This is a genomic window from Flavobacterium sp. LHD-85 (assembly GCF_030929595.1).
Lineage (GTDB): Bacteria > Bacteroidota > Bacteroidia > Flavobacteriales > Flavobacteriaceae > Flavobacterium.
Genome location: NZ_JAVFVR010000016.1, coordinates 115344 through 173014 on the forward strand (window position 1 = coordinate 115344; position 57671 = coordinate 173014).

General features: G+C 34.0%; 45 protein-coding genes and 2 tRNA genes (2 of these 47 cut by a window edge). 19 read left to right on the forward strand and 28 right to left on the reverse strand.

Features of this window, described 5'->3' with window-relative positions:
• From RB618_RS20595 to RB618_RS20620, 6 genes are all read right to left on the reverse strand, one after another.
• Nucleotides 1-219: the 5' portion of a glycoside hydrolase family 97 protein gene (locus RB618_RS20595; protein WP_308070506.1), read on the reverse strand. 1761 nt of this gene lie to the left of the window's left edge; 219 of the gene's 1980 nt are visible here — the first part of the coding sequence; its start codon is at nucleotides 217-219; its stop codon lies beyond the left edge, outside the window.
• Between the two features lie 92 nt (nucleotides 220-311).
• A complete protein-coding gene (locus tag RB618_RS20600) occupies nucleotides 312-1601 on the reverse strand; it encodes a cellulase family glycosylhydrolase (protein WP_308070508.1) in 1290 nt (429 codons plus the stop codon).
• 142 nt (nucleotides 1602-1743) lie between these two features.
• Entirely contained in the window at nucleotides 1744-2934 is a 1191-nt protein-coding gene (locus RB618_RS20605; protein ID WP_308070511.1) for an AGE family epimerase/isomerase, read from the reverse strand.
• Nucleotides 2935-2940: 6 nt separating this feature from the next.
• A complete protein-coding gene (locus RB618_RS20610; protein ID WP_308070512.1) occupies nucleotides 2941-4131 on the reverse strand; it encodes a glycosidase in 1191 nt (396 codons plus the stop codon).
• 26 nt (nucleotides 4132-4157) lie between these two features.
• Nucleotides 4158-5549 (reverse strand): MFS transporter, encoded by a 1392-nt coding sequence (locus RB618_RS20615; RefSeq protein WP_308070513.1) that lies wholly within the window; start codon nucleotides 5547-5549, stop codon nucleotides 4158-4160.
• A 37-nt stretch (nucleotides 5550-5586) separates the two neighbouring features.
• Nucleotides 5587-6723, reverse strand: coding sequence for a glycosyl hydrolase (locus tag RB618_RS20620; RefSeq protein ID WP_308070515.1), 1137 nt, complete (start codon nucleotides 6721-6723; stop codon nucleotides 5587-5589).
• Nucleotides 6724-7028: 305 nt separating this feature from the next.
• Here RB618_RS20620 and RB618_RS20625 point away from each other — a divergent pair, with 305 nt between their 5' ends.
• From RB618_RS20625 to RB618_RS20660, 8 genes are all read left to right on the forward strand, one after another.
• Nucleotides 7029-7907, forward strand: a complete 879-nt coding sequence (locus RB618_RS20625; RefSeq protein ID WP_308070516.1) for an AraC family transcriptional regulator — start codon at nucleotides 7029-7031, stop codon at nucleotides 7905-7907.
• A 312-nt stretch (nucleotides 7908-8219) separates the two neighbouring features.
• On the forward strand, nucleotides 8220-11387 hold the full coding sequence (locus RB618_RS20630; protein ID WP_308070517.1) for a TonB-dependent receptor: 3168 nt from the start codon (nucleotides 8220-8222) through the stop codon (nucleotides 11385-11387).
• Nucleotides 11388-11398: 11 nt separating this feature from the next.
• Nucleotides 11399-12961, forward strand: coding sequence for a RagB/SusD family nutrient uptake outer membrane protein (locus RB618_RS20635; RefSeq protein ID WP_308070518.1), 1563 nt, complete (start codon nucleotides 11399-11401; stop codon nucleotides 12959-12961).
• 21 nt (nucleotides 12962-12982) lie between these two features.
• Nucleotides 12983-14056: a hypothetical protein gene (locus RB618_RS20640; protein WP_308070519.1), complete on the forward strand. Its 1074-nt coding sequence runs from the start codon at nucleotides 12983-12985 to the stop codon at nucleotides 14054-14056.
• An 85-nt stretch (nucleotides 14057-14141) separates the two neighbouring features.
• Nucleotides 14142-15407, forward strand: coding sequence for a fasciclin domain-containing protein (locus RB618_RS20645; protein ID WP_308070520.1), 1266 nt, complete (start codon nucleotides 14142-14144; stop codon nucleotides 15405-15407).
• 86 nt (nucleotides 15408-15493) lie between these two features.
• Nucleotides 15494-16726, forward strand: a complete 1233-nt coding sequence (locus RB618_RS20650) for a glycoside hydrolase family 27 protein (RefSeq protein WP_308070521.1) — start codon at nucleotides 15494-15496, stop codon at nucleotides 16724-16726.
• An 11-nt stretch (nucleotides 16727-16737) separates the two neighbouring features.
• A complete protein-coding gene (locus tag RB618_RS20655; protein WP_308070523.1) occupies nucleotides 16738-17703 on the forward strand; it encodes a glycoside hydrolase family 5 protein in 966 nt (321 codons plus the stop codon).
• A 597-nt stretch (nucleotides 17704-18300) separates the two neighbouring features.
• The gene (locus tag RB618_RS20660) at nucleotides 18301-19392 is read left to right on the forward strand and encodes an outer membrane beta-barrel protein (protein ID WP_308070526.1); all 1092 of its coding nucleotides are present in this window, start codon (nucleotides 18301-18303) and stop codon (nucleotides 19390-19392) included.
• A gap of 322 nt (nucleotides 19393-19714) precedes the next feature.
• Here the strand turns inward: RB618_RS20660 and RB618_RS20665 are convergent, their stop codons facing one another.
• From RB618_RS20665 to RB618_RS20685, 5 genes are all read right to left on the reverse strand, one after another.
• Nucleotides 19715-20620 carry an N-acetylmuramoyl-L-alanine amidase gene (locus RB618_RS20665; protein ID WP_308070527.1) on the reverse strand — a complete coding sequence of 302 codons (906 nt, stop codon included), beginning with the start codon at nucleotides 20618-20620 and terminating at the stop codon, nucleotides 19715-19717.
• Nucleotides 20621-20648: 28 nt separating this feature from the next.
• Nucleotides 20649-21206, reverse strand: coding sequence for a hypothetical protein (locus tag RB618_RS20670; RefSeq protein WP_308070528.1), 558 nt, complete (start codon nucleotides 21204-21206; stop codon nucleotides 20649-20651).
• A 42-nt stretch (nucleotides 21207-21248) separates the two neighbouring features.
• On the reverse strand, nucleotides 21249-22562 hold the full coding sequence (gene rimO / locus RB618_RS20675) for a 30S ribosomal protein S12 methylthiotransferase RimO (protein ID WP_308070529.1): 1314 nt from the start codon (nucleotides 22560-22562) through the stop codon (nucleotides 21249-21251).
• Nucleotides 22563-22772: 210 nt separating this feature from the next.
• Nucleotides 22773-24356, reverse strand: a complete 1584-nt coding sequence (locus RB618_RS20680) for an outer membrane protein transport protein (RefSeq protein WP_308070530.1) — start codon at nucleotides 24354-24356, stop codon at nucleotides 22773-22775.
• Between the two features lie 42 nt (nucleotides 24357-24398).
• Complete coding sequence (locus RB618_RS20685) at nucleotides 24399-25406, reverse strand: hypothetical protein (RefSeq protein ID WP_308070531.1); 1008 nt, start codon at nucleotides 25404-25406, stop codon at nucleotides 24399-24401.
• A 102-nt stretch (nucleotides 25407-25508) separates the two neighbouring features.
• Here RB618_RS20685 and proS point away from each other — a divergent pair, with 102 nt between their 5' ends.
• The 4 genes from proS (at nucleotide 25509) to rpsT (ending at nucleotide 27658) form a co-directional block, all read left to right on the forward strand.
• Nucleotides 25509-26987 carry a proline--tRNA ligase gene (gene proS, locus RB618_RS20690; protein WP_308070532.1) on the forward strand — a complete coding sequence of 493 codons (1479 nt, stop codon included), beginning with the start codon at nucleotides 25509-25511 and terminating at the stop codon, nucleotides 26985-26987.
• 78 nt (nucleotides 26988-27065) lie between these two features.
• Nucleotides 27066-27137 (forward strand) — tRNA-Glu (locus tag RB618_RS20695).
• Nucleotides 27138-27182: 45 nt separating this feature from the next.
• Nucleotides 27183-27254 (forward strand) — tRNA-Glu (locus RB618_RS20700).
• Between the two features lie 152 nt (nucleotides 27255-27406).
• Complete coding sequence (gene rpsT, locus RB618_RS20705) at nucleotides 27407-27658, forward strand: 30S ribosomal protein S20 (RefSeq protein ID WP_073417115.1); 252 nt, start codon at nucleotides 27407-27409, stop codon at nucleotides 27656-27658.
• Between the two features lie 171 nt (nucleotides 27659-27829).
• On the opposite strand, the gene RB618_RS20710 is transcribed toward rpsT, so the two are convergent.
• Complete coding sequence (locus RB618_RS20710; RefSeq protein WP_308070534.1) at nucleotides 27830-28237, reverse strand: response regulator; 408 nt, start codon at nucleotides 28235-28237, stop codon at nucleotides 27830-27832.
• Nucleotides 28238-28242: 5 nt separating this feature from the next.
• Nucleotides 28243-29952 carry a PAS domain-containing sensor histidine kinase gene (locus RB618_RS20715; RefSeq protein ID WP_308070535.1) on the reverse strand — a complete coding sequence of 570 codons (1710 nt, stop codon included), beginning with the start codon at nucleotides 29950-29952 and terminating at the stop codon, nucleotides 28243-28245.
• Nucleotides 29953-30120: 168 nt separating this feature from the next.
• On the opposite strand from RB618_RS20715, the gene typA reads away from it, so the two are divergent.
• Nucleotides 30121-31917 (forward strand): translational GTPase TypA, encoded by a 1797-nt coding sequence (gene typA, locus RB618_RS20720; RefSeq protein ID WP_111378311.1) that lies wholly within the window; start codon nucleotides 30121-30123, stop codon nucleotides 31915-31917.
• A gap of 158 nt (nucleotides 31918-32075) precedes the next feature.
• Here typA and RB618_RS20725 read toward each other — a convergent pair whose 3' ends face one another.
• From RB618_RS20725 to RB618_RS20740, 4 genes are all read right to left on the reverse strand, one after another.
• Nucleotides 32076-34550, reverse strand: coding sequence for a T9SS type B sorting domain-containing protein (locus tag RB618_RS20725; RefSeq protein WP_308070536.1), 2475 nt, complete (start codon nucleotides 34548-34550; stop codon nucleotides 32076-32078).
• Nucleotides 34551-34714: 164 nt separating this feature from the next.
• Nucleotides 34715-37069, reverse strand: a complete 2355-nt coding sequence (locus RB618_RS20730) for a choice-of-anchor L domain-containing protein (protein WP_308070537.1) — start codon at nucleotides 37067-37069, stop codon at nucleotides 34715-34717.
• A gap of 13 nt (nucleotides 37070-37082) precedes the next feature.
• A complete protein-coding gene (locus RB618_RS20735; protein ID WP_308070538.1) occupies nucleotides 37083-37919 on the reverse strand; it encodes an ABC transporter permease in 837 nt (278 codons plus the stop codon).
• Between the two features lie 3 nt (nucleotides 37920-37922).
• A complete protein-coding gene (locus tag RB618_RS20740; protein WP_308070539.1) occupies nucleotides 37923-38834 on the reverse strand; it encodes an ATP-binding cassette domain-containing protein in 912 nt (303 codons plus the stop codon).
• Between the two features lie 106 nt (nucleotides 38835-38940).
• Between RB618_RS20740 and RB618_RS20745 the strand changes: the two genes are divergently transcribed.
• Together RB618_RS20745 and RB618_RS20750 are read left to right on the forward strand one after the other, a co-directional pair.
• Nucleotides 38941-39993, forward strand: coding sequence for a hypothetical protein (locus tag RB618_RS20745; protein ID WP_308070540.1), 1053 nt, complete (start codon nucleotides 38941-38943; stop codon nucleotides 39991-39993).
• 89 nt (nucleotides 39994-40082) lie between these two features.
• Entirely contained in the window at nucleotides 40083-40940 is an 858-nt protein-coding gene (locus tag RB618_RS20750; RefSeq protein WP_308070541.1) for an SdiA-regulated domain-containing protein, read from the forward strand.
• A 139-nt stretch (nucleotides 40941-41079) separates the two neighbouring features.
• Here RB618_RS20750 and RB618_RS20755 read toward each other — a convergent pair whose 3' ends face one another.
• A complete protein-coding gene (locus tag RB618_RS20755) occupies nucleotides 41080-44811 on the reverse strand; it encodes a metallophosphoesterase (RefSeq protein ID WP_308070542.1) in 3732 nt (1243 codons plus the stop codon).
• Nucleotides 44812-44837: 26 nt separating this feature from the next.
• Here RB618_RS20755 and RB618_RS20760 point away from each other — a divergent pair, with 26 nt between their 5' ends.
• The gene (locus RB618_RS20760) at nucleotides 44838-46025 is read left to right on the forward strand and encodes a Pycsar system effector family protein (RefSeq protein WP_308070543.1); all 1188 of its coding nucleotides are present in this window, start codon (nucleotides 44838-44840) and stop codon (nucleotides 46023-46025) included.
• 207 nt (nucleotides 46026-46232) lie between these two features.
• Here RB618_RS20760 and RB618_RS20765 read toward each other — a convergent pair whose 3' ends face one another.
• Entirely contained in the window at nucleotides 46233-48602 is a 2370-nt protein-coding gene (locus RB618_RS20765; RefSeq protein WP_308070544.1) for a GAF domain-containing protein, read from the reverse strand.
• Nucleotides 48603-48829: 227 nt separating this feature from the next.
• Here RB618_RS20765 and RB618_RS20770 point away from each other — a divergent pair, with 227 nt between their 5' ends.
• Together RB618_RS20770 and RB618_RS20775 are read left to right on the forward strand one after the other, a co-directional pair.
• Nucleotides 48830-49582, forward strand: coding sequence for an SDR family oxidoreductase (locus tag RB618_RS20770; protein ID WP_308070545.1), 753 nt, complete (start codon nucleotides 48830-48832; stop codon nucleotides 49580-49582).
• Between the two features lie 71 nt (nucleotides 49583-49653).
• The gene (locus tag RB618_RS20775; RefSeq protein WP_308070546.1) at nucleotides 49654-50235 is read left to right on the forward strand and encodes a TetR/AcrR family transcriptional regulator; all 582 of its coding nucleotides are present in this window, start codon (nucleotides 49654-49656) and stop codon (nucleotides 50233-50235) included.
• A gap of 83 nt (nucleotides 50236-50318) precedes the next feature.
• Here RB618_RS20775 and RB618_RS20780 read toward each other — a convergent pair whose 3' ends face one another.
• The 9 genes from RB618_RS20780 to RB618_RS20820 form a co-directional block, all read right to left on the reverse strand.
• The gene (locus RB618_RS20780) at nucleotides 50319-51377 is read right to left on the reverse strand and encodes a nucleoid-associated protein (protein WP_035647713.1); all 1059 of its coding nucleotides are present in this window, start codon (nucleotides 51375-51377) and stop codon (nucleotides 50319-50321) included.
• Between the two features lie 43 nt (nucleotides 51378-51420).
• Complete coding sequence (locus RB618_RS20785) at nucleotides 51421-51780, reverse strand: four helix bundle protein (RefSeq protein WP_111426596.1); 360 nt, start codon at nucleotides 51778-51780, stop codon at nucleotides 51421-51423.
• 112 nt (nucleotides 51781-51892) lie between these two features.
• Nucleotides 51893-52435 carry a hypothetical protein gene (locus RB618_RS20790; RefSeq protein ID WP_308070547.1) on the reverse strand — a complete coding sequence of 181 codons (543 nt, stop codon included), beginning with the start codon at nucleotides 52433-52435 and terminating at the stop codon, nucleotides 51893-51895.
• Between the two features lie 211 nt (nucleotides 52436-52646).
• Nucleotides 52647-53246: an HPP family protein gene (locus RB618_RS20795; RefSeq protein ID WP_111378298.1), complete on the reverse strand. Its 600-nt coding sequence runs from the start codon at nucleotides 53244-53246 to the stop codon at nucleotides 52647-52649.
• Nucleotides 53247-53345: 99 nt separating this feature from the next.
• Nucleotides 53346-54629: a chloride channel protein gene (locus RB618_RS20800; protein WP_308070548.1), complete on the reverse strand. Its 1284-nt coding sequence runs from the start codon at nucleotides 54627-54629 to the stop codon at nucleotides 53346-53348.
• A 381-nt stretch (nucleotides 54630-55010) separates the two neighbouring features.
• Nucleotides 55011-55400, reverse strand: coding sequence for a VOC family protein (locus tag RB618_RS20805; protein WP_111378296.1), 390 nt, complete (start codon nucleotides 55398-55400; stop codon nucleotides 55011-55013).
• The gene (locus tag RB618_RS20810) at nucleotides 55400-55975 is read right to left on the reverse strand and encodes a sugar O-acetyltransferase (RefSeq protein ID WP_308070550.1); all 576 of its coding nucleotides are present in this window, start codon (nucleotides 55973-55975) and stop codon (nucleotides 55400-55402) included. The genes RB618_RS20805 and RB618_RS20810 overlap by 1 nt, the downstream gene beginning before the upstream one ends.
• Nucleotides 55976-55978: 3 nt before the next feature.
• The gene (locus tag RB618_RS20815; protein ID WP_308070552.1) at nucleotides 55979-56437 is read right to left on the reverse strand and encodes a YciI family protein; all 459 of its coding nucleotides are present in this window, start codon (nucleotides 56435-56437) and stop codon (nucleotides 55979-55981) included.
• Nucleotides 56438-56449: 12 nt separating this feature from the next.
• Nucleotides 56450-56908 carry a DinB family protein gene (locus RB618_RS20820; RefSeq protein WP_308070553.1) on the reverse strand — a complete coding sequence of 153 codons (459 nt, stop codon included), beginning with the start codon at nucleotides 56906-56908 and terminating at the stop codon, nucleotides 56450-56452.
• Nucleotides 56909-57049: 141 nt separating this feature from the next.
• On the opposite strand from RB618_RS20820, the gene RB618_RS20825 reads away from it, so the two are divergent.
• Nucleotides 57050-57671, forward strand: the beginning of a protein-coding gene (locus tag RB618_RS20825) for a TonB-dependent receptor (RefSeq protein ID WP_308070554.1). Its footprint extends 1544 nt past the window's final position; only the first 622 of its 2166 coding nucleotides appear in the window; its start codon is at nucleotides 57050-57052; its stop codon lies beyond the right edge, outside the window.

The following is a 57671-nucleotide window of genomic DNA, read 5'->3' on the forward strand; positions in this document are numbered from 1 at the left end:
ATTTTTCCCTAAAACCACATTTTGATCTAAAGTCAAAGACATTTCAGATGGAGTCAAAATCAAATCGTTTTCATGTGAGATTGTCCAGCTTATTTTATCATTCACAGCAATTTTAACTTCGATTTTTCCATCAGGAGAATTAACGGTAAAGCTCTGTTTTTGCTGAGAAAAAGAAAGATTTAGGAATAGAAAACAAAAAAGAATAAATATATTTTTCATCTGGGTATTTTTTTAAACCATATAAGTTATGTAAGTTCATTTTAATCAAACTTTAAATGAACTTACATAACTTATATGGTGGGAAATTAAGTTTACTTTTTCTTTAATTGTAAATTGTATTTTTTTACAATTTCAAGAGTCGATTTATCTCCATTAAAAACAGAATTTAAACCTTGAGGTTCTTGCGGAGGATCTGTTGTTAAAGGATCTCCTGGATTCCATTTTCCGTCTGGATGAATTGCTTTTCCTTCGCCACCGTAACCCCAGAAATTGGCCGCTCTTAACGGACCATTGTTTTTAACGCTTTCTGCAACTCTTCCAAAAATATAGCTGTAAAATTTATCTCTGTAAACAGAAGATGCTCCAGCATTTAGGTTTTCATTTTCTCTCGGAAGCCCAAATTCTTCAATGATAATAGGTCTTTTCAGATTATTGGCAACTTTAATATGATCATCAATATATTTTCCAGCATTTTCTATTGTTGCAGGCATTGTAGCTTCGGCATTATCAGCTTTAAACCAGTTCCAGTTTTTTGGCCAGATATGCATCGTCAAATAATCGATGTTTGCATTTTGATGGGTTCTTTCAAAGATTTCCATGCTGTCGTTGGAACTGTTTTTTCCTTCAGAACCTGTAGAAACCAAATGATTTTTGTCTAAACTATCAATCAAATCCACAATATTGTTGAGCCATTTTGTGAATTTTGCTTCATTTTCTACAGTAAAAAGTCTAGGTTCATTTCCGACCTGCCATGACATAATCGTGTTGTCTTCGTTGTACTTCTTTTTAGAATAAGCGTTTGTTCTGCCAATAATAAACTTGACATGATTGTTTAAAGCTTCCATGCAAGGTTCGCAGCTATGAAACTGTTCTGTATACGACATAAACTGAGGCCAAGTATTTGGCGGAATATTCGGAACCGGAACTGGACCTTTACTATTCCATTCCAAATATTGTGACATTCCGCCCGACCATTCCCAGTTATTGGTCAAATATAAAACAGCATACATACCGCGTTTGCTCATTTCGCTGATTAGGAAATCCAATCCGTCCAATAAATCTTCGTCATATTTTCCTTGTTCATATTGCAATGCCGGACGAACTGTAAAATCGTATTTTCCGCCATCAGCGCCAACTAAAACACGTAAATTATCAATTCCGTTTTTCTTCATTAAATCCAACTCGCGTAAAAGTCTTTTACGATCGCCTATTTTTTTAGAAGCCAACATGCTTCCATACCAATAATTGGTTCCAATATAAGCATACGGTTTATCACCTTTGTAAAATTCATTTCCTTTTACGGTAATTTTTTCCTGCGCATGACAAGCAATTGCAGAAAAAATCAAGGCAAATGAAAGGGTTTTAAAAAATCTGTTTTTCATAATTTATATTTTAAGGAGCTAATCCCGCTATCCGCTTCAATCTTTTGTGTCTCGTTAAAGAAACGAGACACAAAAGGATTTCCGCTTCTATCGGGGCTAGGGCTATACGTTCTTCAAGACGTTTTGATTTTTATTTGAAACCTTAATTCTCAATTCGATTAATAAGCTCCAAACAAGCACGGCCATTATGATAAGGACATTTCCAGAATCCGGCTTTATCTTTTTTCATTGTGTAATAATCGTCATAAACGCCCCAAAACCATTCTCCGTTTTTGTGGTCAATTATATGTTTTTTTATGAATTTCCAGTTTTTGTAAACGATATCTAGATATTCTTCTTTTTCAGTTAATTGATAAGCGTTGTAAAAACCAATTAAAGCTTCAGCTTGTGGCCACCAATGTTTTTCTGCAATTAATTCATCTTTTTCAGGATCAAATTCGTACCATAAACCGCCGTCAGTATCTAAACCTTCTTTGGTTACTTCTGCAATTTGAATGGCATGTTTTTTATAATTGGCAATTAAAGTTTCATTTCCTGAAATTTCGGCACACTGCTGTAAAAGCCAAGCCGCTTCAATATCATGTCCGTATGAAATAACGTCCGGTTTTTCTTTCCAGTTTTCATCGAAAAATAAGCGCAAATGTCCCGTTTGGGTATTGATAAAATATTTTTCAATGGTTTCTAGTAATTCGATGATAGTAGCAAGCAGTTTTTCATCTTTCCAAACCTTGTATAAATTCGCATAAGCTTCAATAATATGAAGATGCGTATTCATGGTTTTCTTTTCGTTGGCATCTTTTGCACTTAAGCGCAAATCTTCAATGGGTTGCCAATCTCTTGTAAAAGCTTCAAAATATCCTTTGTTAGTAGGATCATAACTATGTTCCTCAATTTTTGAATATAGTTTCTTCGCAATTTCTAAAGCTCTTTCTTCATTTGAAATCGAATAATATTCAGACAATCCATAAATCGCAAAGGCTAAAGCATAAATCTGGTTTTTGGTGTCTTTTGGAGTTTTATCCTCATTAATACTCCAAAAAAGACCTCCAAATTGGGTGTCATAAAAGTAAGCTGCAAGAAACTCAAATGCCCTTTCTGCCAGTTTTTTGTGGTTTTTGTTTTTTGTGGTTTTGTAGCTGGCAGAAAACGTCCAAAGAATTCGGGCATTTAAAACCGAACCTTTTTCTGCATTGGCAATAAGATGATCGTTAAAATCGATTTGTCCGACAAAACCGCCATTTTTCTCATCTACAGTTCGTTGCGACCAATAGTTTAGAATAGAATCCAGTTCTGCGGATAATTCCGATTTTAAAAGCTTTAGTTGTAATGACACGGTATTTTAGATTGCGTTATTTTTTTCAATTTGATTAATAATCGTTTGAACCGAACCTGCCGAAATAAAAGTATCTGCTGGAGTGTTTATTACGTAATCAACTAATTTCTCTACAGTAGAAACTGCCACGTGCATTCGTGTATCTGATGAAGCGTAATAAATGTAAACTGTTCCGTTTTCGCCTTCAATCCATCCGTTAGAAAATAAAACATTAGAAACATCACCAACTCTCTCGATTCCTTCTGGCCCCATAAAATGTCCTGCGGGAACGTGCGTAACTTTAGAAATATCATTCAAATCGGTCATGAACATATATAAAGTATAGCGTAATCCTGCAGCCGTATTACGAACTCCGTGCGCAAGATGTAGCCAGCCTTTAGAGGTTTTAATTGGTGCTGGCCCCAAACCATTTTTCAATTCATAAATAGTATGATATTGTTTTCCGAAAATAATTTTTTCGTCTTTTACAACTGGATTTTTCATGTCTTCAACATAACCTAAACCGATTCCGCCGCCTGAACCAACATCAATAAAACCATCTTGCGGACGCGTATATAAAGCATATTTTCCGTCTACAAATTCAGGATGCAAAACAACATTTCGCTGTTGTCCAGTATTCGAAATTAAATCAGGAAGCCTTTCCCAGTTTACTAAATCTTTAGAACGAACGATTCCGGCATTGGCTACAGCCGAACTTGTATCTCCTTTTGGGGCTTTTGGATCTTTTCTCTCGGTACAGAAAATGCCATAAACATAGCCGTCTTCGTGATTGATTAGACGCATGTCGTATACGTTGGTGTCTGGCTCTTCCGTTTGCGGAATCACGCATGGTTTATCCCAAAACTTGAAATTATCGATTCCGTTTGGACTTTCGGCAATGGCAAAAAACGATTTTCTGTCAATTCCTTCTACACGAACGGCAAGTAGATATTTTCCGTTCCATTTCATAGCTCCAGCGTTGAAAGCAGCATTTACGCCAATTCTTTCCTGCAAAAACGGATTTGTATTTTCGTTAAAATCAAAACGCCAGTTTAACGGAATATGAGCTGCGGTAACAACAGGATTTTTGTAACGTTCGTAAATACCGTTTCCTGCAATTTCTTGAGGTTCATTTTTTTGCTCAATCAGCGTTTTATGTTCTTTTTCTAATGCCGATTTTCTTTCTTGAAAATTGACTGAAGATGTTATTGTTGTCATATAATTGATTTCTATGTCTTTATTTTTTATTGATTTTGATCTCTTTTTTCGTTTAAATCTTGTTCTATAATCTGTAATTTTTCTTCTGATAAAGGGTAAAATGCTATAAAAGCTACTGATATTGCGGCCGCAATTGCTGGCAGTATGCTTAACATTAATTGAATTCCGTTTTGTGCTGTTGCAGTCTGCTCGACATTGGCCTGAAAGCCAAAATAACCTAATAGCCATCCTGCTCCGGCGCCGCCAATAGTCCAGCCAAATTTTTGAGACATTGAGGATGCTGAAAATACCAATCCTGTTGCTCTGCGTCCTTGTTTCCATTCAGAATAGTCGGCACTATCGGCATACATTGACCAGATTAATGGGAAAATACAGCCCGCACAAATACTGATTAAAATTTGGAAACTCATGATTAAGAAAACATCTTCTTTCCCGAATAAATAGAAAACAAGACTTAAGATTGCGGCTAAAGCCATTGCGCCAAAAAAGGTTTTCTTTTTACCAATTTTATTGGCAATTGGCGTTGCAATAATAACTCCGATGATGTTTGCTGCTTGTCCAAGAACCAGATAAATTGATGTTGGTGTCATGTGGAAATCGGTTCCGAAAAGCGAAAAATCGAAATTTACAGAACTGCTTACATAATATTTAAAGTAGTAAACCGCAGCTCCATCACGGATTGAATTGAATACCAAAGCGCCAATTCCTGCTCCCAATAAAATCCACCAAGGTTTATTTTTCCAAAGATCTTTTAAATCTTCTTTTAAGTTATTTTGTTCATCTGCAATGGGTTTGATTCTTTCTTTTGTGAAAGCAAAACAAGCCCAGAAAAAGACAGTTGTAATGAATCCGAAAACAGCAATTGTTGCCAGCCAACCGCTTTTAGAATTTAAATTTCCTCCAAAATAATTGACCAAAGGTTCAATTAGCCAAAGTGCCAATAAACTTCCTCCGAAAGCAAAAACCATTCGATAAGACGAAAGCGTGTTTCTTTCTTTTCTATCAGATGACATTACGCCCAAAAGTGATGCATACGGAACATTGATCAAAGAATAAATCATCATCATTAAAGAATATGTTACATAAGCATAGATGATTTTTCCTTTTTCGTCAAAATCTGGAGTATAAAAAGTTAAAACTCCAATCACGGTAAAAGGTATAGCTACCCAAAGTAAGTATGGTCTAAATTTTCCCCATTTGCTCTTGGTTCTATCAGCTAGAATTCCAACAATTGGGTCAAAGCAAGAATCCCAGATTCGGGTAATTAAAAACATGGTTCCTACTACTGCAGGCGCCAATCCGAAAACATCGGTGTAGAAAAACAATAAATACATACTGAAAATTTTCCAGAACATAGAGGAAGCAGCATCTCCTAGTCCGTAACCGATTTTTTCTTTTAAACTAATTTTGTCGTGCATTGGTTATTTTTTAAGGTTGTAATTTGTTTCGGGGCGGTTATTTTAATTTCTTTTGGATGTCTTTTTCAAATATAGTCTGATCGAGATTATAAAAATCAACAAAATCTTTTTCGCTTACTTGTCCAGAAAATGGGGCATAATAATGCATTTTTTGTTCTTTTTCCTGCCAGCCGTGGTTTCTCCACAATAAAACATAAGAGATTTTATAATCTCCAATTGCTTTTAGTAAAGTTCCTGTCCACCATTTTGGATCGGGAATAGCTTCGTAGCCCGCTTCGGCCAATGCCATTGGTTTGTTTTTTTGAAGACAAATCTCATTTAAAATTTTAAATTGTTTCTGAACTTCGCTGATAAATTTTTCACCATTCGGATCATCATTATTTTGATACGTGTCAAAACTTAAAATATCGGCATAATTATCTCCAGGATAATTGGCTAAGAAATCGGCTTCACTACCAAAACTGCCAGTATTGTATACATATATAAGATTATGAACGCCTTTTTTCTGAAGATAATCGAAGGTGAATTTCCAAGCTGTTTTAAATTCCTCTGGAGTGCAATTTCCTTTTCCCCACCAAAACCAGCCACCTGTAAGCTCATGAAAAGGTCTGAAAAGAATCGGAATGTTTTTTCCGTTTTTATCTTTCAAAGACAAAAAGAAAATAGCCGCTTTATCTAGCCATGAAGTGAATTTTTTATGATTTTCTGCTCCAGGCAAAATCGTTTTTAAAGAATTAGGAACATTATCCCAAGCATTTTTTCCTGTTGCAGGATTATCAAAGTGCCAGCTTATAGTCGAAATTCCGCCTCTAGCATTGGCATCCATAATATATTGTTTCATTTTACTGAAAGGAACACCGTCAATATTATTGGGTTTGTCATTTTCTAAACCTGCAATATCCCATCCGTAAACAGCGGGATAATCTCCAGCTACATCTTTTACATCGCTGCGTCCATTTTCGTATTTCCATTTTACACCGTAGGCCAAATCATCTTGATGTCCAAACAGAAAACCTTTTTTCGATAATGTATTTAGGTTTTTATAAAGTGATTGCGTTTCTATAGTGGCTTTTTTATCTGAAAGTGACAAAATTGTATTACTGTTGTTTTTTTGCGATTCGCACGAAGCGCTTATGAAAACAGCAGATAGAAGCATAATAAAATGTTTTTTCATTGTCGGATTATTGGTTGTTAATGGAGCTAAACGATAAATATACAATGGTTTATGATTTGAAAAGCTATCGTTTGTTTTGCTCTAAAATTCTTTAGCGATTTCTCATTAAAATTATTAAAACTATAAAAAGATATTCGATTAAAAATGATTAATGTTTATTATTAATATTCTTTTTAAAGAAATGATAATTAATTTTTTCAAAGATAAACGGATGATAATAGTGTAATTAATATTATTTTATCAATTATATATCATATTATTGCAGTCAAAAATAAACACATTACTTTCCTGAAAATAGTTTTAAGATGGGTACTACGAAAAATTTTTATAGAGAAATTGCGCCACTTGCAGCGAGCGATAGCTTTTTGGTTTTCGATCGCGTAAAAGATAGTTTTGATTTTCCGGTTCATTATCATCCGGAATTTGAGATCAATTTTATTTTGAATGGAAAAGGAGTTAAGCGGGTTGTTGGAGATAATATTGAAGAAATTGATAATGTCGAGTTGGTTTTGATTGGTCCGAATTTATATCATGGCTGGGAGTTAAATAAATGTACAAGTAAAAAAATACACGAAATAACGATTCAGTTTCATAATGATTTGTTTCATGAGTCTTTACTGTCAAGACGAATTATGAATCCGATTAGGGATATGTTTAATCGATCTATTCATGGAATTCTGTTTTCTAAAAAAACTGCCGAGGAGCTGACGCCAAGGCTTGTGAGGCTTTCTAAGCTTGACGGAATGGATTATTTTCTTGAAATAACGTCTTTATTATATGATCTTGCCAATTCTAGAAATCAGCGTCTGCTTTCGACTTATACAGTAGATTATGATACGTTTGATGATTATGATAAAATGAAACTTATTTATGAATATGTGCAGAAAAATTTTGCAGAAAAAATTACTTTAGAAGATGCGGCAAACGTGGCGAGCATGTCTATTATTTCTTTTAACCGATTTATTAAAAAGCGTACTGGGAAAACTTTTGTCAATTATATAAATGACATTCGAATTGGTTACGCGGCACGTTGGCTGGTAGAGAAAGATATGAGTGTTTCTGAGGTTGCTTTCAAATCGGGGTTCAATAATATTGCAAATTTCAATCGCAGTTTTAAAGCAACTAAAAACTGTACGCCAAGTCAATATCGTGAAGAATTTTCGGGTTTGAAGCGCATTTTATAGTGATACTTTTTTATCACAAATAAATATTATTTTTAACGAAAACGTTTGCTTTTCGAGATTTCATTGGTTTTTATTCATAGGTTAGCTTCTTTTGGAGGATGGTTATTGCGAATAATTTAATTTTTATATGATTTTATTTTCATATATGTTTTTTTAATCGCTTACAGTAAAAATATTATCATTAAATGATATAATACTATTGATTTGATAATCCTCTCTGTTATAGATTTGTTAAATAATTTTAAAGTAAAATTTACCAGGCATTTACTTTTGGATTATGCAATAAACAAATTTAACTAACCAAACATTATTATGAAAAAACTAATGACTAGCTTCATTCATTGGATGGCTGACCACAAAGCCGTTCCTTTGATATTATTTTTATTACTGGTGAGTAATTCTATTACGGCTCAGGTAAAGGTTTCGGGAACTGTATCTGATGAGAAGGGATTGTCTATTCCTGGTGCCAATATCGTGGTTACGGGTACAAAGAAGACGGCTTCAACAGATTTTGATGGGAAATATGCTATCGAAGCACCCGCAAATTCAACTATTTCTGTTTCATTTATCGGATATGTTGCACAGACAGTCAACGTTAGAAATGGAGGAACAATCAATGTTGTTTTGAAATTAAGCGCTGAAGATTTACGTGAAGTACTGGTAAATGTAGGATATAGAAGTGTGAAGAAAAAGGATTTGACAGGCGCTATTTCTACTGTTACTTCTAAGGATATTGCAGACTCTCCACAAGTATCTGTAGATCAATTGTTGCAAGGACGTGCTGCTGGGGTAACAGTTACGAACAACTCTGGACAGCCTGGAAGCAGTGTGTCGGTTAAAATTCGTGGAACTACTTCTATCTCTGGAACCAATGAGCCATTGTATATTATAGATGGTATTCCTATTTCTGGTGATGCTGCCAATACTGCTACGGGAGGTTCAATTGTTACAGGTTATTTAGGATCAAACACAGGAAACGTAACTTCGAGTCCAATAGCTTTTTTAAATCCTAACGATATCGAAACAATGGATATTTTGAAAGATGCTTCTGCAACTGCTATCTATGGTTCTAGAGCGTCAAATGGGGTTGTTATTATTACTACAAAAAGAGGTAAGAAAGGAACGGGAAAAATCACTTTTGATTCTTATTTCTCTGTTCAAAATGTAACTCGTTTGCTAGATACTATGACTTTGAGTCAATATGCTGCGCAGCAAAATGCTTTGGCGGCGGTTTATGGTGTTGCGCCAAGAGATGAGTTTGCTGTTCCGTCTGTTCTGGGTAAAGGAACAAATTGGCAAGATGAGATTTATAAAACGGCTATAATGAATAATTATCAGGTTTCGTTTTCTGGTGCAAAAGATGGTACTAACTACTATATTTCTGGAGGTTATACGAATCAGGAAGGTATTGTTATTGGTTCTGGTTTTAAAAGATATAGTTTTAAAACAAATGTTGACAGCAAACTAAAAGATTGGCTAACTGTTGGCGTGTCTGTTGGAGCAGGTGTAACCAATGAAGATATTACAATCAATGGTGCGAGCAATGGTATTATCAGTACTTCTATTTTGTCGACGCCAGATGTTGCGGTAAAAGATACTAATGGCAATTATTCTGGTCCGCCAGCAGATGGATCAATCGGGGTTTGGATCAATCCGGTAGCTTCGGCTTTGATGAATACCAATAAGTTGATTAAGAAGAACTTCATAGGAAACTTTTATGCCAATTTTAGAATAGCAAAAGGATTGGAGTATCGCTTTGACTTTGGGGGATCTACTAATATAGATAATTACGAAGGTTTTCAGCCTACTTATAAATGGGGTTCAGCGGTTAGAGAAACCAATATGCTGACAGAGAGAGCAAACAATTGGTATGGACTTAACATTAAAAACGTTTTAACTTATAAAGCTGACGTAGGGAATCATCATTTTAATGTTTTGGCTGGTCAAGAGGCAAATGACAGTCATTGGTTCGGTAATTCGCAATCAGTTTCTGGGTTGTTGAGTAATGATATTCACTCTATTAGTTTAGGAGATCCAGATTCAATTATTGCTTCAGAATATAAGGGAAGCTCTGCTTTGTATTCTTTCTTCGGGTCTTTTAATTATGACTATGATAACCGATATGGTTTGCAGGCAACCATGAGAGCGGATGGAAGTTCTAATTTTGGACCTGGTCAAAAATGGGGTTACTTTCCTTCGGTTTCTGGATATTGGAAACTTTCGAACGAAAAGTTTATGGAAGGAACTAGAGAATACATTGATAACATCAAGTTTAGAGGTGGATATGGAGAAACTGGAAACCAAAATATTGGCGGTGGAGGTTACATGAGTACGGTTCGTGCAATAAAATCGGCTATGGGTAACTTCTTTACGGTAAATAATATTGCAAATCCAGATTTAACTTGGGAAACTTCTAAACAAACCAACTTTGGTTTAGATTTTACACTTTTCAAATCAAAACTTCAAGCAACATTTGATATATACAAAAAAGAATCTGAAGGATTTTTATTTGTGTTGCCATTGCCATACTACGTTACTGGTACAGATGCTTATCAAGGAGGTTTAGGAGCGCCAAGTGTAAATTTAGGAAGTTTAAGAAATCAAGGTTTTGAGATGACTTTAGATTATAATGAGAAGTTCGGAAAAGATTTTTCTTGGAATTCAAAAGTAATTTTCTCTACAAATAAAAATAAATTGTTGAGTCTTCAAGATAATTTTGATTTGACAAAAGATGTAATGCTTAATGATTATACGAATAAAGCGGTAACTAAAACTGTGGTTGGACAGCCAGTTGGCCAGTTTTACGGATATCAGGCAGTGGGAATTATCAGAACGAATGAACAATTGGCAAATGCACCAATTCCGTTTACTGGAAACAAAGCAGTAAAAAGCCAGTTGGGAGATGTTGAGTACGTAGATCAAAACAAAGACGGTTTGATTGATGATAAGGACTTAACGTACATTGGTAATCCAGCGCCAAAATTTACTTACGGATTCAATAATACTTTTAAATATAAAAACATTGATTTAGGAGTCTTTTTACAAGGATCGTACGGTAATAAGGTAATGAACCTAACAAGACGTGCTGGTACTAAAAACCAACGTTTGTACGAAAATCAATTGGCGGAAGCTGCAGATTTTTGGACACCAGAAAATACCGATGCAAAATATCCAAGGCCTGATGGAGGAGACGGACATCCAAACATTGCAATCTCTGATCGTTATGTAGAAGATGGGTCATACTTGAGAATTCAGCAAGTTACTTTAGGGTATAACATGCCTTCAGATGTGCTCTCAAAAGCGAGCATTAGTAAATTAAGATTTTATTTTGGTATTCAAAATCTTTACACATTTACCAAATATACAGGCTATGATCCTGAAATTGGATCATATAACCAAGATCCGTTATTATCTGGAATCGATTCAGGGCGTTACCCAACCAATCGTAGTTTCACTTTTGGAATGAATTTAGAATTTTAATTACTACTCTTATGAAAAAATATATCAATATAAAGACCTTAGTTTTATTCTTAACGCTAGGTTTGGCAACTACTTCTTGCAGCGAAGATTTCTTGGATCGCCCATCTGAAGATAGTTACAGCAGCGACCAGTTTTATAATACCGATGAGCAGGTTGCAAGAACTACTTACGGAATGTATGGTGCAATGTGGGCTCCTTATTATACTAAAAACTTTTACGCATTGTCAGAATTGTCATCAGGAAATTGTTTGGCTTATGCCGATGGACCAGAACTGATTCAGTTTAAATTGACTTCCGATAGTCCAATATTGTTAGATCCTTGGAGAGCTTGTTTTGCAATTATAGCGCAAGCCAATAACTTAATTAATAATATTGAAAAAAATGCTACTGCAGATGTGAGTAAAGCAGTAATTAAAAACACGATTGCTGAAGCGCATTTTTTTAGATCGATCGCTTATTTCTATTTGGTTCGTTTGTATGGACCAGTGCCTATTATTGAAGATAATTTGGCTTTGGCAAAAGATCCGATGGTGAATACAAATAGAGTTGAAGATGTTTATACTTTTATTGAAAACGATTTAAAATTTGCAGCAGCAAATCTAAAATCTAAAATTAGATCTAGATCTGCCAGCGGAGACAACATTTTTGTAACTCAAGGTTCTGCTGAAGCATTTTTGGCCAAAGTATATTTATATGAAAAGAAATATGCAGATTCTAAAACAATGGCTGAAAAAGTGATTAATTCAGGCGAGTTTGGATTACTGCCAAATTTTGCAGATTTGTTTTTGACAAGTAAAAATAACAACGAAGAATCTATTTATTCTTGGCAATGGTCTGGCGCTATAAATACTTATGGAGGAGGAAATTTCTCTAATATTCAATATGGTTTAGATATTTTGAATGATAATGCTTCATACGGTGCTACTTATGTGCCAAGTAATGACGTTCAAGATGCTTTTGAAATTGGAGATTTGAGAAGAAAAGAATCTTTTATGGTTTATGGAGATTCTTATCCTAATATAAAAGGAGATGGTGCTGTAGGTTTTGTTATGGATAAAACGAAATATCCAGATGCATTGGCCAATACAGGAGCAGCTGTTAAGAAATATGTTGTTGGGCAAGTTACTAGCGAGACCGGCCCAGCCGATGGATGGGGAGGAATGAGTAACTGTAATTATATTATGCGTTATGCTGATCTTTTATTGATACATGCTGAGGCGATTATGGCGGGAGCTGATGAGACCAATAATGCTGCTGCAAAAGAATCATTCAATAAAGTAAGAGTTAGAGCAGGATTTAATGCTTTAGATGCTAATGTACCTTTAACAAAAGCAGTTTTATTTCACGAGAGAAGAGTTGAATTTGCTTTTGAAGGTGAATTTTGGTTCGATTTAGGAAGACTTCCACGTCAGGAAGCGATCAATATTATTTCTCAGCAAGATAGAGGTTTTGATTCTCAAGGGGTAATTCATTATACGCCAACTGCGACAGATTTTATTTACCCAAAACCAGATATCGAAGTTAGAAAAAATCCAAAATTGAAAGAGGCACCAGTTCCTTACACTTTCAAATAATTTTTTTAAAAGTAAATCACTATGAAAAATATAAAAAATAGAATGTTGTTGAAGTTGTATTTTTTGGCTTCGATTTCAATTTTCCTCTTCGCTTCTTGTTCAAATGATGATTCTACAGGTTCATCAGGAAAACTCGAAGTAACAGGTATCAGCAGATCTGTTGTTGACGATCCTTTGGTTGAAGGAGATAGAAAAGTTGATGTTCCTACAGATGTTATTAATGCTGGAAATTACTATATCATTAGAGGATCTGGTTTTGCGACATTACAATCAATTTCATTTAACGGATTGGAGTCTTATTTTAATCCAACATTCGTAACAGATAATGCCATCGTTGTTTTAGTAGACGAAAAAACGCCATATTATAATGAAATGGACGAAATGAAAATCGTTACTAGTTTAGGAACTCTGAACTATAAAATAGCGATCAGACCTCCAAGCCCAAGTATTAAAGGATTTCCAATTAATCCTAATGCCGGAGATATCATTACGATCAAGGGAGAATATTTTTTACGTCCTATTGTGAATTTTGGAACTACGACTGTTGAGCCTTTAGAATCATCATTGACGGAGATAAAAGTAAAAGTTCCAGATGATTTTAAATATAAATATTTATCTATAACAAATGTTTCAGGAACTACTGTTGCTAATCAAGCATTGGGTAGTGCTCTTTATGACGATGCGCCTACTAATATTTGGGGCTGGGATGAAAAATGGGATGCGACTAATAGTTTTGACTTGGCCTACACCAAAGATTTTAGTCAAGGTTCTAAAAGTATTGAATGGAAATCAGGTGAGTGGGATGCTTATATTATTGCTCTGGCTGATTGGAATTTTAAAGATACAGATAAATTCAAAGCTGTTAGATTCTCTATTAAAGGTGCAAAAGCAGGAAAAGTAAAGTTTTTTATAAATGGAGATCCAGAGAATAATATTAAGATAGTAGAATTTAAATCTGATTCATGGACATATATTGAAATTCCTTTTAGTGATGTAGGTAATCCAGCTGTATTAAGCAAAATTGGATGGCAGGAATTTGGTGGTTTTGGCGGAAACACAATCTTACTTGATGATATTGGATTGGTATTAAAATAATTGCGAAGGGTTCGAAAAGTAAATTTCAACAATTAAGTTGAGTTTGTCTATTAGAATCCATAATTAAAAAACTAAAAGAGAATTTATGAAAAATATATATAATAAAATAAAACATATTGCTCTAAGTGTCTTTTTGGTTGTTGCAGCTTCTTCCTGCGATAACGAAATTGAAGATATTGGAGGAGCGCAGCAAAATTACAATACAGCATATGATTTAATTCAGGCAAATAGTAGTTTAACTGTGTTTACAAAAGCAATAAAATTAGCGGGTTTAGAATCGACATTAAATACAGCTGATAATTACACGTATTTTGTTCCAAACGATGCCGCTTTCGATGCTTATTTGGTGGCCAATGGTTATGTAAATGATCTTGGATATCCAGATATAACGCTTGTTCCTGTGGAAGATTTAAAACAACTGGTTTTAAGTCATGTTATTAAAGGTGTCAAGAAAAGAGTAGGCAAACTTGAAGGTGTTGAAGCTGATTATTTAGAAACAGGTGATTATGCTACAATGGCAAATGCTGTAAACGCAGATCTATATTTGCTTAGCATTAATGTAACCAATGGTGTTTTAAAAGTTAATGGATCTGACAAAGAAGCGCCGGGATTAGATTATTATGGTACAAATGGTTTTGTGAATGTTTTAAGCAATGTTATTGAATTAACTCCACCAGCACCAGTAATTAGTGGATTGTCGCAAGTATTAGCTTCTCCAGGAGATGTTATTACAATTACAGGACAAAATTTTGTAAAAGTTAAAAGTGTAAAATTCGGATCTACGGCAGCTACATTTACAGCGGTTTCTAAAACAGAAATAAAAGTAACCGTTCCAGCCGATTTTGATTCGTATGCACTGATTGTTGTAGAGACCGATTTTGGCGTATCTGCTCCAAGTAGTATAGGTCTTAAATATTTGCTTTATGCAGATGATACATCAAAAATTAGCTACCAATGGGATTGGGGAGGTAGTTTTGATATGATGAATACTGAAAATGTAAGCCGTGGTACTCATTCTATTAAGAAAGTAACGGGTGCATGGTCTGGATTTTATATCGGGTTTAAAGAAACTTTGAATACTGCCGATTATCAATTCCTTAAAATATCGGTATATGCAACTGAAAGTACGAAAATATTAATTAGTATACATAGCAATGCTAATAATGATGATAGTTTGGGAACAACAGTTCAATTGGTTGCAGGACAATGGAATAATATTTCAATTCCGATGTCTGATCTGAAACTGAATCAGGTTGGTGCTACATTTAATAATATATTTATTAAAGAATATTCAGGAATATCACTTACGCCAGGAAACACTATTTATTACGATGATATAGGATTTTTATAAAGTTAGTTTGTTATTGAGTTAGTTTAAAAATGTTCCCTGATTGAAAAATTAGGGAACATTTTTTTAAATATTTTAAATTAAAAAAGATGAAAAAAATTGCTTTACTACTAGCTTTCATTATAACCGGTTTTGGTTTCAGTCAAGGCAATACGCATAAACAGCAAGGCGGAAAATTTGAAGGTCTGGCAATGACGCCTCCAATGGGTTGGAATTCGTGGAATACTTTTGCAACCAATATTGATGAAAAATTAGTAAAAGAAACCGCAGATATTATGGTTTCTTCGGGGTTGGCGGCCGCGGGCTACAATTATATTGTTTTAGATGATGGCTGGATGACGCATGAGCGAGATGTAAATGGTGATTTAGTGCCAGATCCTGAGAAATTTCCAAGCGGAATGAAAGTGCTTATCGATTATGTGCACAGTAAAGGTTTAAAATTTGGCTTGTACAATTGTGCAGGAACCAAAACCTGTGCAGGTTATCCTGGAACAAGAGGTTATGAATATCAAGATGCTAGATTTTATGCAAAACTTGGAATTGATTTTTTAAAATACGATTGGTGTAATACAGAAGGAATTACAGCAAAAGAAGCTTACACTACAATGAGTAATGCAATTAAAACAGCTGGAAGGCCAATTGTTTTTAGTCTTTGCGAATGGGGAGATAATCAGCCGTGGGAATGGGGAAAACCAATTGGCAATCTTTGGAGAATATCTGGAGATATATACCCATGTTTTGACTGCGAATTCAAGCATCCAGAAAATTGGTCATCTTGGGGATTCATGAAAATCGCCGATATGAGAAAAGATATTCGTAAATATTCGGGGCCAGATCATTGGAATGATTTTGATATGATGGAAGTTGGGAACGAAATGAATGATACTGAAGACAAAACGCATTTTGCAATGTGGTGCATGCTTTCGTCACCACTTTTTACTGGAAATGATTACAGAAAGATGTCAAAAGAGACTTTAGCAATTTTGACCAATAAAGAACTTTTGGCTGTAAATCAAGATAAACTTGGAATTCAAGGATTTAAATATGCTATTTTAGATGGAGTAGAAGTATGGGTAAAACCACTTTCGGATGGAGCTTGGGCAGTGAGTTTTGTAAACAGAACCGAAACTTCAAAAAAAGTTAATTTTGATTGGAAGAAAAATAACATCAAAGATGTGGATTTTGGTTATGAAGCTGATTTTAGTAAAACCGTTTTTAAAATAAAAGACCTTTGGAAAAACAAAGAAATTGGAACTACAAAAAAGGCTTTTACGGCCGAAATAGCTTCGCATGATGTTGTTACCTTAAAATTAATCCCTTAAATCAATACATTATGAAATCAAAGTTTTGGTATGCTACCTTTTTGCTTTTGTTGTTTGTAAATGTTTCAAAAGCACAATTTGTGAAAAAGCATGGACAACTAAGTGTTCTTGGGACTCAGCTTGTCGATAAAGATAATAATCCAATTGTGCTTCGCGGATTAAGTTTTGGTTGGCATAGCATGTGGCCGAGATTTTATAATGAAAAAGCAGTAAGCTGGTTAAAGAAGGATTTTAATTGTAATGTGGTTCGTGCCGCAATGGGAATTGAACTAGGTGATTACTCCTATATAAAGGATCCAGAATTTTCTAAAGAGAAAATAGAAGCAGTAATAAATGGGGCTATAAAGTCTGATATCTATGTAATTATAGATTGGCATAGCCATAATATAAACCTGAAAGAAGCTAAAGCCTTTTTTGCAGAAATGTCAAAAAAGTATGCTAAGTATCCTAATATTATATATGAAGTATTTAATGAGCCAGATTATGAAACTTGGTGGGAAGTAAAAAATTACGCAGAAGAGGTAATTCGAGTAATTCGCGAAAACGATCCTAATAATATTATTCTGGTCGGCTGTCCGCATTGGGATCAGGATATTGATCTTCCAGCCGAAGATCCGATAAGAGATTATACTAATATAATGTATACCATGCATTTTTATGCTGCAACTCATGGTAAAGAATTGAGAGATAGAACAGATTTGGCTATCAAGAGAGGTTTACCTGTTTTTATTTCAGAATCGGCTGGAATGGAAGCCTCTGGTGATGGACCTCTCAATTATAAAGCTTGGCAAGAATATATAGACTGGATGGAGTCTAAAAAACTAAGCTGGATTACTTGGTCGGTATCCGATAAAGATGAAACATGTTCTATTTTAAAAAAATCTGCCAAATCTGATGGAAAGTGGAAAGATGAGGATTTAAAAGAATCTGGAATTAAAGTGCGCGAGTACTTGCGAAAGTATAATAAAGAAGAATAAATTTTTTAGATCGTTTTTATAAAAGCCTGTTCATTTAAATGAACAGGCTTTTTTTTGATTTTTTTATATGATGATAATGCCTTTCTTGTCTTAATAGTGAGGTGTTTTGTGAGGATGTATTTTTGTAAGAATTTGCTTTGGCCTGAAATGATTTTTAGTTTGTGTTTTTATAATGATGTTTGTGAGTTCTTATTTTTTAATTTTTTAAATACCCCCTATTTTTTATAGGGGTGTTTACTTTTAAAAGTTATTTTTAGATATTTTGTTTTGAATTTTTGTAGTATTTTTTACTTTGACCTATGATAAATTTTAAAAGTTACTCTAAAATGTGTTATTGAATTTTCAAAAACAATTATCGATAAATGTCAAATCACGATTATTGGCGATTTAATTTTTGTAATCCATAATTCTTCATCTAAAACGTCAAAAAAGCAGTTTTGGATTATTCTACTCATACAAAAGTTAATAAATTCGCTAATGAAAATGATGATGATTTGAAGGCGCATGAAAGGTTTTAGAAATGACTTATACTATTAAATAGATATATAAAAGATTAACTAACCAGAATCAATTAATAACTAAAAACCAAATTAAAACATGAAAAAAGCATTTCACATTTTAGCCGCGATGTTAACAAGTTCTTTTGCCTTTGCCCAAGAAGAGGAAGCAGCAGCTCCCCCAGCAACCACATGGGGAGGTTCTGCAGATGCGTACTATAAATATGATTTTTCAAAACAAATGAATGGATTGACGAGCTTTACCAACTCACAGAATTCATTCGAATTAGGAATGGCGTCGATCGAAGCGGGTCATACTTTTGGAAAAGCTTCAGTTTTTGTAGACTTAGGTTTCGGAAAAAGAGCAGCAGAATTTTCATATAACGAAACACCAGATAAAGATGCAAGTGCAAAATTTATGATTAAACAATTATTTTTTACATATAATTTGACTGATGAATTTAAAGTAGTAGCAGGTAGTTTCGGAACTCATATCGGTTATGAACTATTAGATGCAGTAGATAACAAAAACTACAGTATGTCTTATGCGTTTTCTTACGGACCGTTTTTTAATACTGGGGTTAAAGCGCAATATACTTCTGGTAAATTTACAGCCATGTTAGGATTAACCAACCCGACTGACTTTAAATCGGCTATGGATGCAGGGACTTATCAAAAAACGTTCATAGGGCAAGTAGGATATATAGGCGATACAGGAAGTGCTTATTTGAATTTTACAACAGGAAGTAGTAACCCGATACCAGGAAGCACAATTCCAGTTTCGGACGAAAATAAAACACAGTTTGATTTAACAGCTTCAAAAACAATTTCAGATAGTTTTTCACTTGGGTTAAATGCAACTTATGCTAAAACAACAAATGATTTTGACAGCACTTTAGATGGAGACTGGTTTTCTTTGGTAGGATATGCTACTTATACTTTCAATCCAGCATTGCTTTTAGCTTACAGAATGGAATATTTTGATGCTAAAGATGCAGCGCCAAGTTTAGGAACTTTGTCAGGATCAAATGTATTTGCTAACACAGTTTCTTTAAACTACAAAGTTGGGAAACTAACCATAATTCCTGAGCTAAGATACGATGCGGCATCTGAAGATATTTTCTTAGATAAAGATGCATTGCCAACAGGCGGAAGTTTCTATGCCTTAATTGCAACAACATACTCTTTCTAGAGATAAAGATTGATATTTTTTTTTTTTTTTTTTGGAGCTGTCGAAACATATTAATGTTTTGGCAGCTTTTTTATTTGTTTCAAGTTTCAAGTTTCAAGTTTCAAGTTTCAAGTTTGAAGTTTGAAGTTTGAAGTTTGAAGTTGAACAGGCGATACTCATTCCGTAGGAATGTTTTGTCGGTAGATTTGAATTGATTGCCGCGCGCTACGTTCCGTAGGAACGTTTGATGTAGGGTTCGAAAATAAGAAATCTTTCATGATAAAAAAAAAAGCGTTTCTATGTTTTTTTACAGAAACGCTTTTTTTATTTAATTATTGAGGGTTTATTGGACTTGTTTTTTATAAATCGAATAAATAGTGTCAATTGTTTTTCTATCTAAAACAGAGGTTGCATCGGTTTGAATATAATGAAGTTTAAATGCTTGAATCGCTGCGGTTAGATTTTTGGTGTTGTAACCGATTATTCTTAGCGCAGGTTCGATTTTAAAATCAAATGGAGCTGGTTCTAAGACTTCGTCTTGCCAGATTCCGAATCCTTTTTCTGCTAAGGTTTTCCATGGAAACAACGCACTTGGGTCTTGTTTTCTTCCCGGGGCAATATCAGCGTGGCCTAAAAAGTTTTGTGTCGGAATATTGTAATCTTTTTTTAGCTTAGTTAATAAAGCGACTAAACTGCTGATTTGTGCTTCCGTAAAAGGCTTGAATCCGTTATTGTCCAATTCAATTCCTATTGAACAAGAATTTAAATCGGTTGTTTTTCCCCAAGTTGAATTTCCAGCATGCCAAGCTCTAAGGTAGTCATTAAGCATTTGCACTACTTTTCCGTTTTCAGAAATGATATAATGGGCGCTTACCTGAGTCTTGGTTTTTGTAAAAGTATTGATCGTCTGCTGAACAGAATCTTGAGCAGTATGATGAATAATAACAAAGCTTGGTTTTCTTAAATTGAAATTTACAGTACCAATCCATTCAGTATTTATTCCGTTTTGTAAATAAGTAGAATTTGTTTTAGATAAAGTATCTTTTACAATTCTCAGCTGCTGCGCATATGAAGTGTCAATAACAACAGGTGAAACTGCTGGAATTGGTTTGGCTTCTTTGCTTGTAATCTGGTTTTCCAAATTTTTCAGCTGTTGATCATAAGCTTTTTCAGTATTCTTGTACGGATTTGTGGAACAAGCACTTACAATAACAGCTAAAATTAGATAACAAAAATGTTTTTTTGTCATAATTCGTTGTTTTATAGGTTAATAACGATTATTCTGATATTTTCGTATCTGGGGTTTCTTTTACTTCTTTTGAATCTTCTTTAGAATCTTTATCTTTTTTCTTTTTTGATTTGGTCTTTTTTACTTCTTTTAAAGTATTCATGAATGTTTTGTACTTTTCAACTTGGTCTGGATTTAAAAAGGCTGTAACTTTTTTATCAGTACTTTCGCGTAAAGCTTTTATCTGCTCAATTTTTTGATCTTGACTGCTGCTTTCGTTTTTTAATAAAATTCCTTGTTCTCGAATACTATCGGCTAGAACGTTTGTAATAGCAATTGCCTGTAATTCATCAAGATTTACTTGCGGTTTCATTTGTTCTACAATAATTCCTGCAGTTTCTTCAGGTGGAGTTTCTTTAGGTTTGCTTTGAGAACCCTGTTGCTGTCCAGCCATCATGCTTCTGTCCATACCCATTCCGCCTCCTCTTCCGTAACCACTGCCATAACCGTTACCGTAGCCATTATTGTATCCTCCTCCATATTGAGCAGAAACAGTAAAAGTGAATAAGCCAAAAACTAAAATAAATAAAGTTTGAAAAGGTTTCATAAAAGTATTTTTATCTGTGATTAACAATTGTTCAGCGTAAATTTAAGCAGGTTCCCCGTATAAATCAAATTCTGTTGCTTCAATTATCTTGATATTAACAAATTCTCCTGTTTTTACATAATGTTTAGAAGCATCGATTAGAACTTCATTGTCAACATCTGGACTGTCAAATTCTGTACGGCCAACAAAATGAGCGCCTTCTTTTCTGTCAATAATGCATTTATATACTTTGCCAACTTTCTCCTGATTTAAATCCCAAGAAATTTGAGATTGCAATTCCATAATTTCGTTTGCTCTCGCTTGTTTTACATCATCTGGAACGTCATCTTCTAATAAATAAGCATGAGTATTTTCTTCGTGGGAATAAGCAAAACATCCCATTCTGTCAAATTTCATTTCCTGAACAAAATCTTTTAAAATTTCAAAATCTTCTTGAGTTTCACCTGGGTAACCTACAATAAGAGTAGTTCTAATTGCCATTCCAGGAACTGCTGCGCGGAAATCTTTTAACAACTGAGTTGTTTTTGCTTGAGTTGTGCCACGACGCATTGATTTCAAAATTGAATCTGAAATGTGTTGCAACGGGATATCAATATAGTTACAGATTTTAGGTTCACGTTTCATTACTTCCAAAACATCCATAGGGAAGCCAGTAGGGAAGGCGTAGTGTAAACGAATCCATTCAATTCCGTCTACTTTTACCAAAGCTTCAAGTAGTTCGGCAAGATTTCTCTTTTTATAAAGATCAAGACCGTAATAAGTTAAGTCTTGAGCAATTAAGATTAATTCTTTAACTCCGTTTTTAGCTAATCCTTCAGCTTCTTTAACCAATTTTTCAATTGGTTGAGAAACGTGAGAACCTCTCATTAGCGGGATAGCGCAAAAACTGCAAGGTCTATCGCATCCTTCGGCAATTTTCAAATACGCATAATTTTTTGGAGTTGTAGTTAAACGTTCTCCAAGTAATTCGTGTTTGTAGTCGGCTCCAAGAGCTTTTAATAGCTGAGGTAGTTCTGTAGTTCCAAAGTATTGGTCAACGTTCGGAATTTCTTTTTCTAAGTCTGGTCTGTAGCGCTCAGACAAACATCCTGTTACAAAAACTTTGTCAACAAGTCCTTTGTCTTTTTTGTCTGCATATTCCAAAATCATATTTACCGATTCTGCTTTTGCATTATCAATAAATCCGCAAGTATTAATTACAATAATGTTTCCTTCTTTTTCTGCAGGAGCTTCATGTTCAACCTCTTTTCCATTCGCGCGAAGCTGTCCCATTAGGACTTCACTATCATAAACATTTTTTGAACACCCAAGAGTGATTACGTTAATTTTGTTCTTTTTTAAAGACTTGGTTCTCATACTTTTATAAATTGGAGTGCAAAATTACACTTTTTTTATTCAAACTACGCTAGTTTGCAGTTTGTTTTAGCTGTTTTTTATGAAGTTAACTGGTTTGGTTACTTGTGTTTTTCGAGTTGGATTTAAAAACAAGTGTTTTTTTAAAAGGATAAAAAAAATCCGTCAAGGAAAAACCTGACGGAAATTTCAATCATCTATTTTGATTTCTAATTACAATTCAAATAATAAAGTCATAGTAACATTGTTTAATTTCGAAGTAATGTTAGCTCCGTCAGTGAATCCTCTTGTAAAGAAACCTTGATTTGAATCTCTTTCTAAATAAGAGTAAGCTAGGTCTAATTTTGTAGATCCAAAATTATAACCCAAACCAGCAGAATAGCTGTTTAATTCTCCAACTGTAATTCCGTTTTTATAAGGACTTCCTTCATAACGGTATCCGCCTCTTAAGCTTAATTGTTTGATTTTGTATTCAGCACCTATACGAAGCTCTCCAGTGCTAGTTAGAGTGTTATCTATTTCATTGTTAATGCCGCCAAAGCCCGCATTGCTTGGTTTGAATTTAGCGTTTCCGTAATTTCTTATGCCATAATCAATACTTAATAATCCTGATTTTCCAAAAATATATGCAGCACTAAAAGTCCATCTATCAGGTGTTTGTAAAGTATAAGATTCATATACGTTTACTACATTAGGGGCTACATTAGCATTGACAATTGGTCCGCCTGCAGCTTGTCTCGTTGTGTATAGGCTTTGTGAAAGCTCATCGTACAATTCATACCAAGTGTTAGATTCGTATGCTACACCCAGTCTAAAATTGTCAGTTACTTTTCCGATTGCTCCAAGTTGGAAAGAAAAACCATTTCCATAAGTATATAAATCATTATTGAATCTTATGCTTGATATTGTTTCGTTTGATGTGAGCACACCATTGTTGGTTTCGTAAAAACTTGTTGATCTCCTATAATCTGTGACATGAACATTTAAATTTGCTCCTAAATATAGTCGATCTTTATAAGATGTAGCGATATTGAAGCTTACTTTACTATTATAGCCTCTTGAGTAAATATCGTTAGTTTGGTAATAGTTTGTATTTTGGCCTTTTGGGACATTTGTTGAATAAGTGCTATTAGGATTATTAACATCATCAATATTCATAATATATCCTTGATATCCTAATAAAGCTTGTTGAGCTGAAAAACCACTTAGGTTTGGATATTGTGCATTTGGGAAATTAGACCCTAGATGCTGATATAAGTCGGTTATAGTTTCGTTGGGTAGAGTATTGACAAGTTGATGTGGAACTGGTGCTCCTCCATTGCTATAGTTTCCATAATCTAAAAAATACGCGTCAACCGAATGGTTAAGGTTTGTTCCTGCCGAGAAAACTTCATTGTTGAAATTATTGGTGTTCTCATAAGTTGCACCAATTGAAATTTTATTCCAACCTACATTAGGGTTGTGATTTTTAAATACAAAAACACCTCCAGCTTGATTTAAGATAAAAGAGTTTTCTTTGTCTGATGTTTGAGTTCCGTTGTAATTAGAATTGTTTTTAATGTTCTGATTGCTAAAGGTTACTCCAACTTGATTGCTGTTAAAAATCGCTGATCCGGCAGGGTTAACGCTTAAAGCAGAGATGTCTCCTCCAACAGCTCCAAAAGCACCACTCATGGCTCTATAGCGTGCAGTTCCGGTAAGGTTTTCTTGAGAATAACGTAAAGCATCTGAGACTTCTTGAGAATATGACGCGCTGACAGTTAGTCCTGTTATTAATAGGAAAAGTATTTTTTTCATTTTGATAAGTTTTAGTTCGAATTTAAGTGTGCTGAAGAAAGGTTATCTTCTTCCTCCGCCACCGCCACCAGATCTCATTCCGCCACCGCCGCCACCGCCGCTGTATGATCTAGAGCCGCCTCCGCCTCCCATGCTAGGAGAGTAGCTTCTTGATGAGCTGCTGTTGCTTGGTGTATAGCTTCTAGAAGAGCCATTGTTGTAGTTAGGCGTGTAGCTTCTGTTTGTTGTGGTATTTCCGCTATTATTATAAGATCTTCTGTTGCTATAGTTGTAATTAGAGCCGTTGTTGTAATTTCCTCGATTTGTAAATGTAGGACTAGTGGTTCCTCTGTTTAAAGTAGAAGTTCTTCTAAAATCAGAGTAGCTGTTAGATCTATTTGTGGTGTAATTTCTGTTTGTTGTGTAATCTCCCCTATTAGTAGTGTATCCTCTATTAGTGGTGTAGTTTCTATTGGTTGTGTATCCTCTATTGGTGCTGTAATTTCTGTTGTAAGCATAGTTTCTGTCTCCGTAATAAGCTGCAGATCCTCTTCTTCCATAGTTATAAGAATAGTTGTAGCCATATCCATAATATGGATATCCCCATCCTGGGTAGCCCCATCCAGGGTAGCCCCATCCTGGATATCCCCATCCGTAGTAAGGGTAGCCCCATCCGTAATAGCCATAGCCGTAATAAGGGTATCCCCATCCAAATCCGAATGACCATGTTGGGGTAGTGTAGAAGCTTACAGATACATCAGAACTGCTGCTTCCCCAAGCTGGATAACCTGTTGAAGCGGTTTGAGTGCTATCTGAATAATTAGTATAATTGTCAACATCAGTGAAAATTTCAGTTGACTGATTGTCATCTTGCAGTGATCTGAAATATTCTTTGTATTGGTTGTTTGTACCAGTAGTTTGCGCATATTTTACAGATGAGCCACCATAAACACCATCATTATCGTAATAAGAGGAGTTTTGGTAAGAACCACACGATGCTAGCAATAAACTCAGTAATCCAATTAAGTAAAAATGATTAGAGTTTTGGCGGAGTGAAAGGTAAGTTTTCATATCTGTGGTGTTTTTTATTGTTGCACATTACAAAATTAGTTAGTTTTGTCAAACTATTTAGTTAAAATTGTTTAAAACAAAATTTGTGCCAAAATATATAATATGAGTAAGAACCTCACTACAAGATCAGAAGATTATTCGAAATGGTATAACGAACTGGTTGTAAAGGCAGATCTAGCTGAAAATTCAGGAGTTAGAGGATGTATGGTAATAAAACCATACGGATATGCTATTTGGGAAAAAATGCAAGCTGAGTTAGATCGTATGTTCAAAGAAACTGGACATCAAAATGCGTATTTCCCTTTGTTTGTGCCGAAAAGCATGTTTGAGGCGGAGGAAAAGAATGCTGAGGGATTTGCAAAAGAATGCGCGGTTGTAACGCATTATAGATTAAAAAATGACGAGGAAAGACCAGGAAAATTAATGGTTGATCCAAATGCAAGATTGGAGGAGGAGCTTATTGTTCGTCCAACAAGTGAAGCAATTATTTGGTCTACATATAAAGGATGGGTGCAATCTTATAGAGATTTGCCTTTATTGATTAATCAGTGGGCCAATGTGGTTCGTTGGGAAATGCGTACGCGCTTGTTTTTGAGAACTGCTGAGTTTTTATGGCAAGAAGGGCATACTGCTCATGCTACAAAAGAAGAAGCACTGGAAGAATCAGAAAAAATGATGAATGTTTATGCTGAATTTGCTGAAAACTTTATGGCAATTCCAGTTGTTAAAGGTTTTAAAACCGAAACGGAACGTTTTGCTGGTGCAGATGAAACATATTGTATCGAGGCATTAATGCAAGACGGAAAAGCATTGCAAGCAGGGACATCTCACTTCTTGGGTCAAAACTTTGCAAAAGCATTTGACGTTAAGTTCGCTAATGCCGAAGGAAAACAGGAACATGTTTGGGGAACTTCTTGGGGAGTATCTACTCGTTTGATGGGGGCGCTAATTATGACGCATTCTGATGATCAAGGATTGGTGCTGCCTCCAAATTTGGCTCCAATTCAAGTAGTTATTGTACCTATATATAAGACTGATGAACAATTGGCTCAAATTACAGAAGCAGTTAAAGATTTGACAGCTAAATTGAGAAAATTAAAAATCACAGTTAAATTTGATGATAGAACAACTCAAAAACCAGGATTTAAATTTGCAGAATGGGAATTGAAAGGAGTGCCTGTTAGAATTGCAGTTGGTCCGAAAGATTTAGAAAACGGAACTTTTGAGGTTGCAAGACGTGATAATTTGACAAAAGAGGTTGTTGCTAGCGAAAAAATCGTTGAGCATGTAAATGATCTTTTAGAGCAGATTCAAACGGACTTATTTACAAAAGCATTAGATTATCGTAATACTCATATTACGGAAGTAAATAGTTTTGAGGAATTTAAAGAAGTTTTAGAAGGAAAAGGAGGCTTTTTATCTGCTCATTGGGATGGAACTGCTGAGACAGAAGAGAAGATAAAAGAATTGACAAAAGCGACAATTCGTTGCATCCCTTTGGACGCTGTTGAAGAGGCGGGAACCTGCGTGTTTACTGGGAAACCATCGTCTAAAAGAGTGCTTTTTGCTAAGGCATATTAAAAAAATATATATTTTTTTGCATTAGGTGTTGCGCAAATAAAAAATAGATGTATCTTTGCATCCGCAATACAGAAGCACGGTCCGTTCGTCTATCGGTTAGGACGCCAGGTTTTCATCCTGGTAAGGGGGGTTCGATTCCCCCACGGACTACAAGTTATATTACATATTGAAAAGTTTCCAACTTAGGAGAATATTGGTCCGTTCGTCTAGGGGTTAGGACGCCAGGTTTTCATCCTGGTAACAGGGGTTCGATTCCCCTACGGACTACAAATTAGTTGTAAATAAGTTTTGTAAAACAAAAATTGGTGTCTCGGTTTTTGTTTTATTAGTTAAAACCAAAGTGATTGCATAGTAATTGTGGGAGGTTTTTCTTTTTTAACTAGTATTTATAATAATTATTACATCTAAAATTAAAAGAAATGGCAAATCATAAGTCAGCATTAAAAAGAATCAGAAGTAACGAAAAAAGAAGAGTTCTTAACAGATATCAGCATAAAACTACTCGTAATGCTATTAAAGCGTTAAGATTGGCTACTGATAAAGCTGATGCTACTGCAAAATTATCAACTGTAATCTCTATGATTGATAAATTAGCTAAAAAGAACATCATTCACGATAATAAAGCTTCTAACTTGAAGTCTAAATTAACGAAACACGTTGCTAAATTGTAATTAAAACAATTTATTAAAGATATAAAAAGTCCTCTTTTAGAGGACTTTTTTTGTTTTAACTCGAAGTAAAATTCCAATAAAAAAAAAATAAATTCCAAATTCCAATCTTTATAAATATTGGAATTTGGAATTTTAATTTTTTTGTGTTGAAGGGTTTTGGAATTTTATATTTTATAAATCAATTTTCTTCTTAAGATATTCCAGCATTGGCTGTGTAATGGGTTTAGAAAGAAAATCTATTATAATGGGATATTTTTTTGCTTTGGCAAGATCCTCGGGGTCAATAGTTGAAGATAATACGATAACTGGGACAGTGTTGAACTCTCTGTAATCTGGAGAAGTGAAATGATCTAAAAATTCCCATCCTCCCATAATTGGCATATTTAAATCTAAAAAAATTAATTCAGGCCTTTTTTTAGCCTTATCATTGGTGTATTTTAGAACATTGAAATGATGAAGAGCTTCTTCGCCGTTTTGAGCTGTAATAACTTCATGTGAAAACGAAGATTTTGAAATTACCTTTTTGCATAGCATCAATGTGATAGGATCATCATCGATGCATAAAATCTGCTCAAGCATAATAATTAATTTTTAAATGTTATTGTAAATGTAGTTCCTTTATTGACTTCACTATCAATAGAGATTGTTCCTCCCATTGTTTCGACCTGCGATTTTACAAGGTATAATCCTAATCCTTTGCTGTCGGGATAATTGTGAAATCTTTGATAAAGTCCAAATACTTTATCGCGATTTCTTTCTAAGTCAATTCCGATTCCGTTGTCTTTAAAGGTTAAGATTGTTCTTTGTTCTATTTGTTCTGCTGTTATAGATATTTTTAGTTTTCTGTTTTCCGATTTATACTTTATAGAATTAGTAAGCAGATTTAATAGAATACTTTCGATGTAGGCTTTGTTGGTAATAAGTTCAGGGACTTTGTCAAATTTTAGTTTGATTATTGGTTTGTGTAATTCAATTTGAAAAGAAAGCTGGCTAAATACGTTCTCAAAAACTTCTTTTAACGATACTTCTTCCTTTTGCATCGAAGGGTTGTCTTTAATAATAATGACTTTAACTAAATCATTGATGGTTTCATTTAGCAAATGTGTCGATTTTGTAAATCCGGCTAATATTTCTTCTAGCTCTTCATTTTCTATAGGAATGTCTTCTATTAAATTTAAAAGCCCAATCAAATTAGAAAGTGGCGCTCTAAGATTGTGTGAGGTGATATAAGAGAATTGTTTTAAATCTTTATTGTTTTGCGTTAATTCTCGGATAAGATGTTCTTTTTCTGTTTCAAGTTTTTTCTCATCTGTAATATCCCTCTGTATCGAAATCCAGTGCGAAATTACTCCTTCATTATTAAAGATAGGTATCATGGAAAAACGTACCCAATATTCTTCTTTGTTTTTAGTGTAAGTAATGGTTTCAATTAAGCATTCTTCTTCGTTTTTTATGGCTCTTAAAAGTTTTTTTAATTCGTCTGAATCCGATTTAGGTCCCTTGAAAATGTTTGGCGATTTTCCAATGATTTCATTTGACTGATAACCCGACATTTGTGAAAATGCAGGGTTGACGTAAACTATTTTTGGTATTCTTCTTTCTGAAGAATTTGCCTCGGTAATTAAAATGGAATCTTTAGATTGTGTAATTACGGTTTCTAAAAGTTTTAATCTTTGTTCTTCTTCTTTTTGTTTTGTAATGTCTTGAATAGCACCAATCATTCTGATGGCTCTTCCAGTCTCATCTTTTAATAAAAACCCTCGATCTAATACATATTTATAAGACCCGTCTGCACATCTGAAACGGTATTGGTCTTGCCATTTTTCTGTTTTTTGTTCTATAAAAGAATATAGTTTTATTGACATTCGGATGCTGTCTTCAGGGTGAATTTTGTCAAACCACCATTTAGAAGTTTTACCCACTTCTTTCGGGTCATAACCAAAAACACCTTCAATTCCTTTGTTCCAATTAATGCTATCCTCTTGAATTTTCCAGTCCCAGATCGTATCGCTAGTCGCTTTTGCTACAATGTCATATTTCTCATTTGATTCTTTTATTTCTTCGTTGGTTTTGTTTAGCTTTTCAAAGATGGTTATGTTTCTTTTTTCGTTTTTTGAAAGTATAAATCTGAAAACTAATCCAGTAATTAGAATAAATACAATATCTTTTATTAAAGCTATATATAGATATTCTGATGAAGAAAAGTAGGTTGTGAGTAATTTATGACATAAGGCCGCCATAATTATCGAGATGATGGTATAAATAAGAGTAATTTGGAGAGTTTTACTTTTCATCAGTTCAAATATAGTTAATTTAACAATAACTAAACGTATGTTAATGTCATTTTGAAACCGATATTTAGATGTTTTGTATTAACTAATTGATTGTATATACGCAAACTATGATAGAAACGTTTTTTTTTACAAAATAAAGTGTACCTTTGCGCCCATTAAAAATCACAGATGGAATCTATTAGAAACATTGCAATTATTGCCCACGTCGATCACGGTAAAACAACTTTGGTTGATAAAATTATGTATCACTGTCAGTTATTTCGTGAGAACGAAAACACAGGTGATTTAATCTTAGATAATAATGATTTAGAGCGTGAGAGAGGTATTACAATTACTTCTAAGAACGTATCTGTTCAATATAAAGGAACAAAAATCAATATTATCGATACTCCTGGTCACGCCGATTTTGGAGGTGAAGTTGAACGTGTATTGAACATGGCCGATGGTGTATGTTTGCTAGTTGATGCTTTTGAAGGACCAATGCCACAAACTCGTTTTGTTTTGCAAAAAGCGATCGATTTAGGATTGAAACCTTGCGTGGTTATCAATAAAGTAGATAAAGAAAACTGTACTCCTGAAGAAGTTCACGAAAAAGTTTTTGACCTTATGTTCGAATTAGGAGCTACTGAAGAGCAGTTAGATTTCCCAGCTGTTTACGGTTCTGCTAAAAACAACTGGATGTCTGATGATTGGAAAAATCAAACAGAAAACATTGAACCATTATTAGACATGGTTATCGCGAATGTTCCTGCTCCTAAAGTTTCTGAAGGAACTCCTCAAATGTTGATTACATCTTTAGATTTCTCTTCATTTACAGGTCGTATCGCTATCGGACGTCTTGAAAGAGGAACTTTGAAAGAAGGAATGCCAATTTCTTTAGTAAAAAGAGATGGTAAAATCATCAAATCTAGAATTAAAGAATTACACACTTTTGAAGGTTTAGGCCGTAGAAAAGTAGAAGAAGTTGTTGCTGGAGATATTTGTGCTGTTGTAGGTATTGAAGGTTTTGAAATTGGTGATACTATCGCTGATTTTGAAAATCCAGAAGCTTTACAAACTATTGCTATCGACGAGCCAACAATGAGTATGTTGTTTACAATTAACGATTCTCCTTTCTTTGGTAAAGAAGGTAAATTTGTTACTTCTAGACACATCCGCGAAAGATTGACAAAAGAGTTGGAGAAAAACTTAGCGATGAAAGTTGGAGAAACTGATTCTGCTGATAAATTCATGGTTTTTGGTCGTGGTGTACTTCACTTATCTGTTCTTATTGAAACAATGAGAAGAGAAGGATACGAGCTTCAAATTGGTCAGCCACAAGTTATCATCAAAGAAGTTGATGGTGTTAAATGTGAGCCAATTGAGGAGTTAACTATCGACTTGCCAGAAAACCTTTCTGGTAGAGCGGTTGAATTCGTAACAATCCGTAAAGGAGAAATGCTTTCTATGGAAGGTAAAGGTGAGCGTATGATTATTAAATTCAACATTCCATCTCGTGGAATCATTGGTTTGAGAAATCAGTTGCTTACTGCTACTGCTGGTGAGGCTATCATGGCACACCGTTTCATCGGGTACGAACCATACAAAGGAGAAATTCCTGGACGTAACAACGGTTCATTAATCTCTATGGAAAATGGAAAAGCAATTCCTTACTCTATTGATAAATTACAAGATCGTGGTAAATTCTTCGTTGATCCAAACGAGGACATCTATGAAGGTCAGGTAATTGGGGAAAATACTCGTAGCGATGATATGACTGTTAACGTTACTAAAACGAAAAAACTTTCTAACGTACGTTCTTCTGGAGCTGATGATAAAGCTAGAATTATTCCAGCTATCAAATTCTCATTAGAAGAAGCTTTAGAGTACATCCAAAAAGATGAGTACGTTGAAGTTACTCCAAAATCTTTACGTTTAAGAAAGATTTACTTAAGTGAAACTGATAGAAAAAGATATAAAATCTAATTAGTTTTAACTTTCAATATAAAAAATCCCAAATTCCAGTTTTATGGAGTTTGGGATTCTTTTTTGTGTTTTAATCGGAATTGCTTTTTGCAATTGAAATTTATAAAGTTTGGAGTTTTTTTCAAGTATTGGAATTTCAGATATTGGAATTTAAAACATTATCTTTTTAAAGAAAAATGCCCTTTAGCTTCCCTATTGTCTTCCAATTTTAAGGTATACCAATAATCATCTGCTGGAAGTGGATTTCCAGTAAATGTGCCATCCCATCCCAAATCTGATGGATGAATTTGTTTTATAAGTTTGCCATATCGATCAAAAATGTAAATAATTGCATTTTTATTTTCGGTAGTATTGAGACCTACAATATTCCAGTAATCGTTATACCCGTCATCGTTTGGTGTAAAAAATTTTGGAGCACCTACAACTGCTGCAGTTTTGTGTATTGTCCCGCAATTTTTTTTATCATTGACATAAACTTCGTAGATTCCTGCTGCAACATTTTCGAAAATATTTGAATCTTGAAAAGGACCGTTAGGATTGTCAAGAGCATATTGATATTCTCCTTTTCCTTCAACAATTACAGTGATTTTATTTGAATCGTTAATTGTTAAATCTGCAATCTCAATTTTTATTATAGTTGCCTTATCTGATGCTGTAACTTCTATTGTTCTGGTTTTACTGCAATTAAATTTGTTTTTCACTGTTACGGTATAAATGCCAGCTTCATTCACGTCTAATGTGGGCAATATTTGATCTGGAATTGGAATTCCATCTTTTGCCCATTCATAGCTAAAGTTATTGGCTATGCTACTTTCAGAAATTCCAGATTCTAAATGTGCATAGTAAGAAGAAGAACCCTCACAAACGTTTGTAAAACCTGTGGTTTCAATATTAGGGAGTTTATTTATTTCGAGATTAATTTTATGAATTTCCAAGCAGTTATTGTTTTCTTCTACACGAGCATAAACCTCGTCATTATAAGGAATTCTATTTTGATATGCTCTTATATTTTCTATTGCATCTTTCTCCAGCAAAGCATCTTTTTCTGAACTATAATATTTTACAGTTTGCGAATTGCTGGATACTATGGCAACATCAGATAGGTCGAAAGAATGCAGTCCGTCTTCAATTCCGTCATCATCGCATGTAGGATTTAAAGTGTGTTCAATAACAGAAACGGGATTGGTTTTGAGTGTTAGAGTACCAAGGTTAGAACATTTCGTGATAGAATTTGTTATACGGACATATAAAGTTTGAGGATTTGTTGTATTGTAAAAGTCTGGAGCTATAGCGTTTGTGTTATTCTCAGAATCATTTTTATTTAAGAAAAATTGAGTAGCCATGTCAGGGTTTTTGAATGTCAATTCTGAATTCGCCTGATTTAAATTGAATAGAACCAATCCTGTTCCATTTTTGCTTGAATCGCATTGTTCTAGTGTCGCAGCAATTTTTGCCGGTAACGGATTTATATTAAGTGTAATTTTTCTAATCGTAGCACAATAAAATGAGTCGGATGCTTTTGCATAAATAAATTGTTGTCCTGGAATTGTATTGTAAAAGAGGTCAGTCAATTCGTTTGTATTGTTTTCTGCATCTATCTGAGTTAAATAATATTTGATGTTTAAATCCTTTTTATTTGGAAAAATCGTTTCAGTAATATCTTTTAAATAAAAGTTAGCTCTGCCGTTATGATCATTACCATCAGAAGAATCGTCGCATACATCAAATGAAGTTTTGGGAAATGATAATTTGTAATTATTGAGTGATATTGAAAAATCTGTTGTGGTAAAACATTTTGTAATCGAATTTGTTAGTCTTATGTAGATTTTCTGTTTTAAAGACGTATTTCTAAATGCTTCAGGATGAATAATAGGATTTTCTCCTAGTATTGCATCATTTGCATTAGTATGATAGGTAATTGTAATCTCAGGCTGATTTTGTACTACCGAATCGGTGTTTTGTGTTAAATCAAAAAGCGTAGTATTATCGTCAACAGAATCTGTGTCACACTTTTCTAAATTAAGAATGAATTCGGGATTAGGAGCTTTAAATACAGGAGGGTCGTACAATTTAGCCGAACCATTCCATGTTATATTAAATTTTGAATCTCCTGAATATCTGCAAATTACAATGAAATAACTTTCGTTGTCTTGAGTAGTAAGTAATTTTACAAAACCATCACCATTAGTTCCTATATCTTGACAGTCCTGCTGTACGCCTAAGCCTTCAAAACTTTCAGATGCAAATGAGTTCATGCCGGTGATGTTAGTGCTTTGTTTTGCAAGCTGAGGATTTGTAAAAGTATATCGAATAGGATCTTTTAAGTTATCGCAGGACACATTTGGACCAAAAACATAAAAATCAAAATCAACGCCCAAATCACTGCTTTCTGGGGTTAAAGTAAATCCGAGCGTTCCGCCTTTCTGGATATTTACTTTTAACCATAGACTGCTTACTTCGGGTATTTTGCAACGGGTAATATCTTGGAAATCTTTGATTAGGCCTGGCCCTTGAGCTGTCAAATCAGACAGGTTGTTATTGCCGCAAACTGTTACAAAGTCTTTACAGTCATTTTGTCCGTAAAGTTTTAAGGAGATAATTAAAAATAGCAGAAATATTTTAACTCGATTCATCTTATTAAAGTAAGATGTAAAAGTAAAAATATGTAGTTGAAATCTTAAGTTGCTGGACTGTTGTTTGTTGGCTATTTTTTGTTTTTCGTAGAATTTATTTTCAAGGATGTTAAATTAAATGGTTATATGTGCTATTATTGTTGAAAAAGCAAGAGTTTAAAATATTACCTCTTCAGACTAAAATGCCCTTTTACATTTTTTCCGTTAACAAAAAGAAGAGTAAACCAATAATCATCTGAAGGCATTTCTCTTCCGTTAAAAATTCCGTTCCAGCCTGATCCATTTTGGTTCATTTGCTTTAATAATTTCCCATAACGATCAAAGATTGAAATCGTATAATCTGGCATTTGATCAATGTTTTTAATTGCCCACAAATCATTGTATCCGTCTCCATTTGGAGTAAAGAAACGCGGATAATCTAAAACGTATATTTGAAATGCATTAGACAGACCGCAACCGTTTTTGTCTCTGGCAATCGCATTGTAAACTCCCGGACTTATTTGCGTGAAAGTTGGATCGTCTTGAAAAACGGATCCATCAAGCGAAAATTCATAATTTCCAACGCCCGTATATAGAATTTTTACAGAATTGTCTGTTCCAGAAAAATCTTTAACATCTGCTCCTGTAATTGTAGCTGGTTCAGATAAAATTACTTTGAAATTTTTAGTTTTTGGGCATCCATTTGCATCTGTTACGGTTACCGAGTAATCACCTGGGGTGCTAACTTGGATTGAATTTGTTGTGCCTAAGTTATTAGACCAATTATAACTGCTAAAACCAGTGGCAACAGATAATGTTATCTGATCTCCTTTGCAAAGATATTGTGTTGCATCTTCAAAATTGGGCGGGTCAAAAGTATGTATAATCAATTCGATAGGAGTGATATCATAGCAATCAGAACCGTTGATGGCACGAGCATAAATAGTCTGGCTGTTTGGTACAGTATTTTTAAAAATATTTGGCAACGGATTTGTTTCTGTAATTGCATCAGAAGCTGTTGTAAAATAAGTGAATACTAATCCAGTTGGCAGACCTGTTGAAATTTGAGGAGTTACTTCTGTCGCTAAATCAAATTGATAATATCCGTCTTGAATTTCGTCTCCATCACACTTGGCAATTGGAGATTGATCTGGAATTGCAGTATTAGAAATATTTAGTGTAATTTCTGCAGTCGCACTGCAACCAAAAGTATTTTCAATTCTTGCAAAAACGATTTGATTCGGTGCTTTGTTAGTATAACGTTGAGGATTTGAAATTGGATTTGTTTTTGCCTGTGCATCTGCCAAAGTTTCGTAATATCCTTGGTTGGTAATCTGCGAGTTATTATTTTTTATGATATTGGCAACTTTTGTCAAATCAAAAATGGTGATACCGTCTGTGTTATCATCGCATTGCAATAAAGAAGTGTTGGTTGATTGAATTTGTGGTGAAAATTCAATTGTGATTTCTCCAACAGAAATACATGTTGTGCCGCTTAAATTCGCCTCAACTTTATACATGCCTGTTGTTTGCACAGCATAAGAGGAAGATGTTGCTCCTGGAATTTGAACATAATTATTGGAAGCGTCTTTTTTGAACCATTTAAAAGTGTAATCCGGTAAACTTATATTGGTTTCCAAAACGTAACTTTCGCCAAAGCAGACAGGATTATTATTTGCCACAGTTCTGTCTTCTCCAAAGTTTATTTTAGTTACAAAACTTCCTGCTTCAATAAAAACTGCCGAGTTGTATTGTCTCGTGGCATCATCAGCAATAACCAATTTTAAGTGGTATTTTTTGTTCGGAATGACCTCTGTAGAAGCATTCATTACTACAGTTTGCCCAGCGTAGTTAATAGGGCTGGAGGTTGTATTGTATCCATTAAAGTAACTTTCGTTTACAGCTTCGCATCCTATCAATGGTTCTCCACCGCTGCCATTTATGGTATTAATTTTTGGGTGAACTGTTGTGGCAGAAACCGCTGTTGCAGAATTGGGTAAAACAGCGAGATTTTTATAATTTTCACTGCTTCCCGCTTCTTTAATCAAGAAAGCAAATCCGTCTGAATAAATGCAAGGGAAATTATTTTGATATTCATTCGAAGCAAAAATATAATTGAAGCTTATTGAATTAGTTAGAGCCACGAAATCAAATTCTAAAACTGTAGCCTGTGTGCTATTGTTAATGCCTAAAGCTTGATTAAGGTCGGAGTCACCATTCCAACCTTGCACTTGCACTCCTTTAGAATTTTGCTGAACAAAGGGGCCTTCTGCATTTTTACTTGGTGAAGTGCTCAACACTATTCCGCTTGAAAATGGAAAGTTTGCACCAGCTGTAAAAGAGCCATAACTTTGCTGGTTTGGAGTTGGGTTTCCTGATGCGCCTACACTTTCAATATCAACACAAGAACTATTTATTAAAACATTTTGAATTAAATCTGTTGGTGTTGCCGTATTATTTACAGAAATATTCTGTGCGCTGCTTTTATGACAAAAACAGCACAAGATGAAAATTGGTATTAAAAATCGTAGTTGACTCATAGTAACAAATATACTACAAATCTCTATTTTTTAATAATTTGTAAGAAAAATAAACAAACGTAAAAGTCCAAGCTAAAACGATAAAAACAGCAAAATAATCAACACTAAAATCAGCATCTGTTTCAATTCCCATTTGTGTGCCAATGTTCTTCACAACAGATAATCTTGGGCCTGGATTAACAATTAAATTGGACATTGATTCTAGAGGGAGAAATTGTGTGATTTTTTTATCAATATCGCTGTCTGGAAAAATTTTAAATGCTAAAGTACCTCTTATTATTGCTTCAATTATATTCCAAACCAAAAGAAAACCAAGAGCAAAAGCAGAACGTTTTACTAATATTCCTAAAAATAAACAGAACGAAAAGAAACCTGTCAATTTTACAAAAAAGGCTAGTAGATAATCTAAGTCACTAAAGATAATGCCAAATTCGGTGTAAGAAGAAAACGATAATCCTAGAATTAAACTCATTACAAAAACAAAAACTGTAGATGCAAAAGCAAATAAAACTACTGTTAAGAATTTAGATAAAATAAATTCTTTTTTGCTAAGACCATCAATTAAGTTTTGTTTTAAAGTTCCGTAGCTATACTCATTTGCCATCATGGAAACAATTACAATGGCTAAAAAGAATTTCATCCAAGCGGCAACATACGTATTAAAATGCCAGATAAACGGAAAATTGAAAATTCCCATTTCTGCCAAATGAAATTTAAAAATTCCAATATCAAATTTTATTGCTGCAATTAGAGCTATAAAAGAAAGTAATACAAAGTAAGTTAGGGTTAATATTTTACTGGCTTTGTTCATCCAGATTTTTTGCAATTCTATAGAGAGAAGTCTTTTCATGGTTTAGTTTTTTTGTGCGATGGCGTTTTTGGTTAATTCTAAAAATTGTGCTTCCAGACTGTTTTTACGTTTTACTAAATGACTTAAAACAATGTTTTTAGAAAACAAAAACTGATTTAATTCTGAAGCCGATAAATTAGAATTTAGGTAAACTAAAACTTTATCATGTTCTTCAGCAATTCTATCAACAGCAGGATGTTCTGCTAAAACAGTTTTTAAAACTAAATTATTATCGGTTTGCAGCTCAAAGAAACCTTCGTTTGAGGACATTCCATCAACAGGGCCGGAATATAAAACTTCGCCTTTTCTTAAAACAATTACCTGTGAACAAACTTTTTCTACTTCATCCAATAAATGCGAAGCAAGTAAAATAGTTGTTCCTTGCGATGCGATTTTTTTGATAATATCACGAATCTGATGAATTCCCTGCGGGTCTAATCCGTTGGTTGGTTCATCTAAAATTAAAATTTCAGGATCGTTCAAAAGCGCGGATGCAATCGCTAGACGCTGTTTCATTCCTAAAGAAAAAGTACTGAACTTGCTGTCTTTTCTTTCAATTAAACCTACTAATTCCAGTTTTTCATTGACTTTAGAATAGTTGATGTTTTTGATTTTGCAAACCAATTTTAAGTTTTGCTCGGCTGTCATGTACGGATAGAAATTGGGTCTTTCTATAATGGCGCCCACTTTTTTAAGAGCATCATGAGTTTCAACATTGCCATCAAACCAGCGATAATCGCCAGACGATTTATTGACAACATTCAATACAATTCCCAATGTAGTCGATTTTCCGCTGCCGTTTGGCCCAAGAATGCCATAAACACGACCTTTTTGTATTTGAAAAGATACATTTTTCAGAGCCTGAATTCGGCCGTATCTTTTGCTTAAATTCTCAATGGTTAATATGGTTTCCAAATTTTTCTGGTTTTAGTTTTTAGTATGACGAGCCAAGTTGATTTTTGTTACTTTAAATTCTAACTTTAAATCGTATTCCCGTAAATTTGTAATAAAGATATTCAAAATGAGCGAGCCTTTAATGGTTTTAAAAAAACCGTCTTACCCTTTAACACAGCCACTTTTAAGTTATTTAGAACGATACGAGCGTATTTCTAAAGTTTCTGTGTTTTATGATGACTTGCTTCGTTTTTCGGGTTCTATAAATGTTTACGACAAAAATGACACCGACACGCTGTGGATTCGGGTATATTATGGCGAATTTGAACGCAATGAAATTGATTTAAATCTAAAGAAAATATATTCGCTTCTACATTCTGATGGAAATAGCGAAATCATTCAATACTTGAATGTCGATGCAATTGATTATTGTACGTTTGGAAATTCAAAACCTTTTAGAATTAAAGTTCGAAATATTCTAAATGACAACTATGTTCATTTTTATATCAAAAAAGCAGATGCTTCCCGTATTTATGGATTGGAACTGGAGGATATTCTTTCGCCTGATAAAATCAACTTTCTGGTTTATAAAGACACTTTGATAGAGGAACATATTATCGGGATTCCAGGTGATGTTTTTATGGATACGCTGCTAGATAAATGCAGTGAAATGGAAAAAGCACAGATTGCCAAAGAGTTTGTCAAATTTAACGAACGCTGTATGATTCGTCTTTTGGGAGATATGCGAGCTTACAATTATGTGATTGTCCCAATTCACGATTTTGATCAGGTAGTCTATAAAATTCGTCCAATCGATTTTGACCAGCAATGTTATGAAGGAAATTTTAAAGTATATCGTCCGCAGTTTTTCAAGGAAAACTTCCCGATGATTCAATTAATCAAAGAGAAATTAGAAGAGCGTTCGATCATTCAATATAAAGATGAAGAAAGAGCTATTTTAGCAAAACGTATTCATTCTGCTGAAACGAGAATTAAAAAATTGCTGAATATTATGTGCCACGATACCATTTCAACGCAAGAACATTTACTGCAATTAAAAATGGAGTTGTACCGTTATACAAACGATATGAAATTCAAAAACGCAAAATCGATGGGACATGTTATGCATGCCGCTTTTGAGTTTATTACACGTAATTTTAAAAACACTAACTTAGTTTAAATCATTTCACCATATAAGTTATATAAGTTGAATTAAGTCAATCTTTTAAATTAACTTATATAACTTATATGGTTCAAAAAACAGTTTTTATGAAAAAATCTTTTTTAGTTATCTGTTCAATTGTTTTATTAGCTTGCCAGAAACAATCTGGTTCTGATTTACAAGAACTTTATTCGCTTCCAAAAAAATTAAAAGAAGTTTCTGGAATTACTTATTTTCCTGAAAACCAAACGCTTTATACTTTGGAAGATAGCGGAAATAAAAATGCAATTTACGCCATAGATTCTAAAGGGAAATTGGCCAAAACCATTACGATTTCTAATGCCGCAAATGTAGATTGGGAAGATATTACAAAAGATAAATCTGGAAATATTTACATTGGTGATTTTGGGAATAATGATAATGAAAGAAGAGATCTGTGTATTTATAAAGTAGCAAAAAATCAATTGAATAATGAAGTGGCTAAAACGGAATATAAAATTTCATTTTCGTATCCTGAGCAAACAGAATTTCCTCCAAAGAAAAAAGAAATGTTTTACGATGTTGAAGGTTTCTTTGAACAAGGTGGTTATTTCTATCTTTTTACCAAAAACAGGAGCAAAGGTTTTGATGGAACAGCTTTTATCTACAAAATCAAAAATGCTGCAGGAACTCAGAAAGCAGTTAAAATAGGAGAGTTTAAAACGTGCAGCAATTACAATCATTGTGTTTTGACAAGTGCCACAATAAGTCCTGATGGAAAAAAAGTAGCCTTGCTTAGCCATGATAAAGTGCTTTTGTTTAAAAACTTTAAAGGAGATTTATATCATAAAGGAACTCAAACTGAATTAAGCTTAAACCACTTCTCACAAAAAGAAGCCATCGTTTTTAAAGACAATAACACTTTACTTATAGCTGACGAAAAAACAAACAAAATAGGAGGAAAGCTCTATGAGTTCAATCTTTAAGTTGCTAAGTCAAAAAGTTAGCCACGAATTACACTAATTTCCACGAATTATATTTAAATAAAAATTAGTGTAAATTAGTGTAATTCGTGGCTATAAAAAAACTTTGTTACTTTGAGCCTTTGCAACTTTGAACCTATAGCTAGAAGCTGTAAGCTGCTCCAAAAATCAATCTTCCAATTTCGTCTGGAGATTTAAAATAAGAGATTCTTGCTGTAATCACATTTATGGCATTCAGCCAAAGTCCACCGCCGTAATCTTGGTGCCATTTTTTAGAATTTTCACCATCCAACCAAACTCTTCCGTAGTCAAAACCTCCTAAAATTCCGTAAGTAAAAGGCACAATCGTTTTGCGGATTTTTCCTATGCTTAAACGCAAATCAGAGCTTTGAGAGAAATATGAACTTCCTAAGAAACGCTCATTTCTATAACCGCGCAAATCGGTATCGCCACCTAGAGAAGCACCCTGATAGAATTCATAATTATTATTAAAAATAGCTTTTCCTTTAAAGTAAGTTGCTAAAATCAATTTTCCGTTATGATCAATTTTATGAGTAAAACCTAAGAAACTTTCCAAAGTAGGGAAATTTTTCTTTGTGTCATCTAAGTTCGTCGTCCAAGTTGCAGCAATCATAAAAGCCATTCCTAATGTTGGTTTTGCTGCAAAATCTGAATTTTTAAATTGATATTTCACTTTCAAACTTCCATAATTCTGACTATCAAATACCTCAGGATTTACAATTCCTGGAATATTAATGTATCTGTTTTCGGTATCTTCAACTGTCATTCTTTGGAAAATAGGTTGAACGCTAAACTCGCTTCCATATCTTCCTACGTGACGAATAGCCCCAGAAGCATTAAATTTTCTAATACGGACACGGTTATAATCCATTCCTAGATCATCATCGTATTGCGATTCATTTCCGTAGCCAAAATAGTTCATGGCAAAATTTGGAGTCGTATACAATGATTCCACATCAATGACCCATTTTCCTAATAAGCCAGGGAAATGCGCCGCATAATTAAACTCTAAACCACCAGTAGCAAAATAGTAGAAAGCATTAAAAATATGTCTTTGCGTGTACGGATTTTGCTTAAAATTATTAACGGTATAATTTACGTTAACTCCAACTTTTACACCATCGTCCGGATTGTATCCAATATTTGGGAGACCAGAAACTACATTATATTTAGGTTTTTCGTAATTGTAGGCATTAACATCGTAATCGTCTGTAAGCTGTGTCTGCGTTTTAGAATCAAGATTATAAGTGTTTTCTTTTGATTTGAAATCGTAAACAATAACCTTTCTTCCGTTTTCGATGTTATAAGTATCGTTATTCTGACCTCCGATCAAACGAATTTTAATACTAGATTTTTCGTTTCCTTTTACTTCAAAAACATCATTATCGTCCAGTCCGTAAATCCAAAGATTTTTGGTTTTATCATCGGTTACGTTTTTGATATATAACAATTCATCGCCTTCTTTTTTGATTCTGAAAACCTGAATTTCAATTCCTTTCTTTACATTATGATTCAAAACAAACTTGTCTTTTTTGTCTGTTCCCGCAATCATAACGGTTTTGTCTAACACATCAGAATATTCGCGAGCATATTTCTGAAGATCTTTTTTTCTGCTTTTTAGTTTTGCTTTGATTTCATCAACCGTTTCGTCTTGAACTTCTTTTGGCATATTTTTGAAAGCCAAATCGATATCTGCATCTGTCAAGTTTTCCTGAATATATTTGGCTTGCTCAACCCATTCTTTTTCTCCAGCAGTTTTTAGAAATGCCAAATCCATTGGATAAGGTTCTCTTCCAAGCCATTTTACATTAATTCTGTCGCCTTTAAAAGTTCGCATATGACGAAGAGGAGGCATATTCATTATAAGTGAAAGCAAAGCGCCATCGTATTTTACAAAAGCTTGGTCACGATCTCTTGGAATAGGTCTGTAAATTACTTTTCCATCTTCTTTGTATTCAGCCCAACGCCATTGATCACTGTGACGGTCCCAATCGCCTAAAAGGATATCAAACAAACGCGCTTTGATATATTCTTTTTCATCAACAGTGTATTTTTCGTCTTTATGAAGGTTCAGCATCATATCATCAGTTCCGATGATGTTGCTTGGTTTTCCAAAATTTTTGCCATCAAGATGATTGTCCGCAGGTCTTTCTTCAACCATATATAATTGGTCTCCAAAACTTGCATTAAATTCGCCTAAACCATTTTGCTTCGGAATATAGTATAAAACAGGATTGGTATGTCTAAGTCCAATTTGATCAGACATGCTGCCGATTGCAAAAGACGAATAAGGGTGAGAAGTCGTGTAAAAATCAAATAAGAAATCCTCAGCGTATGTCTTTTCGAATTCATTTACCACATATTGATCTTTAAAAGCTACTGACTGTAAAAATACGGTCGCACTTTTCTTCATCGCACGCATGATATATTCACGTCCTTGAGGATCAGACATTCTCAAAGAAACCGATTGATGTCCTCCGCCTTCGCGAATTGGTTTTAAGCCTCCTTTTAAAGTATCAACGGTAGCAGTTGTAGCTTCAACCGGCATACTATAATATTTCCTGTAATGCTGACCGAATAAAAATCTGTGAAATGCACCTTTTCGAGTCATTTCTGGAGAATAAATCGAAGTGGTTACTTTTGCAGGAAACTTGTTCGGAATATCTGAAGCCCAATTGATTTCTTTGGCTTTTATGATTTCGCGTTCAAAAAGCAGTTTTTCTTTGCCATTTTCATTTCCATAGAAAGAAACTTTTGCATCTCCGCTTTTAAACATAGTTAAAGTAGCATAACCATTTCCACCATATGAAAAGTCATACGGGCTAATAGCTCTAGCGGCTTCCGATTTTGATCCTGCTCCACTGATAATCTGCTGGATATTTTCTTTGCTTATATATTGCAGATTATGATCGTGACCCGAAACTACAATTACATTTTTCTGCTTTTGCAAAAGCGTTTTAATTCTTTTAGTATAAATCGTATATTGTTTGTTCTGAATATCTTGCGGATTTACGCCAGAAGTTTTTCGCAATAAATTAATAAACGAACCAATTACTGGAAGCGGAATTTTTTGCTCTAAAGGAAATAATTGTTTTTCTAATGAAAATTGTCCGCCATGAGTTCCATTACTTAATAACGGATGATGAATAGCCAAAACAACGGTTTTTTCTTGATTTTTGTTTAAAAGACCTTCTAGCTCTTCAAAAAAAGCTTCTCGGGTCTTAATTTCACAATTGTCATTTATAGTTGGGTGATCGTTCCAATCTTCAAGGAACCATTCACTATCAACAGCTATCAGAGTAGTAGTGCTGTCAATTTTTGTGTTTTCAATCGGGCAGGATTTTCTTGGAAGAAACCCTTTTTTATCGTCTAAATATTTCGCAACGAAATCAGCTTGACGTTCTAGGCCTTTGATGCCGCTATACCAATCGTGATTCCCTGGAATAACTATTGTTTTTCCTTTAAAGCCTTTCGCTAAATTTAATTGATTGGTCAATTTAGTTTCTGCTAAAGCCTTGTCTTCAGGATGTTTATCGCTCGGAAAACCTTTCGGATATATATTGTCACCCAAGAAAAGAAGTGTCGATTTCTTACTCGCTTTCTTAAGCTTTTGATGCAGAAGTTCTAACGTTTGCTGTGCCTGTTCTTCATCGGCATTTCCAGCATCGCCAACAAGAAAAAAAGTATGTGCAATTTTTATGGTATCTGTTGCGTTTTCTGTTTCGTTGGCGCTCACACTTTTTCCATATTGCGGCTTGCGTGTTGCACAGGAATAAACGATGAATAGTGTCGCTATTGCTAATAAACAGTTTTTAATCTTAGCAATAAAATGATTATCCAAAAACAATTTCATAATTTAGTGGTATAAAAATATTCTTTATGAATCTAATAGAACAATCCGAGAATTTTGTCGGTAATTTACTCAAAGATAAACTTTCTAATTTATATTCTTACCATAATTTTAATCATACTTTTACGGTTGTTACAGCAGTAAAAGAACTTTGCAAAAAAGAAGATGTAAGCGGTGAGGATAAGGAGGCGCTTTTGGTGGCTGCGTGGTTTCACGACACTGGATACATTGAAGGGTATGAAAATCATGAAAAGAAAAGCACCGAAATTGCAGCGAACTTTTTGCGCGAAAAAGGAAAATCGGAAGATTTTATTGCACTTGTTTCGAGTTTAATTCTGGCTACAGTTAAAGAGTATGAGCCTAGAACGCATCTTGAAAAAATTATTAGAGATGCAGATTATGCGCATTTAATGGGAGCTGAATATGCGACAACTTGCGAATTACTGCGTTTAGAATTAAAAAATGCTGGAATTGTAAGTTTTTCTAATGAAGAATGGACTAGAGAAAATCTTAATTTTTTATTGAATAAACACAGATTCTACACAGACTATGCCTTGAGAAAATGGCAACCTCTGAAAGAAAAAAATCTATTATTAATTCAGAAAAAAATAAATAAACAGGAATTGAAAGCCGCCGCTGCACTCGAAGAAGAAAATAAAAAAAGAGAGAAAGCTGAAAAAGCTGAAAAACCTGATCGAGGAATCGATACTTTGTTTCGTGTCACTCTCGGAAACCATACTCGTTTAAGTGGAATTGCCGATAGTAAGGCCAATATTTTATTGTCTGTAAATGCGATTATTATCTCGATTGCATTATCGTCTATTATTCCAAAACTGGATAGTCCGAAAAATGCTCATTTGGTTGTACCGACGTTTATTATGCTAATGTCGAGTGTGATCACGATTATTTTTGCGATTCTTTCGACACGTCCAAAAGTTACATCAGGATTTTTCACCAGAGATGATGTGGAAGCTAAGAAAGTGAATTTGATGTTTTTTGGAAATTTCTACAAAATGCCATTAGAAGATTATGACTGGGCAATGAACGAAATGATGAAAGACCGCGACTATTTGTACTCAACCATGATCAAAGATTTGTATTATCTGGGATTGGTTTTACAGCGAAAATATAACTTACTCCGAATTGCCTACAACTTTTTTATGTTCGGAATTATCATAACGGTAATTGCGTTTGTGATTGCTTTTAAATCTATTTAAAATCAGTGTCTAGAGAACTTTGACAAAGTTTTTTGTGCAGAAATATTTTTAAACACATAGAAACATAGTTTTTTCTTTATCTACAAAGAATAAAGAAAGTAACCAGTTTCTCACACATAGCTATGTGAATTGATGCAAGTGAAACGTCTTTTTAAGTTTCAAAATCTATGTTTCTATGTGTTTAAAAAATAAAAAAAGCTCAACTATTTAGTTGAGCTCATCTAGTAAATCTTGATAAGTTATTTTCTTAATTCCTGGATTCGAATTATTGTTGATTACTTTCACACGAATCGCTCTCAAACCAGAAACTCCCTGAAGATCTTCAATTTCAAATTGTTCTATCGATGGTTCAAGAATTTTCTTGTGCTGCAGGTATTTAATGTATTTTAAGTATTCTGCTTCTTCACTGTTTTGAGAATAAACAATTGTAATTTTCTCTTTTTCAGTAATTCTTTCGTTTGTTCCTTTAATATGCGATTTGTCAATTCGTTTTTTAACAACTTCATATCTCGCATTGTAAGTTCCGTCTACATCAAAACGTTTTTCATCCATTCTGAAACGGATAGAAAGTGCAGAGCTGAAAACCAGAATTAACGAAGTAACATCCAATTCGTACGGCAGCGATTCTTTAAGTTCATGGTGTTCTAGTTCCATTTCGCATAAAGTCTGCAATTGCCATAAACGAAGATTGTGCAGATACATAATATCGAATGGTTTTGTCGGCGAAATAGATGCTCCAATGTATAAATTATGTTCCACACCATCCGTTTTAAAACGCTCGTAATAATGCGGATAAATCTGTTGCGCTTCCACTTGTTTTCTGTCTAAAACTGTTGCCAGTCTTTTGTTAATAATGGACATAGCATTGTCAAACTTCTTCCTTTCCTGATAAAACATTCCTGTTTTTTCATCCAGACTATCAAAGTAAATTTTTTCTAATTTTTCAGATTTAGGATTGCTTTTAGTGTTTTTCAGTATCGGATGAATTTCTTCTTCGATATAGCGTTGTATATGCTGTTCGGTATCTGCTTTTAGTGGATAATCCAATTCATTTCGAAGCGACTCCAATTCAAATTTTCTTTGCTCAAGAAGAACTAGGTTTGAATTTTCTTCCTGATTATCAAAAATTTCCATAAGAGCAGTCAGTTGACTTTTCAGGTCAATTTTTACTGTTTCATTACGGTGCTCAGAAGAACCTTTAATATCAATTTGTCCATACAGCGGATACACATTTTTAAAAACAATTTCTTTAAAAATATAATCTTTCGTATGATTCATATTTTGAAAATAGTTCTGAGATTCTCTCTTGAATTTCCAATACACACTTGGGTGAATCGTAGTGTATTCACGCTGAATAATCGCCTCGATCTGATGCTGCATGTCGGTATTAACACGATCGATAGTATCGGTTAAATATGGCAGAACCAAATCTAGTTTTGTAGCATTTACACTATTTAGATCTTGTGTGTTTTGTGAAACTAATTCTACAACTCCTAATAAATGCCCGTTTTTTATAACTGGTGCAAATATACAGCTCTGTATACCTTGTGACAGTAAATGCTCACCAAGTTTTTTATTTGTTTGTTCTTCAGTGAATTTACGCACATTAGAAATAACAAAAGGTTCCTTGTTATCTAATAAATTTTCGAAAGAACATCCGAAAAAAGCATTTTTACAATCGACTTCCTGATCAGCAGAAAGCAAGAAGCTTTTCATCTGATTTTCATATTTTGCTGGTCTTATAAATTTTTCTTCCTCTGGATTATAGATAATAAATCCGACTTTTAAATTTGGAAGATTAAAGATAGACTGAAAAATATTAGAGACTTCTTGATCTGTTTCAACCGTTTTAGGCCCAGGTTTCAGAAGATTGCTTTTCAATATAGAAATAGCACTTTCTGTTGTCGCATCAAATAAAGAAACAATACCAAAACCTCTTAAAATCCAGCTTCCTTTTGGGAATTTAGATTTCCATAAATTGATATCGTTATAATTGTCAAGTAATTGATCAATATCTTCTTGAGTTAGTGGAACAGCGTTTTCGGTTGGAGTAATTTCCATGAAATCAGCATTGTACAAAATGCGATAGTGCTTTTCAATACCATTTTCATTAGGAATGTCATAGAAAAACGGCTGATTGAAATCAATATGCTGTTTGTAATAACTGCTCAAAATTAAACAGCAGTTATTGATGTAGAATTGATGGTCGCTAAAGTCACGAATTTCCATATAAAATTCGTCTCCCGCATTTTTGAGGATTTTCTTGAAACGCTCTGTATAATTAAAGGAGATATTTTGAAATGGAATTGTAACCGCCTTTATCTCGTTGTGCGTCAATGCAGTCGGAAATAAATCGGATAATATATTTTTAATTAAAGCTTCATTGTTTTTGATAACTGAATAATCCTGGATTCCAGTCCTAAGTTCCGGAATTAATTCAATTTGCTCTAAAATCGCTTTGGCATAATTTGATCTGTAATCAACGTCTGACTGTGCAATTTCTTCAAAAGATTCAATTAACTTGTGAAATGAAATTATAGTGGTAAAAGGACTTTCTTTAAAAAATTGAATATCCATCTGAGTTATTTTTTAATACAAAATTAAGCATAAATTAAGAATGTACGACATTTTGCTATTTCTTTCGTTTATAGCTAAATAGCTGATTGCCTTTAAAATAAAGACATCAAGAAGGGTAGTTTTTTGTTTTAACAAAAAATTAACATTAATAATAACGGAACGATCGTTCCGTTATTATATCTTTGTATCATAATAATTGAATAATCAATAACTTAAAAAATAATAAAATGAAAAATTTAGAAAACAAAGTAGCAATCGTGACAGGTGGAAACAGCGGAATTGGATACGCAGCAGCAGCTGATTTAGCAGCAAAAGGAGCAAAAGTAATTGTAACAGGAAGAAACAAAGAAGCTTTAGCGAAAGCTGAAACAGAATTGAATGTTACTGGAATTGTTGCAGATCAATCTGATTTAAAGTCAATTGATAATTTAGTTGAAGAAGTAAAAGCAAAATTCGGAAAAGTGGATATTTTATTCTTGAATGCTGGAATTGCAGCTTTTGCACCACTAGATTCAGCTTCAGAAGATCATTACGACAGTATTATGAATGTGAATGTAAAAGGAGTTTATTTTACAGTTCAAAAAGTGTTGCCAATTTTAAATGACGGCGGTTCAATTATATTTAATACTTCTGTAAATGCTCACGTGGGAATGCCAAATTCAAGTGTATATGCAGCGAGCAAAGCAGCGGTTTTGTCTTTAAATAAAGTTTTTGCTGTAGAATTGGCTTCAAGAAAAATTAGAGTAAACGCAGTTTCTCCTGGTCCAATTGAAACACCATTGTACGGAAAAGTTGGTTTAGAAAAAGAACAAGTAGAAGGTTTAGGATTTGCTCTAGGCGAAAAGATTTTATTGAAACGTTTTGGACAAGCTGCGGAAGTTGCCAAAACAGTTAGTTTCTTAGCTTCAGACGATGCTTCATTTATCACTGGATCTGAAATTGTGGTTGATGGTGGACTTATCGTAAATACAGTGTTATAATTTTTTTGATTAATTCAGGAACGATTGTTCCATATTTTTATATCTTTGTAAAGGATTTTAATTTGAATGTCATGGCTAGAACGAAAGAATTTAATGAAGATCAGGCTTTAGATAAAGCAATTGAGATTTTTTGGCACAAAGGTTACAACGGAACTTCTGCACAGGATTTGGTAAACCATTTGGGTTTAAGCCGTTCTAGTCTGTATGATACGTTTGGAGATAAGCAAAAGCTTTTTGTAAAGTCATTAAAACGATATCAAAAGCAAAATCTAGATAGTCTCAATGAGCTTTTTGAAAATGCTGAAAATATTAAAACTGCTTTAACCGATATATTCAAACAAGCTGTTATAGAAAGTCTTCAAGATCGAATTACAAAAGGCTGTTTTATGGTAAATTCTGCTGTAGAATTAGCAATGCATGATCCTGAAATTGCAAAAATTGTTCATGATAACCAAAAGGTAGTAGAAGACATTTTTTGTAATGCTGTAAAAAAAGGGCAGGACTTAAGTCAGATTTCTGATAGACAAGATGCGAGATCACTAGCGCGCTTTATCTTTAATAATTATTCTGGAATTCGAGTTTTGGCTCGTGCCGGTGAAAAAGATAAACAAGTTTATGACGATATTTTAAGATCGATTTTCGCTTTATTTTAGAAAATCAGTTTTAATAAAAAAAGGCAATTACATTTGTAATTGCCTTTTTTTGTATTAAGTAAGTAATAGAAAATGAAAACTTCTTAGCTTTTCTCTTCTTTGTTGAAGTAAACTAAGTAGTAATACATTTGTTTTTCTTCATCCCAGCCTTTTTCAACAAATTTTTCTGCACTTTCAGGGTTGATAAAATCCATTTTAATCTGAATGTGCGTATCCAAATTAATTACGTTTTTAATCGATTTTCTAGCGTCAGAAACTGCTGCGTTGGCAATAGGGAATGAGGTTACATCTTCGATGCTGTATTTTTCTCCTTTATCAACTTTATAGTTTTTAAATTCAGGGATCAAATCAGGATTGTCTAGTACTTCATTCAAGAAATTCTGCTCTTCAAACTGATCGTTTTTAGCGAAATAATTCACAGATCGGTTCATAAACATTACTTCCTCTTTCTTGTCTTCGGCTGGCAAAACCACGTCTTTTGCGAAGTTTTGACAGAACTTTAAATATTTTTTTGTGATGAAATTTTCATCTTCAAAAGCATCAACAGATAAAAAGTGCTCTAACCAGTAACGTGCATCATAACGGTTGCTGTCTACAGTAAGAATTTTGTATCCTTCTTCTTTTTTGTAGTTGAAAATCAAACATCCTTTATCCAATTTACTCAAGTTAATTCCTTGCTGTAAAATCATTTCAAGGTTGCTTCCGTTTTCTTCAAATTGTAAAAAGTCTGCCTGTAACTCACTTTTAAAAATACCAATGGCATCAACTACATTATTATCAATGCTTAAGTTGGTCAAATAAGTTACGTAAACCTCTCCATTTTTAATGTGCGGGTGATTTGACTGCTCAAATAAATGCTTTGTGATGTTTTTAGAAACCTCATGAACATTTGACGGATTAGCAAAAATCTCAGTTGCATATTTAAACATGTCGTTGTAATCCAAGTCCACTTCGTGTGCAAACTGATAATAGTTTTCTTCTTTTTCTCTAAAAGGCTTAAAAAAGAATTCTTTTATCAAAGGAACAATCTCGTCATTTAAATTAAACGGCTGCTCCGATAAAAAAATCGCTTCGTTACGGCTTTTGTTTCCTACGCGGTGTATTGACAGCGTGTCGATGTGGGTGTTGAATAAATTTATCATTTATTTTTAGGTTTAGAGGTACAGAGGTTCAAAGGGACAAAGGTTATTTTCTGTCTTTTATTCTTCGAATAAAAGAACTTAACATTCGTTCTAATTCTCTGCTTTCTCCATTTATTTTACTGAATTGGTACTCGGTTATATATTTTAGATTGAATGAAATTTCAAGCTGAGTCTGCATTTCAAATAATGATGATATTGAAATATTTAAAAATCTCAAATAATCACTATTTCCATCTCTGCCATATCCTTCCGCAATATTACTTGGTATTGATATTGAACATCTTCTGATTTGTGAAGATAGTCCATAAATTTCTTCTTTTGGAAATGAATTTGTTAATTGGTAAATTTCAGTTACCAGATTCATAGATTTTTGCCAGATTAAAAGGTCGCGAAAAGTTTTCATTTTATATTTTAAGAATTAAAATATAAAAATAAAGAAAAATATTACATTTAAAATCGTTAGATTTTAAGAAAACCTCTGAACCTTTGTACCTATGCCTCTTTGAACCTCAAAACTAGTTCCAATTCTCCTCAAATCCATAATCTTCGAAGCTGTCATCGCCTTCGAACATGTCAAGATCGTCTTCGTCTAGGTCGTCTTCAAATTCTCCGTAGATATCATTGTGCATGTCATCGGCTTCGAAGTTTTTTTCGTGAGCTTCGTCTGGCATTTCACCGTGAGAAAATAAAGTTTCTGGGTAAGTAGCTCCAACAGCTTCATCTTCGATTGCAGCCAATTCAACTAAGAAAGTCCACATGCTGATGAAATCGTAAACGTAGATAATCTTTGTATTTTCTTTATCTAAAATACTAGATAACGGATAATCGTTCATGGTTCTTATTTCGCCAGGAACATCTCCTGTGTCAAAAAGCGGAATTTCATCTTCTTGATTCCATGTATCATCACAAGTATAAAATGAAGCCACTTCTGATCCGTCAAAGCCAAAAGCATTGAAGATTGCATTGTGTAAATCCTCAAGTGTATCTTCCTCAAGAATAGCAATGTCTCTAAAAATATCTTCTTCGGCGTCTAGAATAACTCTAAATTTATAAACCATAATCTTTGTTTTTATTGAGAGGTCAAAGGTAAAATATAAAAAACGAAATACGAATTACGAATCGTGATTTGTTGAAAAGATTTTAATCTTTTGATTTGCTGTGTTATAATTGTTTTGCAATCCTGAGAGGTTTTCAAAACCTCGTAGGTCTTATTAATGCTGAAGTTTATACCTACAAGGTTTTGAAAACCTTGCAGGAGAAGAAAGAAAACTATTTTCTCGCCAGTCTTTTTCTAATTTTATGATAATGTTTGTGGTAAGTACTATGACTTGGATAGCTTCTGCTTGAAGTCATATTATTAAAAACCAAGGCCGTTAAAAGTAAAATCATAACTCCTGTGAAAACTGGAGAAAGAACATACATATAACCAAGTGCTTTTACTTTTTCTGTTCCGATAACTGCGATTAAAGCTGTCGCTCCTCCTGGCGGATGAAGCGTTTTGGTAATCTGCATTAGAATAATGGCGATTGAAACCGCTAAAGGCGCGGCAATCCACATAATATCGGGAACCAGTTTATTGACTGTAACTCCAACAAGAGCCGAAATTACGTGTCCGCCGACTAAATTTCGTGGCTGAGAAAACGGACTCTGGATAATTCCGTAAACCAATACGCTCGAAGCTCCGAAAGAACCGATTAAATAAACCGCATCAGGACCAGAAAAATGTATGGATTGAACGTAAGCCAAAATTCCGATTCCAATAAATGAACCTAAAAATGACCAAAAATGTTCTTTGTAGTCTATTAAAGTTTCTTTGTAAAGAATGTAACGTGTTTTGCGATAGCTTCTTTTTATTTTTTCAGTGGGCATAGTATGTGGTATTATTTTGCTCGTTATGTTTTTAAATATACTTTGCGGTATGTTATCAGACTTTATTGCTTTGTGAATCTGTAGCTTGTCGGTTTGGGGTTATTTAATTAAGCTTGGGGAATAACTGTATACGGTGTATGGATAAATTGTTTTTGCAGTGTATTTTGAAATTAAACAAACTACAAGAATTGGGAAAAACAAAGTATAATCGTTTGTTAATCCGCAAACTAAAAATATTGCTGTAAAAGGTGCATGAATGCTGGCGCTTAAAACAGCAGCCATTCCTATAATCATAAAGTTAACCGGAATTACATTTACATGGAAAAAGCTGTTTAAGATAGAAGCCAGCAATAATCCCAAAAATGCTCCAATAAATAAACTTGGCGCAAAAACACCGCCGTCACCGCCAGAAGCCAACGTAATTGAAGTTACAATTGGTTTTAAAATTAAAATTCCGATGAAAGTCAGCGCTAAAGTAATAGTCAATTGAGCTTGATGCACATTTCCGAAAATTCCTTTAATGGCATGATAGCCTTCTCCGTACAATTGCGGAAAAAAGAATAATGAAAGGCTTAAAACAGCAGATCCTAAAATGATTTTGTAATAATGCGTATCGATTTTTCCAAATTGAGATTTGAAGAATAAAACGCAACGTGTCAGATAAACCGAATTCATTCCCGCTAAAATTCCTAAAAGAATAAAGTACGGAATCGCTTTTAAATTCCAAGTTGTGATTGAAACTGCAAATAATGGTTCTTCTTTTAAAATGGTCAGCAAACCAAATGCGATAGAAACGGCAATTAAATTTGAAATGATAAAGGCTCGCGTTACTTTTCTAGAAATGACTTCGAAAGCAAATAAAACTCCCGCAATCGGACTGCTGAAAAGTGCAGTAACACCGGCAGCTACTCCCGCGCAGATTAATTCTGTTTTGTATTGGCGGAAAACATTTTCTTTTTCGTGTGCAACAGAACCAATAGTTGCTGTGGCGACAACAGTAGAAACTTCGATTCCTGTTGAACCTCCAAAAATAACCGTTAATAATCCGTTTATGAAATGTGATGGAATTTTATAAGAAGGCAGATTTTTAGATTTTGATGCTGTACTTTCAAAAACTTCTTTGATTCCTTTGTTTTCTTTTTTCTTAAAAAGATATTGTCTTAGGAAATAAATTACCGACAAACCAAAAACTGGAAATATGATGTAAAATATAGGATGGACCGATACTTCGTGAAAGAAGATTTCTTCGTAATATTCGGTTATTTTTTTAAGTGAAATTCCGAGAAAGGCAGAAAGGAAGCCAATTAAGATAGAAACAATAACTAATTTTCGGAGTTTGATAAATTGATGATTTTTTTTGATTTGCGCCCTTTTGTTCATCATTATAAGTTTGAGAATTCCGCATTTTTTTTCTGCGGATTACAAAATTAAGCATCAAATTCGGTTTTTTCTAGGAAATATTCATTTTAGTGTGTTAAAATAGATATAAACAGGAAAATTCTTTCGAAGTTTGTTTTTGCCACAAAGTCGCTAAGACACAAAGTTTTTTAAGTTTTCTTCTACAGTGAATTGAATTGCCTTCAGCTTTAGCTGGAGGTATAAAATTTGAAAAAGTAAAAGGCTTTAGCCAAACTTTGTAGATTTGGCTAAAGCCTCTTCAGTATGAGTCTTGTGATCATCCAGCTAAAGCTGGACGCAATTCATTCTTCAATCTTTAAAAATTTAAAAAAACTTTGTGTCTTAGCGCCTTTGCGGCAAAAAAAACTAACGCTCATAAAACTCAATCGGCAATAAATCTGGATCTGCAATAAAAGTGAAACGTTTTTCGGTCGTTTCATCAATTCTAATGGGTTCTGATTCTATATTTTTTGAGTTTAAAAAAGCAATCGTTTCTTCCAGATTAATGACTTCAAAAGCCAAATGTCTTAAACCAACCGCTTCAGGTCTTGAAGGTCTTTGCGGCGGATTTGGAAAGGAGAATAATTCGACAACATAAGAGCCATTCAAAGCTAAATCCAATTTATACGATTGGCGTTCTTCACGGTAAATTTCACGAATAATGGTTAAACCTAAAATCTGAGTGTAGAAATATTTCGATTTTTCGTAATCGGAACATAAAATGGCAATATGGTGAACTTTATTAAGGGTAAGCATTATTTTTTGGATTCAGGTTCTTGATTTAATTTTCGAATTACTTTTGCTGGATTTCCCACAGCAAGCGAATTGTCGGGAATATCTTTTGTAACAACAGATCCAGCGCCAATAACACAGCCTTTTCCGATGGTTACGCCAGGACAGATAACAGAGTTTCCGCCAATCCAGCAATCGTCTCCAATTGTAACTGGATATGCATTTTCTAATGTTTTTCTTAATTCAGCGTCAAGCGGATGTGAAGCGGTATAAATCTGAACATTTGGCGCAATAAACACATTCGATCCGATTGTTACAGGCGCACAGTCCAAAACCACACAGTTCACATTAAAATAAACATTTTCTCCAGCAAAAATATTGTACCCGTAATCACAATGAAAAGGAGGTTCAATATATAAACCAGCTCCAGCATTTGGAATTAATTCTTTTAAAATCTCTTTTGCTTTTTTGGTAACTCTGTATTCTTTTACATTTAAAGAGTGCAAAAGATTTTTTGCGGCACGACGGCCTTTTACCAATTCAGGATCAAAGGGGTTGTAATATTCGCCCGAGATCATTTTTTCTTTTTCTGTTTTCATATTTTACATTTTCGTCTTGGCAATTTTGTCGTGTATTTTTACAGTTTCCTGCAAAGCGGCGGTGCAATACCAAGGCGTTAATTCGGCTTCGAGTAAATTGGCTTTTATTGCCGGATCGGTAGCAACTAGAACTTTGGCTTCTTCTATGGTTTCAACATTAAAAATATAAATGCCACGATAATTTCGATCATTTTTCATGAAAGGTCCTGCAACAACCAGTTTTCCTTCTTTGGCCAATTTGCCAATATTTTCCATGTGGCCTGCAAAAAGTTTTTTGGTTTCTTCTTTAGAAGCTGTTGTATTACTTCCAGATTTTAAAAGACAAAAAACATATTTCTTCATTCCGTATTCGTCGGCGTGAAGTGATTTGGCTAGAGCTTCATCATATTTAACTTCGGTTTCTTGCGAAAAGCCGATTGCACTCATTATAAAAAAAACAAAAAATAAAAGTGACTTTTTCATGATTATGAGTTTTTAAAGTAGTTTCTTCAAAATAACAATCTGTCCCAAATGATAAACATCATGCTGGATAATTCCATGAATGTGTTCGTAGTAGGTATGACCATTATTAACATAAATCTTCGCTAAATCTTCGTCATTAAAACTTTCAAAAAAAGCATTCCAAGAATCTTGAGATTTTGCTAAGGTTTGAAGCGATTGTTCCCAAGCAGCTTCTGAAGGATCTAAAACAGGTACAAAATAGTTGTGATCTGGCGTAATGATTACTTCTCCCTGCATACGTTCGAGGATATTTCTTCTCCATTGAATCAAATGATTCACAATTTCCCAGATTGTATTTAGCTTTGGGTTTATTTTTCTGTAAGCCTGCTCGGCAGTAACATTTTTTAAAGTATTGTCTAAATTAACTTCAAGCCAAGGATTTCCGTTATAAATAGACTGATATAGATTTGAAATTCTTTTACATTCTGACATAAAATGATGATTTTGGTTTTCCTAGCTAAGATACAAATTAGTATTTTACAACTCATCCTCGAAAATCTACAATTGGGTTATTATATATTTTTTAACATGAATTGTTAAAATACATTTGCTTCATCAAAAACCAAAGATGACATGAAAACCAAATTATTTTTTACAATAAGCTTTTTATTTTTTACAGCTTTAATTTTTGCTCAAAATACTATTTCTGGAAAAGTACTTGACCCAAAAGGAAAACCTGTTGCTGGCGCTAATATTTATATTGACGGAACTTACGACGGAGCAACAAGTTCTGAAACTGGAGATTTTTCTTTTGAAACTACTGAAACTGGAAATAAATTTTTAGTGGTAAGTTTTTTACTTTTCGAAACTTACAAGCAAGAAATAGATGTTGCCAATTATAAAAAGCAAACGGTAAAATTAACCGAGAATATTAATAATTTGGATGCCGTTATTATTACAGCTGGAACTATGGAATCTGGTGAGAAATCGAGAGTTTCTGTTTTGAAACCGCTGGATATTGTAACTACGGCAGGTTCTGCAGGAAATATTGTGGCAGCTTTGCAGACTTTACCAGGAACACAAACCGTAGGCGAAGATGGACGTTTGTTTGTGCGTGGTGGTGAAGCCAGCGAAACACAGACTTTTGTTGACGGAATTCGTGTTGCACAGCCTTATGGAGCAACTACAAATAACTTGCCTACAAGAAGCCGTTTTTCTCCTTTTTTGTTTAGCGGAATCGCATTTTCTACTGGAG

Bases quoted from the DNA above. Each gene is read 5' to 3' on its own strand.
- RB618_RS20600 (WP_308070508.1), bottom strand. From the start codon at position 1,601: ATGAAAAACAGATTTTTTAAAACCCTTTCATTTGCCTTGATTTTTTCT.
- RB618_RS20610 (WP_308070512.1), bottom strand. From the start codon at position 4,131: ATGACAACAATAACATCTTCAGTCAATTTTCAAGAAAGAAAATCGGCA.
- RB618_RS20615 (WP_308070513.1), bottom strand. From the start codon at position 5,549: ATGCACGACAAAATTAGTTTAAAAGAAAAAATCGGTTACGGACTAGGA.
- RB618_RS20620 (WP_308070515.1), bottom strand. From the start codon at position 6,723: ATGAAAAAACATTTTATTATGCTTCTATCTGCTGTTTTCATAAGCGCT.
- RB618_RS20625 (WP_308070516.1), top strand. From the start codon at position 7,029: ATGGGTACTACGAAAAATTTTTATAGAGAAATTGCGCCACTTGCAGCG.
- RB618_RS20630 (WP_308070517.1), top strand. From the start codon at position 8,220: ATGAAAAAACTAATGACTAGCTTCATTCATTGGATGGCTGACCACAAA.
- RB618_RS20635 (WP_308070518.1), top strand. From the start codon at position 11,399: ATGAAAAAATATATCAATATAAAGACCTTAGTTTTATTCTTAACGCTA.
- RB618_RS20640 (WP_308070519.1), top strand. From the start codon at position 12,983: ATGAAAAATATAAAAAATAGAATGTTGTTGAAGTTGTATTTTTTGGCT.
- RB618_RS20645 (WP_308070520.1), top strand. From the start codon at position 14,142: ATGAAAAATATATATAATAAAATAAAACATATTGCTCTAAGTGTCTTT.
- RB618_RS20650 (WP_308070521.1), top strand. From the start codon at position 15,494: ATGAAAAAAATTGCTTTACTACTAGCTTTCATTATAACCGGTTTTGGT.
- RB618_RS20655 (WP_308070523.1), top strand. From the start codon at position 16,738: ATGAAATCAAAGTTTTGGTATGCTACCTTTTTGCTTTTGTTGTTTGTA.
- RB618_RS20660 (WP_308070526.1), top strand. From the start codon at position 18,301: ATGAAAAAAGCATTTCACATTTTAGCCGCGATGTTAACAAGTTCTTTT.
- RB618_RS20665 (WP_308070527.1), bottom strand. From the start codon at position 20,620: ATGACAAAAAAACATTTTTGTTATCTAATTTTAGCTGTTATTGTAAGT.
- RB618_RS20670 (WP_308070528.1), bottom strand. From the start codon at position 21,206: ATGAAACCTTTTCAAACTTTATTTATTTTAGTTTTTGGCTTATTCACT.
- rimO (WP_308070529.1), bottom strand. From the start codon at position 22,562: ATGAGAACCAAGTCTTTAAAAAAGAACAAAATTAACGTAATCACTCTT.
- RB618_RS20680 (WP_308070530.1), bottom strand. From the start codon at position 24,356: ATGAAAAAAATACTTTTCCTATTAATAACAGGACTAACTGTCAGCGCG.
- RB618_RS20685 (WP_308070531.1), bottom strand. From the start codon at position 25,406: ATGAAAACTTACCTTTCACTCCGCCAAAACTCTAATCATTTTTACTTA.
- proS (WP_308070532.1), top strand. From the start codon at position 25,509: ATGAGTAAGAACCTCACTACAAGATCAGAAGATTATTCGAAATGGTAT.
- rpsT (WP_073417115.1), top strand. From the start codon at position 27,407: ATGGCAAATCATAAGTCAGCATTAAAAAGAATCAGAAGTAACGAAAAA.
- RB618_RS20710 (WP_308070534.1), bottom strand. From the start codon at position 28,237: ATGCTTGAGCAGATTTTATGCATCGATGATGATCCTATCACATTGATG.
- RB618_RS20715 (WP_308070535.1), bottom strand. From the start codon at position 29,952: ATGAAAAGTAAAACTCTCCAAATTACTCTTATTTATACCATCATCTCG.
- typA (WP_111378311.1), top strand. From the start codon at position 30,121: ATGGAATCTATTAGAAACATTGCAATTATTGCCCACGTCGATCACGGT.
- RB618_RS20725 (WP_308070536.1), bottom strand. From the start codon at position 34,550: ATGAATCGAGTTAAAATATTTCTGCTATTTTTAATTATCTCCTTAAAA.
- RB618_RS20730 (WP_308070537.1), bottom strand. From the start codon at position 37,069: ATGAGTCAACTACGATTTTTAATACCAATTTTCATCTTGTGCTGTTTT.
- RB618_RS20735 (WP_308070538.1), bottom strand. From the start codon at position 37,919: ATGAAAAGACTTCTCTCTATAGAATTGCAAAAAATCTGGATGAACAAA.
- RB618_RS20745 (WP_308070540.1), top strand. From the start codon at position 38,941: ATGAGCGAGCCTTTAATGGTTTTAAAAAAACCGTCTTACCCTTTAACA.
- RB618_RS20750 (WP_308070541.1), top strand. From the start codon at position 40,083: ATGAAAAAATCTTTTTTAGTTATCTGTTCAATTGTTTTATTAGCTTGC.
- RB618_RS20755 (WP_308070542.1), bottom strand. From the start codon at position 44,811: ATGAAATTGTTTTTGGATAATCATTTTATTGCTAAGATTAAAAACTGT.
- RB618_RS20760 (WP_308070543.1), top strand. From the start codon at position 44,838: ATGAATCTAATAGAACAATCCGAGAATTTTGTCGGTAATTTACTCAAA.
- RB618_RS20765 (WP_308070544.1), bottom strand. From the start codon at position 48,602: ATGGATATTCAATTTTTTAAAGAAAGTCCTTTTACCACTATAATTTCA.
- RB618_RS20770 (WP_308070545.1), top strand. From the start codon at position 48,830: ATGAAAAATTTAGAAAACAAAGTAGCAATCGTGACAGGTGGAAACAGC.
- RB618_RS20775 (WP_308070546.1), top strand. From the start codon at position 49,654: ATGGCTAGAACGAAAGAATTTAATGAAGATCAGGCTTTAGATAAAGCA.
- RB618_RS20780 (WP_035647713.1), bottom strand. From the start codon at position 51,377: ATGATAAATTTATTCAACACCCACATCGACACGCTGTCAATACACCGC.
- RB618_RS20785 (WP_111426596.1), bottom strand. From the start codon at position 51,780: ATGAAAACTTTTCGCGACCTTTTAATCTGGCAAAAATCTATGAATCTG.
- RB618_RS20790 (WP_308070547.1), bottom strand. From the start codon at position 52,435: ATGGTTTATAAATTTAGAGTTATTCTAGACGCCGAAGAAGATATTTTT.
- RB618_RS20795 (WP_111378298.1), bottom strand. From the start codon at position 53,246: ATGCCCACTGAAAAAATAAAAAGAAGCTATCGCAAAACACGTTACATT.
- RB618_RS20800 (WP_308070548.1), bottom strand. From the start codon at position 54,629: ATGATGAACAAAAGGGCGCAAATCAAAAAAAATCATCAATTTATCAAA.
- RB618_RS20805 (WP_111378296.1), bottom strand. From the start codon at position 55,400: ATGCTTACCCTTAATAAAGTTCACCATATTGCCATTTTATGTTCCGAT.
- RB618_RS20810 (WP_308070550.1), bottom strand. From the start codon at position 55,975: ATGAAAACAGAAAAAGAAAAAATGATCTCGGGCGAATATTACAACCCC.
- RB618_RS20815 (WP_308070552.1), bottom strand. From the start codon at position 56,437: ATGAAAAAGTCACTTTTATTTTTTGTTTTTTTTATAATGAGTGCAATC.
- RB618_RS20820 (WP_308070553.1), bottom strand. From the start codon at position 56,908: ATGTCAGAATGTAAAAGAATTTCAAATCTATATCAGTCTATTTATAAC.